Annotated in this window: 45 protein-coding genes and 4 pseudogenes (1 of these 49 running past the window's edge); 20 read left to right on the forward strand and 29 right to left on the reverse strand. The window is 40.8% G+C overall.

What is annotated here, in order from left to right:
* Positions 1-202 (reverse strand): annotated as a pseudogene (locus tag IQ274_RS36365) (hypothetical protein); the annotation flags it as partial.
* Positions 203-392: 190 nt separating this feature from the next.
* Here IQ274_RS36365 and IQ274_RS08375 point away from each other — a divergent pair.
* From IQ274_RS08375 to IQ274_RS36370, 3 genes are read left to right on the forward strand one after another with little or no spacing between them, the layout of a single operon-like run.
* Positions 393-2438, forward strand: coding sequence for a tetratricopeptide repeat protein (locus tag IQ274_RS08375; RefSeq protein ID WP_228058101.1), 2046 nt, complete (start codon positions 393-395; stop codon positions 2436-2438).
* Positions 2439-2492: 54 nt separating this feature from the next.
* Positions 2493-3218, forward strand: coding sequence for a hypothetical protein (locus tag IQ274_RS08380; RefSeq protein WP_194141971.1), 726 nt, complete (start codon positions 2493-2495; stop codon positions 3216-3218).
* Positions 3219-3221: 3 nt separating this feature from the next.
* Entirely contained in the window at positions 3222-4463 is a 1242-nt protein-coding gene (locus IQ274_RS36370; RefSeq protein ID WP_228058102.1) for a hypothetical protein, read from the forward strand.
* A 60-nt stretch (positions 4464-4523) separates the two neighbouring features.
* Here the strand turns inward: IQ274_RS36370 and IQ274_RS08390 are convergent, their stop codons facing one another.
* A complete protein-coding gene (locus IQ274_RS08390) occupies positions 4524-6653 on the reverse strand; it encodes an ATP-binding protein (RefSeq protein ID WP_194141972.1) in 2130 nt (709 codons plus the stop codon).
* 295 nt (positions 6654-6948) lie between these two features.
* Between IQ274_RS08390 and IQ274_RS08395 the strand changes: the two genes are divergently transcribed.
* The 3 genes from IQ274_RS08395 (at position 6949) to IQ274_RS08405 (ending at position 9535) form a co-directional block, all read left to right on the forward strand.
* The gene (locus IQ274_RS08395) at positions 6949-7692 is read left to right on the forward strand and encodes a RibD family protein (protein WP_163937568.1); all 744 of its coding nucleotides are present in this window, start codon (positions 6949-6951) and stop codon (positions 7690-7692) included.
* A 187-nt stretch (positions 7693-7879) separates the two neighbouring features.
* Positions 7880-9061 (forward strand): GNAT family N-acetyltransferase, encoded by a 1182-nt coding sequence (locus tag IQ274_RS08400; protein WP_194141973.1) that lies wholly within the window; start codon positions 7880-7882, stop codon positions 9059-9061.
* Positions 9062-9151: 90 nt separating this feature from the next.
* On the forward strand, positions 9152-9535 hold the full coding sequence (locus tag IQ274_RS08405; protein WP_185585177.1) for a DUF4346 domain-containing protein: 384 nt from the start codon (positions 9152-9154) through the stop codon (positions 9533-9535).
* 67 nt (positions 9536-9602) lie between these two features.
* Here the strand turns inward: IQ274_RS08405 and psb32 are convergent, their stop codons facing one another.
* The gene (gene psb32, locus IQ274_RS08410; RefSeq protein ID WP_194141974.1) at positions 9603-10334 is read right to left on the reverse strand and encodes a photosystem II repair protein Psb32; all 732 of its coding nucleotides are present in this window, start codon (positions 10332-10334) and stop codon (positions 9603-9605) included.
* 380 nt (positions 10335-10714) lie between these two features.
* Here psb32 and surE point away from each other — a divergent pair, with 380 nt between their 5' ends.
* The gene (gene surE / locus IQ274_RS08415) at positions 10715-11395 is read left to right on the forward strand and encodes a 5'/3'-nucleotidase SurE (protein WP_163936742.1); all 681 of its coding nucleotides are present in this window, start codon (positions 10715-10717) and stop codon (positions 11393-11395) included.
* A gap of 160 nt (positions 11396-11555) precedes the next feature.
* Here surE and IQ274_RS08420 read toward each other — a convergent pair whose 3' ends face one another.
* Complete coding sequence (locus IQ274_RS08420; protein WP_194141975.1) at positions 11556-13007, reverse strand: MFS transporter; 1452 nt, start codon at positions 13005-13007, stop codon at positions 11556-11558.
* 99 nt (positions 13008-13106) lie between these two features.
* Between IQ274_RS08420 and IQ274_RS08425 the strand changes: the two genes are divergently transcribed.
* The 3 genes from IQ274_RS08425 (at position 13107) to IQ274_RS08435 (ending at position 14559) form a co-directional block, all read left to right on the forward strand.
* Entirely contained in the window at positions 13107-13622 is a 516-nt protein-coding gene (locus IQ274_RS08425; protein ID WP_194141976.1) for a phosphoribosyltransferase, read from the forward strand.
* Positions 13623-13934: 312 nt separating this feature from the next.
* Complete coding sequence (locus tag IQ274_RS08430; protein WP_228058103.1) at positions 13935-14249, forward strand: type II toxin-antitoxin system RelE/ParE family toxin; 315 nt, start codon at positions 13935-13937, stop codon at positions 14247-14249.
* A gap of 10 nt (positions 14250-14259) precedes the next feature.
* The gene (locus IQ274_RS08435; RefSeq protein WP_194141977.1) at positions 14260-14559 is read left to right on the forward strand and encodes a HigA family addiction module antitoxin; all 300 of its coding nucleotides are present in this window, start codon (positions 14260-14262) and stop codon (positions 14557-14559) included.
* 187 nt (positions 14560-14746) lie between these two features.
* Here the strand turns inward: IQ274_RS08435 and IQ274_RS08440 are convergent, their stop codons facing one another.
* The 3 genes from IQ274_RS08440 to IQ274_RS08450 form a co-directional block, all read right to left on the reverse strand.
* A complete protein-coding gene (locus IQ274_RS08440) occupies positions 14747-15598 on the reverse strand; it encodes an HNH endonuclease (RefSeq protein ID WP_194141978.1) in 852 nt (283 codons plus the stop codon).
* 282 nt (positions 15599-15880) lie between these two features.
* On the reverse strand, positions 15881-18049 hold the full coding sequence (gene topA / locus IQ274_RS08445) for a type I DNA topoisomerase (RefSeq protein ID WP_163936733.1): 2169 nt from the start codon (positions 18047-18049) through the stop codon (positions 15881-15883).
* Between the two features lie 197 nt (positions 18050-18246).
* Positions 18247-18417 carry a hypothetical protein gene (locus tag IQ274_RS08450; RefSeq protein WP_163936730.1) on the reverse strand — a complete coding sequence of 57 codons (171 nt, stop codon included), beginning with the start codon at positions 18415-18417 and terminating at the stop codon, positions 18247-18249.
* Positions 18418-19497: 1080 nt separating this feature from the next.
* Here IQ274_RS08450 and IQ274_RS37695 point away from each other — a divergent pair.
* Positions 19498-21642: pseudogene (locus IQ274_RS37695) on the forward strand (calcium-binding protein); the annotation flags it as partial.
* Between the two features lie 123 nt (positions 21643-21765).
* Here IQ274_RS37695 and IQ274_RS08460 read toward each other — a convergent pair.
* Complete coding sequence (locus tag IQ274_RS08460) at positions 21766-22788, reverse strand: tRNA-dihydrouridine synthase family protein (protein WP_163939240.1); 1023 nt, start codon at positions 22786-22788, stop codon at positions 21766-21768.
* Between the two features lie 514 nt (positions 22789-23302).
* On the reverse strand, positions 23303-23749 hold the full coding sequence (locus IQ274_RS08465) for a TOBE domain-containing protein (protein WP_163939242.1): 447 nt from the start codon (positions 23747-23749) through the stop codon (positions 23303-23305).
* 371 nt (positions 23750-24120) lie between these two features.
* Here IQ274_RS08465 and IQ274_RS08470 point away from each other — a divergent pair, with 371 nt between their 5' ends.
* A complete protein-coding gene (locus tag IQ274_RS08470; protein WP_163939244.1) occupies positions 24121-24918 on the forward strand; it encodes a hypothetical protein in 798 nt (265 codons plus the stop codon).
* Positions 24919-25137: 219 nt separating this feature from the next.
* Here IQ274_RS08470 and IQ274_RS08475 read toward each other — a convergent pair whose 3' ends face one another.
* The gene (locus IQ274_RS08475) at positions 25138-25692 is read right to left on the reverse strand and encodes a 1,2-dihydroxy-3-keto-5-methylthiopentene dioxygenase (RefSeq protein ID WP_194141980.1); all 555 of its coding nucleotides are present in this window, start codon (positions 25690-25692) and stop codon (positions 25138-25140) included.
* A 206-nt stretch (positions 25693-25898) separates the two neighbouring features.
* Here IQ274_RS08475 and IQ274_RS08480 point away from each other — a divergent pair, with 206 nt between their 5' ends.
* The gene (locus tag IQ274_RS08480) at positions 25899-27344 is read left to right on the forward strand and encodes a deoxyribodipyrimidine photo-lyase, 8-HDF type (protein ID WP_194141981.1); all 1446 of its coding nucleotides are present in this window, start codon (positions 25899-25901) and stop codon (positions 27342-27344) included.
* 164 nt (positions 27345-27508) lie between these two features.
* Here IQ274_RS08480 and IQ274_RS08485 read toward each other — a convergent pair whose 3' ends face one another.
* From IQ274_RS08485 to IQ274_RS08525, 10 genes and pseudogenes are all read right to left on the reverse strand, one after another.
* Positions 27509-28486 (reverse strand): hypothetical protein, encoded by a 978-nt coding sequence (locus tag IQ274_RS08485; RefSeq protein ID WP_163937334.1) that lies wholly within the window; start codon positions 28484-28486, stop codon positions 27509-27511.
* 160 nt (positions 28487-28646) lie between these two features.
* A complete protein-coding gene (locus IQ274_RS08490; RefSeq protein WP_228058104.1) occupies positions 28647-29867 on the reverse strand; it encodes an MFS transporter in 1221 nt (406 codons plus the stop codon).
* Positions 29868-30740: 873 nt separating this feature from the next.
* On the reverse strand, positions 30741-31547 hold the full coding sequence (locus IQ274_RS08495) for a hypothetical protein (RefSeq protein ID WP_194141983.1): 807 nt from the start codon (positions 31545-31547) through the stop codon (positions 30741-30743).
* A gap of 672 nt (positions 31548-32219) precedes the next feature.
* Positions 32220-34892, reverse strand: coding sequence for a beta strand repeat-containing protein (locus tag IQ274_RS08500; RefSeq protein WP_194141984.1), 2673 nt, complete (start codon positions 34890-34892; stop codon positions 32220-32222).
* A 957-nt stretch (positions 34893-35849) separates the two neighbouring features.
* On the reverse strand, positions 35850-37613 hold the full coding sequence (locus IQ274_RS08505; protein WP_194141985.1) for a Rieske (2Fe-2S) protein: 1764 nt from the start codon (positions 37611-37613) through the stop codon (positions 35850-35852).
* Between the two features lie 157 nt (positions 37614-37770).
* Positions 37771-38151, reverse strand: a complete 381-nt coding sequence (locus IQ274_RS08510) for a hypothetical protein (RefSeq protein ID WP_194141986.1) — start codon at positions 38149-38151, stop codon at positions 37771-37773.
* Positions 38152-38201: 50 nt separating this feature from the next.
* Positions 38202-38600, reverse strand: a pseudogene (locus IQ274_RS08515) (transposase); the annotation flags it as partial.
* A 162-nt stretch (positions 38601-38762) separates the two neighbouring features.
* Positions 38763-38924 carry a hypothetical protein gene (locus tag IQ274_RS36385; RefSeq protein WP_228058105.1) on the reverse strand — a complete coding sequence of 54 codons (162 nt, stop codon included), beginning with the start codon at positions 38922-38924 and terminating at the stop codon, positions 38763-38765.
* Positions 38878-39031, reverse strand: a pseudogene (locus IQ274_RS37965) (alpha/beta fold hydrolase); the annotation flags it as partial. The pseudogene IQ274_RS37965 and the gene IQ274_RS36385, both read right to left, overlap by 47 nt.
* Before the next feature lie 48 nt (positions 39032-39079).
* Positions 39080-39886, reverse strand: a complete 807-nt coding sequence (locus tag IQ274_RS08525; protein WP_322745216.1) for a M48 family peptidase — start codon at positions 39884-39886, stop codon at positions 39080-39082.
* 795 nt (positions 39887-40681) lie between these two features.
* Here IQ274_RS08525 and IQ274_RS08530 point away from each other — a divergent pair.
* From IQ274_RS08530 to IQ274_RS08540, 3 genes are all read left to right on the forward strand, one after another.
* Positions 40682-41470, forward strand: coding sequence for a tryptophan-rich sensory protein (locus tag IQ274_RS08530; RefSeq protein WP_163932543.1), 789 nt, complete (start codon positions 40682-40684; stop codon positions 41468-41470).
* Positions 41471-41813: 343 nt separating this feature from the next.
* On the forward strand, positions 41814-42059 hold the full coding sequence (locus IQ274_RS08535; protein WP_012408119.1) for a hypothetical protein: 246 nt from the start codon (positions 41814-41816) through the stop codon (positions 42057-42059).
* Positions 42040-42330 (forward strand): hypothetical protein, encoded by a 291-nt coding sequence (locus tag IQ274_RS08540; protein WP_163932549.1) that lies wholly within the window; start codon positions 42040-42042, stop codon positions 42328-42330. Before IQ274_RS08535 ends, IQ274_RS08540 begins: the two co-directional genes overlap by 20 nt.
* A gap of 273 nt (positions 42331-42603) precedes the next feature.
* On the opposite strand, the gene IQ274_RS08545 is transcribed toward IQ274_RS08540, so the two are convergent.
* A complete protein-coding gene (locus IQ274_RS08545; RefSeq protein ID WP_194141989.1) occupies positions 42604-43815 on the reverse strand; it encodes a glycosyltransferase family 4 protein in 1212 nt (403 codons plus the stop codon).
* A gap of 753 nt (positions 43816-44568) precedes the next feature.
* Between IQ274_RS08545 and IQ274_RS08550 the strand changes: the two genes are divergently transcribed.
* Positions 44569-46239, forward strand: a complete 1671-nt coding sequence (locus IQ274_RS08550; protein ID WP_194141990.1) for an MBL fold metallo-hydrolase — start codon at positions 44569-44571, stop codon at positions 46237-46239.
* A gap of 170 nt (positions 46240-46409) precedes the next feature.
* Here the strand turns inward: IQ274_RS08550 and IQ274_RS08555 are convergent, their stop codons facing one another.
* The 8 genes from IQ274_RS08555 to IQ274_RS08590 form a co-directional block, all read right to left on the reverse strand.
* The gene (locus IQ274_RS08555) at positions 46410-46721 is read right to left on the reverse strand and encodes a DUF6679 family protein (protein WP_012408115.1); all 312 of its coding nucleotides are present in this window, start codon (positions 46719-46721) and stop codon (positions 46410-46412) included.
* A gap of 603 nt (positions 46722-47324) precedes the next feature.
* The gene (locus tag IQ274_RS08560) at positions 47325-47543 is read right to left on the reverse strand and encodes a hypothetical protein (protein WP_114084135.1); all 219 of its coding nucleotides are present in this window, start codon (positions 47541-47543) and stop codon (positions 47325-47327) included.
* A 251-nt stretch (positions 47544-47794) separates the two neighbouring features.
* Complete coding sequence (locus IQ274_RS08565; RefSeq protein ID WP_194141991.1) at positions 47795-48604, reverse strand: Nif3-like dinuclear metal center hexameric protein; 810 nt, start codon at positions 48602-48604, stop codon at positions 47795-47797.
* Between the two features lie 32 nt (positions 48605-48636).
* A complete protein-coding gene (locus IQ274_RS08570; protein ID WP_163932559.1) occupies positions 48637-49386 on the reverse strand; it encodes a hypothetical protein in 750 nt (249 codons plus the stop codon).
* A gap of 425 nt (positions 49387-49811) precedes the next feature.
* Positions 49812-50225, reverse strand: a complete 414-nt coding sequence (locus tag IQ274_RS08575) for a secondary thiamine-phosphate synthase enzyme YjbQ (protein ID WP_163932562.1) — start codon at positions 50223-50225, stop codon at positions 49812-49814.
* Positions 50226-50441: 216 nt separating this feature from the next.
* Positions 50442-51524 carry a glycosyl transferase gene (locus IQ274_RS08580; protein ID WP_163932565.1) on the reverse strand — a complete coding sequence of 361 codons (1083 nt, stop codon included), beginning with the start codon at positions 51522-51524 and terminating at the stop codon, positions 50442-50444.
* A 195-nt stretch (positions 51525-51719) separates the two neighbouring features.
* Positions 51720-52913, reverse strand: coding sequence for an aminotransferase class V-fold PLP-dependent enzyme (locus tag IQ274_RS08585; RefSeq protein WP_163932568.1), 1194 nt, complete (start codon positions 52911-52913; stop codon positions 51720-51722).
* 96 nt (positions 52914-53009) lie between these two features.
* Entirely contained in the window at positions 53010-53468 is a 459-nt protein-coding gene (locus IQ274_RS08590) for an HIT family protein (RefSeq protein WP_163932572.1), read from the reverse strand.
* Positions 53469-53743: 275 nt separating this feature from the next.
* Between IQ274_RS08590 and IQ274_RS08595 the strand changes: the two genes are divergently transcribed.
* The 3 genes from IQ274_RS08595 to IQ274_RS08605 all read left to right on the forward strand — a co-directional run.
* Positions 53744-55204: a TM0106 family RecB-like putative nuclease gene (locus IQ274_RS08595; protein ID WP_163932575.1), complete on the forward strand. Its 1461-nt coding sequence runs from the start codon at positions 53744-53746 to the stop codon at positions 55202-55204.
* Positions 55205-55336: 132 nt separating this feature from the next.
* The gene (locus IQ274_RS08600; RefSeq protein ID WP_194141992.1) at positions 55337-56521 is read left to right on the forward strand and encodes an esterase-like activity of phytase family protein; all 1185 of its coding nucleotides are present in this window, start codon (positions 55337-55339) and stop codon (positions 56519-56521) included.
* A 294-nt stretch (positions 56522-56815) separates the two neighbouring features.
* On the forward strand, positions 56816-57671 hold the 5' portion of the coding sequence (locus tag IQ274_RS08605) for a serine/threonine protein kinase (protein ID WP_228058106.1). It continues 767 nt past the right edge of the window; the window shows 856 of its 1623 coding nt (coding positions 1-856); the start codon lies at positions 56816-56818; its stop codon lies beyond the right edge, outside the window.

Here is a 57671-nt window from a genome sequence, read left to right on the forward strand (position 1 = left end):
AAGCTTTGACCCTGGCGACTGTTCGAGTTCTGTCAAAGAGATTTTTGTAGTGACCCATGCTACGAAGCGGTCTATGATGACCAAGGTTGGGACGGTCTACTACTATTTCTAAGATACAAGGTTGGGTTGAGGAACGAAACCCAACATTTGCGCGGCTTTGTTGGGTTGCGCTTTGCTTAACCCAACCTACAATTTTTCTCATTCACGAAACTCTGAATTTCATTAACGGAGTTCAAAGCCTCGTTCACGAGTATCAAAGACTCATTAATGGAGTTCAAAGACTCATTAATGGAGTTCAAAGCCTCGTTCACGAGTATTTATCAAAAATTCATCCGGTTTTTAGCGATTTTCGGGTAAGTCCTGATAAAATCAGCTAACGTATGAGCATGATTATGCACAACCGTATATTTACTACTTTATTTTTAACTCTATTTCTGGCTACCACACCCCAGTTTGTAGTAGCTCAAAACAATATTGAACAGCTATTTAAACAAGGCAACGCTGCCGAATCGGTGGGTAATAACTCCCAAGCAGAGACAATTTGGCGGAAAGTTTTACAAGTTGAACCCAATAATGGGAAAGCTTATAACAATTTGGGTAATGCTTTGCGGCGACAGGGGAAACTAGAGGAAGCGTTAGCGGCGCACCAGAAAGCGTTACAACTCAACCCTAATGATGCCGAAGCTTACGTTGGTATAGGCTATGTGCTAAATGCTCAAGGTAAACAAGAGGAGGCGATCGCATCTCACCAAAAAGCCTTGCAAATCAACCCTAACTCGGCTACTGCTTACATCAATCTCGGCAATGCCCTGAGTGACCAGAAGAAATTCGATGTAGCAATTGCCATTCTACTCAACCCCAACTATGCTGTTGCTTACATCAATCTCGGCAATGCCCTAAGAGAACAGAAATTAGATGCAGCAGTTGCCGCCTACCAAAAAGCAACTCAACTCAACCCTAACGATGCTGTTGCTTACAACAATCTCGGCATTGCCCTGAGTGAGCAGAAGAAATTAGATGCAGCAGTTGCCGCCTACCAAAAAGCAATTCAACTCAACCCCAAGGATGCTACTGCTTACTACAATCTTGGCAATGCCCTGAGACAGCAGAAGAAATTAGATGCAGCAGTTGCCGCCTACCAAAAAGCGATTCAACTCAACCCCAACAATGTTTATGTTTACATTAATCTTGGCAATGTGCTGAGTGAGCAGAAGAAATTAGATGCAGCAGTTGCCGCCTACCAAAAAGCAATTCAACTCAACCCCAAGGATGCTACTGCTTACAACAATCTCGGCAATGCTCTGAGAGAGCAGAAGAAATTAGATGCAGCAATTGCCGCCTACCAAAAAGCAATTCAACTCAACCCTAACGATGATACTGCTTACAACAATCTCGGCATTGCCCTGAGTGAGCAGAAGAAATTAGATGCAGCAGTTGCTGCCTACCAAAAAGCAATTCAAATTCAACTCAACCCAAACTTGGCTGGTGCTTACAACAATCTCGGCATTGTCCTGAGTGAGCAGAAGAAATTAGATGCAGCAGCTGCCGCCTACCAAAATGCCATAACATTAGCTATGACATTGCCAGAAGACAATTCTGTAACCTTAACCAGCGCTCATACTGCTGCTCTTAATGGCTTGGGTTTAGCATTCCAAGAGCAAGGGAAACTAAAAGAAGCCATTGAACAGTTTGACAAAGCAGAACAAATTGACCCAAATTTTGTCTATGCCAGTAACAATAATATCCAAGCAAGGCAGTTATGGAAAACGAAAGACGATACCCAAGCTAAGGAAATAGAAGACGATCGCCAATGGTTGCCTAAGAACGATCCAACTGTACCCATTAAGCGTTCTGTGGTACGCATCACTGCCGAGTTTTTTAACAGCGATCGCCAGGCAACAGAGATCGGCACTGGTGTAGTAATTAAACGAGAAGGCAACAGGACATTAATCCTCACTAATCGTCATGTCATTTTTGATGGCAATGAACAAGGTAAAAATATTCAAGTTGAATTTTTCAGTTCACCACCATCAAACCGAGTGCGAATGCGGCGAGATGCCAAGCTGCTCAAAATGACCTCTGAGGAACAACTCGATTTAGCTGTTTTGGAAGTTAGCGGCAAGCTGCCAGAAGATATCCAGCCTTTATCTATCTCTTCAAGTGAAATCAACCCGAAAATGCCCATTCGGATTATCGGTCATTCTGCCCACAGAGGTGAAGACAAATCCTGGTCTATGCAATCAGGGCAAATCAGCTATCAAAATCAGCGATTAGAAATATCTCAAGCTGCACTCAAACCCGGTTATTCTGGCAGTCCGGTAATTGATTCACAAAATCAACTTTTAGGTATCGTCTTTGCAAAAAAAGGCGAAGACCGAGATTTAGCTTATCCCATGTCTGAAATTCAGAAACAACTATCCACTTGGAACATTAAATAGCTTTTTGTACAGACGCGATTAATCGCGTCTCTGCTTCTTTACCTTAAACAAACTATGAATTATAAAATTATTCTTGCCAGCCTATTAATTCTCAGCATCAGCCATCTTCCTGCTGCTGCTTGCCCAGAAGGGAACCCCAAATCTACCGATTATATCCAACGCAAACCACCCAATCGCTGCGAAGGCATCAAAGAAGAACAATTAAGCGGCAATAGCTTGAACCTGATTTCCATTGCTACCCGAAACTTAACCGGTTTTGGCAAAACCCTCACAGTGCAAATTCCCCAAATAAGTGGCGGTAAAAATCCTCAAGTAATAGTGAAATCCTTGGGTGATAATTATCACTACCAAATGGATGACTTGTTATTGTCTAATAATGGTTCGCGTTTCAGCTTTAGCTGGGATACTTACGTTCTCAGGCAAGCAAAAATACCAGCTAATAGCCTTCGCGCTGTGGCATCCTATAACCTTGGTTCGCAGCCTGTTTATGTTCCAGTCATTGTGGGGCAAAGTTCGGGTAAGTATGAATTCGTGTTTTATTCTCAAAACCGAGTGAGATTTACTACCTTTGAAATCCTCTCTAAAGATCAATCAGCAATCTATAACACTTCTCGCCCTAACCCGAAAAAAGGTGAAAATATTTTTACCTGGGATGGACGCAATGCTTCAGCAGGGCGCTATGAACTGCACTATGTTGCTAATATTGACCGAAGAAATGAACCTAGCGATCGCATCGAAAGGCGAATTGTATTTGAACATAACCCAAATTGGTTGAAATAAATCATGGCATCTCGGCAAAAAGCCAAACAATTTCCCGACTTCATTAAGATTCGCCAATGGTTGAATTCTCTGAAAACACATCTAGTTGCGTGGTTTGGAGTCAGCATTTCAGCGCTGAAGCGCTTACTACGAACTATTTCAAATCATCAAAGTTTATTGTTGGCGCTGGTAGTACTTTTATTTTTGACTATCGGCACTATTGCTGCGATCGCACCTGGGACTCATACCTTTGAAGGTAATATCATTTCTCAAGAAATGAGCTTTGTCTATAATGGACAGCAACCCAAACGCTTTATTGAAAATATTCGTGGCATCAAAGAATTAGAAAGTGAAGGCATCCAAACCTTAACTTTCACGGGTAAGTTTCAAAGTGAATTACCTCAAGTTAATCAGTTAAAGTCGTTAACAATCCAACTTAAAGACCGCGAAAGTAAATGGATTATTGCTCCGGCTAATCTGGAAGGAACGAGCGAAATAGATTTGAATGAACTGCGGCTACAACCGAATACAAAAGTAACTGAGTTAAATTATGACTTTTATCGTAATCAGTTGGCTTTCTCCCTACAGCGAAACCCTAAACTAGACTTAAAAAACAACCCTAATATATTAAAACTCTATTTAGGTGAACCAATCAAAGTTATAGTAGAAGGCTATGAATTACCAGATTCTAATTTACAAGAGCAATTAGATAATCAAACACCTCTAGAATTTATTTTAAATCCAGATAATCAAGAATTTAACTTAGAATTTCCACAAAATACTAATATTTATATTACCTTAGCCAAACCTGCTAAATTTGAATCAGAGCAATGGTTTCGGGGCAAGATAGAAACCAAAAATGTTCAGTTTGTAGATGTAGATAGAAATGGCAGCGATCTCAGAGATGATTTAGATGTTTCTACTATTGTAGAAGGCAAAATTCGCATGGTAGGGCAGGAGCAGGAAATTAAAAAAAATCAATTTCTCATGGGAGAAAAACTTGATATTCCTTTAAATATTCAACTAATACGCCATCTACAAATTGTCCCTAAAAAGGGAATAGAAGCCCGCTTTTCTGGGAAAACTAAAAAGATTCAAATCGGTCTAGATCCAGATTTTCCAGTTTCTCAAATGCAGGGTAGCTGGTTAGATGGTGTTTTACCTCGTGATGCAATTATTGCGCTATTTTCTTTTGGGGCTGCTACAATTCCTAATCTTGTGTCTTGGTTATTTAGTAACACTTCTAAATCTGCGTCAAAACCATAGCCGTTAGGAGTGAGGGTTCCAATTTATTTTTTTGAATTTTGAATTAGAGTCTAGTAAAAATTACCTTTCAGAAGTCCCATTTGCATAAACTTCTGTTTTTGGAAGACTTACCAAGATAGTTTGCTGCGGCGAAAAGCTAATCTCGTAAGTCTCGTTCCCAAGTAACACCTGGAATTTCATCGACTTCTCTTTGTCTACAACTGCTTTTACAGATTTGTTGTTCCCCAAAGAGGGGCTTTCCCCAGACTGCTGTAGGCTAGAGTATTGGTTTGCTTTTGCCCCCTTTTTCCCAGAAGAAAATCCCAGATTCCCGACATTTTCTTCTTTGTTGTCAACGGGTAACAGCGAGATATCAATCAAGGGTAAGGTAATCTTTAGTGTCGTCCCTTGATGAAGTCCCGTACTCTCAAGAGTAATGCTGCCTCCCATAAGTTCGATTAAGTTTCGTGAAATTGCGAGTCCTAGTCCAGTCCCTTCAAACTGGCGTGCAGTTGTGCCATTCACCATCACAAAGGGACGAAATAGTTTATGTTGTTGATTAGGATCAATGCCAATACCTGTATCTTTAACTATTACCACTACCTGAGATTTACCATTACTAGATTGAATTTCTGTAGCAATGGTGATGCTTCCTGTGTCAGTGAACTTAGTAGCGTTGCCAATAACATTAATCAGCACTTGCTTCAGTTTTGCCGCGTCTGCCTTAATTGGTATCGGTTGAGGATCTAACTCGCATTTCAATTGCAAGCCCTTTTGTTGAACATTAACTGATTGTAAATTAATCACCTCTAGCAATATTTGTCGGAGATCGAGAGGTGTGATAACTACAGAAAGCTTACCCGCTTCGATTTTAGAAATGTCGAGTAAATCATTAATAATATTGAGCAAATGAATCGTTGTTTCATTGGCACGTTTGAGGAATTCCATTTCTTCTTCACGGCTATCACATAAACCATCTTCAACCACGCGAATGCAGTTAATAATAGTATGTAATGGGTTTCTCAACTCATGGGAAGTCGTAGCCAAAAACTGGCTTTTAATCTGGTTAGCGTTTTTTGCTTCTTTCCAAGCTATTTCTAGTTCTTCTGCCCCAGCTTTGAGCCGTTCTACCATTTGGTCTAATGCTTGGGCCAGTTGATTGAATTCCCGAATTTGGAAATTGTGCGGAACTGGTTGTGCGGCGTGGTGAGAGTGAATATTCAGAGCGTAGTCTCGCAATTCTTCTACAGGACGTGCCAAGTAAGGAGCTAAATATAGGGATGCTAACAAACTTGCACCAATCAAACCAACTGTCAAAACAATAAGAATTAGTTTAATTTCTTCTAAACCAAAAAGCGCATTATCGACACTAGTAACAGCTAAGACTATCCATTTTTGCTGCTGCTCTTGGGTGAGTGGATTTGCAATAGCCGTATAGCCAGCTACTAATTCGTTTCCCTCTTTAAAAGACAAATTTATCGAATCGTTTCGTCCTGCAAGGGCATTTTTAATTATGCTCTTGAGTTGGGAAGCATTTGGATGTTGATCAATGTTACTTCCCACCCAGTCTGGAAATGGATGTGCCAAAATTGTGCCATCTTCAGCAATAACTACCATCGCGCCTGTAAGCGATCCTGGTGGATTTCTGGTTTGTTGGTACAATGCAGATTGAATACTTAAGCTGTAAACTAAATTTTTTCGGCTATCGGAGACTGGTGCAGATAAAACTAATTGCAATTGATTTTGTGCGTTTCTTTTTCCAGTCATTCCTGCCTTTGGCGGGAAGATTGTTTTGACATCAATTCCATCACTAGGCAAAGGGTATGTCAACTCCCCAATAGCTTGATCCCCGCAGCTAGTGGCAATTATTTTCTGATTTAGGAGATCCGTTAATTGGATGCACTCAATATTGGCTGGAAGTTGTTGCTTTAGCTGTGTGATAATTTCTTGCTCTTGGATAGGTGAACCCGACGGAATCACCGTTGTTTTACTTACACTCAGCAAATTAGCTTTTAAGATTGCGATCGCATCGCCAATCCTCTCTCCTTTACTAATGGCGCTTTCTGTTAAATTTTGACGCGCAGTTCCCAATATGCTAGAACGTGCCTTATTCAAGGCTACAATCTCGCCTATAAGTAAAACTGGAACGAACAGCAGCAATATTCTCGTTACTAAAATTCGACGAAAGGAAGATTGGCGGGAATTAGTCATCGAGTGTCTCACTTTGCATCTGCAAACCACAACAGCAAAGATATGTAATTAGACTGGCTAGATGAGACATTTTATTAAATTATCAGAATTTTATTTTCAATGTTTAAAAATAACAAATTGCTATCTTTCAAAAAGAAACGTGGTATACCAAAACTCATATATGCTAGATGTAAAAGTGGTTTGTGTTGCATATAAATACAGTGGTAAAATTGTAAATAAATAACTTGCAGGCATGGATTTTTTTTGAGAATCTACATACAAACAAAGAAAATATTCCAACTATCAAATCAATTTAATGTTGCAACATCGTCCTCATACTACAGTTGTTTTAGCAATGAGTGCAGATGGCAAGATAGCAGATTTTAAGCGATCGCCTGCTCGGTTTGGCTCAAGGGTTGATAAAGCACATCTAGAAAAACAAATCGCTGCCTCTGATGCGGTTTTATTCGGTGCTGGTACTCTCCGGGCTTATGGAACGACACTTACTGTATCAGATCCAACTCTAGTGCGACTTCGGGCACAAGAAGGGAAGCCTCCGCAGCCAGTTCATATAGTGACTACACACTCTGGAAACCTCAATCCGGAAATTAACTTTTTTAAGCAACCAGTTAGACGCTGGCTACTCACGACAGCACTGGGAAAACTTTCATGGAAAGGACGTTGTTTACAGACGCTTCCTTCAACTCTGGGAACCGGAACACAAGAGTGTCCTCCAGAATTTGAGCAGATTCTGGTTTTTGAAACACCAACGCGAGAAATTGATATTCCCGCAGCTTTGAAGCATCTAGCCAATATAGATATAACACGGTTGGCGGTCTTGGGTGGAGGTGAATTAGTCGCTTCCCTGCTGGGCCTAGATTTAATTGATGAATTATGGCTAACTGTCTGTCCCCTGATTTTAGGTGGTAGTACTGCCCCCACACCTGTAGAAGGGAAAGGTTTTTTACCCGATTTAGCTCCCAAGTTGCAACTTTTAGAAGTTCATACTGTTGAGCAAGAAGTGTTTTTGCACTATCGCCTGCAACAACCAGCAGATTAGATTACGCTAAGTTAAGTTATTGGATATTGGGAATTGGGAATTGGGAATTGGGCATTGGGCAAAACAGTTCTGTTAGCGGATAGCTAAGGTTTAGCCCGTGAAGAGTTAGGAGTTACGAATTCTCCCCCTGCCTCCTTGCCCCCTGCTCCCTGCCCCCCTGCCTCTTACTCATCCCTACTCCCCTAAGATGGTAGAACAACTTAAGCCTCGCTATTCTGTCATTTGGACGAACAAAATCGCTGAAGTACCCCAAAATGCCTGGAATGCTTTAGCAATGCCACTCAAAACGCCATTTTTAGAATGGGAGTGGCTAAATAATCTCGAAACCTCCCAAAGTGCTACGGCTAAAACTGGTTGGTTGCCAAATCACTTAACATTGTGGCGAGATCGAACTCTGATTGCGGCTGCACCACTTTATCTCAAAGGACATAGTTCTGGTGAATTTGTATTCGATCACCAATGGGCAGAGTTAGCCGATCGCATCGGAGTTCAATATTACCCAAAATTGCTGGGTATGACACCATTTACCCCAGCTGAAGGTTATCGCTTTTTAATCGCCCCAGGAGAAGACGAAGACGAAATCACCGCGATGATGGTGCATGAAATTGACACTTTCTGCTCAAAAAATCGGATTTCTGGATGTCATTTTCTCTACGTTGATCCCCAATGGCGGCCGATGCTGGAACGGCATGGTTTTACAACTTGGCTGCACCACAGCTACGTCTGGGAAAATGCTGGCTTTAAAACTTTTGATGACTACTTGAAAGTGTTTAACGCCAATCAACGCCGCAATATCAAGCGGGAACGTAAGGCTGTAGAGAAAGCTGGTTTAAGATTGCAACCTCTGAGTGGTGATGAAATTCCCTACTCTTTATTTCCTTCGATGTACCAGTTTTATGCTGACACCTGTGATAAATTTGGTTGGTGGGGTAGCAAGTATCTCACACAGAGGTTTTTTGAGCAGCTACACAATGATTATCGCCATCGAGTCTTGTTTGTCGCCGCATATAGCGAAGAAGATAATTCTCATCCTTTAGGAATGTCTTTTTGTTTATTTAAAGATGACAAACTCTATGGACGCTATTGGGGGAGTTTTCAAGAAATAGATTGCTTACATTTTGATGCTTGCTATTATGCGCCTATTGAGTGGGCGATCGCTAACGGAATCCAAATTTTTGACCCTGGTGCGGGTGGTCGCCACAAAAAACGCCGTGGTTTCCCTGCTATGCCCAATCATAGTTTGCATCGCTTTTACAACAATCGTTTAGGACAAATTATCCGTCCCTATATTAAGGAAGTGAATCAACTCGAACAGCAGGAGATTGAGGCGATTAATGCAGAGTTGCCATTTAGTAACCGGGATTCTTAAAAGTTTGCCAAGGCAGAGGGTGAACGACGAATTACACTTAATATATAGTGTAAAAACCCTGAAAAAAGAAAATTTCTTTTGCTAGTGCTTATGGATTTAATACTTGAAGATTTAGCCGCAATTGATGATAAACTTTCCCAGCGTCATATCGATCTCGATCCGGGTGGATATTTTATTATTTACTTGGATCGAGACGCAGGGTTAATTTATGCCAAGCATTTCACAAACGTAATTGACGATCGCGGTTTAGCTGTCGATCCCGAAACGGGGAAGGTAATTCCGGCACGAGGAAAGGTAGAACGAACTTACACAACGGTTTTTAGTGCGAGAACGGCTAAAGAACTTTGCGTGAAGATTTTTGAAGAAACTCAGCCCCCGCCTGTAACTCAATTAAATCATGCGGCTTATTTAGGTCGAGAATTTGTTCGGGCTGAGGTGGCTTTAGTAAAAGGGCAAGAGTATGTTCAGGATTAAGCCAATTTTAGATTTTTAATTTAAGGAAAAATCTAAAATCTAAAATTGAATGACCCTGATTATCCGATTACCCATCAGATGACGGCTGATTTATCTGATAAATGTAGTAAGTCGCCATTGGGATGACGGTGGCGGCAATTAACAACCCTACTACCCAAGCAGTAGCGTTACCTTGGTTAGTTTCTTCTGCTTTCTTGTAGGTGCCTTCTACTTGTACATTGTCAGCAATTTGGGGTGGACCTGGATCGGGTTTACCGGAGAGGACGGCAACCAGGCGATCGCTAGCATCTAGAAATGCCTGATTGTATTTGTTACCATTGCGTAACGGCACACTTACTGTTTCAGTAGCGACACTCTCGGCAATAGCGTCAGTGAGTAAAGGTTTGACTTCATCCCCAGTAATAATGGAAGTACCATTGGTAACTGTGTCAATAACCAATAAAGTTTGATTTGCTTGGGCTTCTTTTGTCGGAAACCATTTTTCAAACAACTCTTTGGTAAAGCTTTCTGGTGTTTCACCGTAGTCAAGGCGGCGAACAGTCACAATTCTGACTTCCTTATTTGTTTGTTTTGCCAAATCCTCGAAAGCACTGCTAATCTTACCTTCATTCAGACGGCTGATAACCTCACCTTGATCCAAAACCCAGGTGTCTGCTGTGAGGCTGGATAATTGATACACACCTGTGGCTAAAGCAGGTGTGGCAAACAGCGAGGCTGTTAAAGTAACCGTCACCAATGTTAAAACCAGCCGGATGAGGTGTTTTTGACTACTAAATATTTGTTTGAGGAGCTGTTTCATCGTGTGATCCCTAAGACAGACTTGCACCAAAAATACTACAGAACTAGTGCAAAAATCACCTCGTTCGCGGTTTTCTCCGGGATCAAGTTTTTGCTACTACCAGCAGATATATATTTTACGGGATTTTTTGATTGCACAAACTTCTGATGATCGCGGTTGCAAGCATAAAATTGACAAGAAATACCGCCCATTTTGAGAATTAACCCAAATGCTTAGGGCGGAATTTGCAAACCATCTAGAAATGATATCGTATAATGAGTATTTTTGGCAGAAAGAAGTATAACTTTTCATATATGCAAGTTGCTTGTCCTGCTATACCCTTTTATGGGTTATCTCTGCAACTTCTCTGATATTTTGGCTAAATCTAGAATAATATATACATGACTATAATTTTAACTAACGACGATGGCATTGATGCCCCCGGTATAAAAGCTCTAATTAAAGCTGTAAATGGCAAAAATGTTATTATCGCGGCTCCTGCCGATCATCAGTCTGGGTGTGGACATCAAGTTACTACCACTCGTGCCATCAACCTCCAGCGACGTTCTGAGACTGAATATGCGATCGCAGGCACTCCCGCCGATTGTGTGAGAATTGCCATAACACAAATTAACGCAGATGTCAAATTTGTGCTTTCAGGTATCAACGCTGGGGGCAACTTGGGAGTCGATGTCTACATTTCTGGCACAGTGGCTGCTGTGCGGGAAGCCGCAATGCACGGTATTCCCGGAATTGCTATTTCCCACTATCGCAAAGCCAAGCAGAATTTTGATTGGGATCTGGCTGCCAAATTGACATCTGAAGTTTTAGCGGACTTACTCAAGCGTCCCCTAGAACCGGGAAGCTTTTGGAATGTGAACTTGCCGAATCTGCTACCAGGAGAACCACATCCTGAGATAGTGTTTTGCCAAGCCTGTAGCAGACCTTTGCCTGTCAACTATCGAATTGAAGGCGATGATTTTTATTATGTAGGAGAATATGGCAAACGCGATCGCACCCCTGGTAGTGATGTGGATGTATGTTTTTCCGGCAATATTGCGGTAACTCAGTTAAGGGTTTGAAACTTTGACACTCTCAGGTTTAAAGATGCTAAGATTCTTGGTTTTTCCAAACAACATTAGCCAAGTTTGGAGGTTTAATTCCCCTACTTTTACAGACAATACATTTTGATGCCTAATTAAAATCTCCCTTACAAAACGTAATTACGAATTACGAATTATTTTAACTTCCCCTCTTCTCTTGCCGTTCTTTGAGTTTTAGCATAATTTCTGCGTGCATCTCGCGGGTAATTGGGTAAAAATACGTTAAAACTAAGCCACAAAGCAAACAAACGGTAGGTATTGGCCCAACAGCAATACGAATAGCAAACAGTGCCGATTCTGGTTGGATAGGTAGTGGACTTCCGGCTACGGATTCTTTGAAACCCGATACTTGCAAAGCATTTCCTACCAAAAACAGTCCAAAAGCTAAACCAAATTTTTGTAGCAAAACCATGAAGCCATAAAAAATACCTTCTCTGCGCTGTCCCGTTTGCAGTTCATCTAATTCAATCACATCTGGAATCATCGACCAGGGAATTAGATAAGCTGTGGATACACCAATCCCTGCCATAACAGCCATCACATACATCAAAACTATTTGACCAGGCTGTAAGAAAAATAGTCCGGCCGCTGCTATAATCCACAAACTCATTCCGAGAAAATAAACAACTTTTTTGCCGATTTTTTTACTCAACGCTCCCCAAACAAATAGCATCAATAGAGCAGTTCCTTGCACTGCAATCATGACTGTGGGCACATCTGATTCTTTGAGTCCCATACAATTGACTACAAAATAGGGAATAATGCTGGCTGTTACCTGCACACCTAGCCAAGAACAAAGATATATACCAATAACAAATAAAAAAGGTCGGTTACTAAAGACAATTTTTAGCTGTTCAAAGAAAGGGAGAGATTCAGGTTCCTCGGTTTGGATGCGTTTGGCCTCAAAAGCCAAGATGCGATCGCGGACTCCAAAAACGCACCAATATAATCCTAAAATCGAAATTACAGTAGAAACTGCTGCTAAAACGATATATTGTTGTTGGCGATCGCTAATTTGAGAAAAAATAATTTGCGTTAAAATCAACGACAGAATGCTGCCACCAATAGAAAATGTAAAGCGATAGCTGTTAAGGCTGGTGCGTTCGTCGTAATCTTGAGTTAGTTCTGGAGTCATTGCCGTATAAGGCAAATTTACAACCGTGTAAAACGCTTGAGATATCACCCCAATCGCTACGTAATACCAGAACAGCGGCCAAATATTCTCACTCTGATTTGCACTAAATCGCGGTACAATCCACTGCAAGAAGAAGAAAATCCCAAAGGGAATAGCCCCATAAAACATCCAAGGAAGACGACGACCCCAACGACGAGATTTCGTTTTATCAGTCAGAAACCCGACAACCGGATCATTTATCCCATCCCAGATTTTGCCAATCATCAAAATACTGCCAGCTAAACCCGCAGGGATACCAGCGACATTCGTGAAGAAAACCAGCAGAAAAAAGACGGATATATTTGCAGTGATTGCCGGGCCTAAATCTCCTGCACCGTAAGCCAGTTTTGTTTTGAAGTCGAGTTTTTCACTAAGAATATCTCGTTGGGCATCGCCATCAGCAGCATAATCTTTCATAATAACTTGCGCTCATACTAAAATAAAAAGTTTGCAGTTTGCGTAGCCCGTCGTAGACATCGCCTTCAATACTAGCCATCTACCACTCCCGTTAGACTTATGCCAGACCTTTATGTTTCTTGGTCAGATTATCACCAAAAAATTGAACAACTGGCTATCCAGATTTATCAATCCAGTTGGGAATTTAACCAGATTATCTGTCTTGCCAGAGGAGGATTAAGAGTTGGAGATATTCTCTCCCGGATATATCAGCAACCTCTGGCAATCTTAGCAACCTCATCTTACAGTGGCGCTGGTAAGCAAGAAAGAAGTAATTTAATTTTCTCCCGCCACTTGACAATGACTGCCGAAAAGTTAGGTTCGCGCATTCTCTTAGTAGATGACTTAGTAGACTCTGGCATCACACTCCAACAGACTATACCTTGGCTCAAGCACAATACTGATTCCCCAATTGAGGAAATTCGCACCGCCGTTCTTTGGTATAAAGCCTGTTCAGTTATAGCACCCGATTATTATGTCGATTACTTGGCTGACAACCCCTGGATTCATCAACCCTTTGAACACTACGAGCAGATGAATATCGCAGAACTTGGGGCTAAAGTCAGTTCGTGTTGATAATTAAGAATTCAAAAAGGTTATGAAGTGAGCTTTTTTGCCTCACCAGATTTTTTACTATATTTTGCCAATTTTGGTATATTTACCTACATCTCTGACTGCGTTAGAACTTTGGCGCGTCTGTGCCGATTTATTTTCATTGTTAGAGTGTAGACCCTGCGATCCAAAGCCTACAAAAATTTGACTCCGAAGGTGTTTGAAGGCATTCGTGATGGGTAATTTTTTTCGGATATAAGCTGCCAATTGAGGCAACGCGAGATGCGATCTTGTTTTTGATCAGAAATTACAACTAACCGAGTAATATATGTAGAGTTGACAAATGTAACCCTTGGGGTTACGATTCAGACAGTGATTAAAACCTTCAAGCATAAAGGACTGGAAAAACTTTTTGAACTTGATGATAGAAGCGGTATTCAGCCTAAACACGCAGAAAAATTACTAGATATTCTTGATAGACTTCATGCATCTTCTCAAGTTGAGGACATGAGATACCCAGGTTCTAGGCTTCACCAGTTAAAAGGCGATCGAAAAAATGAATGGTCAGTAAAAGTATCTGGAAATTGGCGTGTAACCTTTCAATTTGAAGATGGTAATGCTTACGTTGTTGATTACGAAGATTATCACTAGGAATTTGATTATGATAACTAAAAGAAAGCCGAGACATCCTGGTGCTTTGATTAAGCGTCAATATTTAGAACCTTTAAAGATGACCAATACTCAGCTAGCTGAGATTTTAGATGTCTCGCGTAAAACAGTTTCAGAAATTGTAAATGAGCAAGCTGGTGTTTCTCCCACTATGGCGCTTCGTTTAGCAATAGCTTTTCAAACGACTCCAGAACTTTGGTTAAATCTTCAGCAAAACTACGATCTTTGGATTGCTGCACAAGAATCTGAAAGTTTGAAAAAAATATCTCCTATCAATTTACAGCCTTCTTAATTAGCAGTCTAATAGAATGTGTAAAGCTCAGAGACATAGCTCTGGGCTTCTAATTATACAGATTTTAAATAAATTACTAGACTAACTTAACAGACTAGTGAAATTGAGATTCAGAAAGATGCAATTAACCAAAACCCCTATTAAGAATAAAAACAATTAATACGGATGCAAACGACCGCCTCTTTCGCTAGATTTGTTCAGATGTAGTAATCTCAATATTGTGAGCATTACGATCAAGCTTATCTTGAAAAAACTTGAGAAGTTCCGCTTTATGTTGAAGCAACCATTCAGAATTGTTATTAGGGTACAAATATATGTTGTAAGTGTAAGCGTTTTCATCCCAAGTAATTTTGTGAACTGCTTTGCAATGGTAAAAGAAATTAACTATTCTTGTTAGAGTGCTTATAGGCTTTTGTCCTTCAGATGTACATGATAAATCAAGATTTTTGTAAATACTCAATTTTGTTGTGTTGCACCGAAAATCAATTTCATTCTTGCCTTTACATTTATTACATATATGACACAGAACTTGTGAGTTTTTTATAGATATTTCTCCCCCCAGAGAAAGCGGTTTAATGTGATTGATTTGTAAATTACTCTCGGTATTGACTCCACAACATAGGCAAGCATTCCCGTCTCTTTCTTCTACTTCTTGGGTTAGCTCTCTATAATCTTCCTTCTTTTTAATTTCTGCTTCTACAATACATTTTTCTAGTTGTTTGGTGAAAAGCTCTGTCTCCCATTTTATTTTCTTCATTGCTGTGAGTATCAGTTCCTTTACATTCTTTTCTGTTGTTGTGTAAAGAATGTCTACTATTAACTTTTGAAGAATTCCCGACGTATCTGCAAGAAGAGGTCGTTCAAGTAAAGCTTTTTTAATCCCGTGGTCTTGAGGTTTGATATTGTCGTAAACCAGATCGCCATCTTCTTGTAAGTGTATCTTTCTCTTATTCTTGAGAACTGACATCAATTTTCTTGTCTCAGACTTAGACCATGTTGCGCGGCTATCCCTTGGCTCTTCTGGACTGGATTCCATCATCTGCTGCACCCCTTTCTTTTTCTGTCGGTACGTGATGGTTCTATAATTCCCAAAAATGCGATCGCATTTTCACCCCCGAATACCCCCCCGTTTTTAGATTTCAACCTGGGGAAGGGGAAAGAAAAAACCTTTAACCTTTTTCCTAAGCCAAATTCCTAGCCTAAAATGTTTAACCGAGCAGTATTGGGAGAGGGGTGTCTTTTGTCATTGGTCATTATTAAGGGCTTTCAGCCTGTTTGCGTTTGGTAACATACTTAGGTTATTTCGCGTCAATTTACTTAGTTAAGTTTTTGATATCTCCCCAAACTTAGGACTCCACCACCCTTTTGGCGTACTGAAATAAGCTACATCTTTATGTTTCGTATCTTTACGGGATTGTGCGTTAGAACATCGCAACATTGTCTTACTCTGCCCCTCTTTGATGTAACTGTACTCCTCTAGAGGTTTTTTACATACCGGGCAGGGATATGCCGTCATCTTGACGGGAGGCTTTTGTTGATTTTCAGCTTGGACTGTTTTAGCTTGTGGTGGCTGCCAAGTTTTGTTAAAGTCGCTCCAAAATAGCACGACATTTTCACAGCCTTTTGTGCATTTGAGGAAATATTTCTTTTTAACTTTAGTACTCGGAATTTTGGCGAGAAAATTTTTGCACTCAGGGCATCGCGTTTTAGAAGTTTCATATTTGCGATCGCTTATCACATTAGCTTTACCTGTTGGGGAACTCGCAACTACAGTTTTAGCTTTGGAAAGCGCTGGTACAAAATAATTCTGGTTCCAACTAGTTAAATAATGCTGCCAAGAATTTTTTCCTTCGGAAATTGCATCAAGGGCATCTTCCATTTTCGCTGTGAATTCCGCCTCTAGTAAATCTGGTAGTGCTTTGAGCAAAAACGCATCAACTTCTAACCCTAAAGCTGTTGGTTGCAGATGGTCTTTTTTCAACTCGACATAATTTCGTTTTTTTAAGGTAGCAACAGTAGGAGCATAAGTACTTGGGCGACCAATTCCTTTACGTTCCATCAGTTGTACTAATTTTGGTTCACTATAACGCGGTGGTGGCTGCGTCTGCTTCTGCTCATGTCCAGCATTCTCCAGTTTCAATGCTTGTCCCTGTTGTAATGAAGGTAAAATACTATCCTTGCTGAGATTGTTCCAGTACCGGGCATAACCATAAAATTCAATTACTTGCCCTCTAGCTGACCACAGTAGAGAACCAGACTGAGTAATCACCAAAGTTTTACGCAATTGTGCAGCACGACACTGAGAAGCAATTGACCGTTTCCAGATCATTACATACAGATTAAACTCATCATCAGGAAGTTCTAAACGCAATTGAGCTGAGGGACGAAATACATCTGTTGGACGAATCGCCTCATGTGCTTCTTGAGCTGATTTGCTACTACGATGCTTGGCGACTTGCTGCGGTACATTCTGCGGATCATTTTGCTCTAACCATTTACGAGCGCTGGCACAAAATTCTGGACTCAGCATTACTGAGTCTGTTCGCATATATGTAATCAGCCCTGCCTCATAGAGCTTTTGAGCAACAATCATGGTTTTGTCAGGAGCAAACCTCAGCTTTGAACCGGCTGCTTGCTGAAGGCTGGAAGTTGTAAATGGTGGCGGTGGCTGACGGTTAACGATTTTTCCTTCAAAATGAATCACCTGATGAGGATGTCGCTGTGCTTCTTCAACTAAACGTGTTGCCTCTGCTTCGGAAAGAACACGTTTAGATTCCGGTGTTTCTGGACTATTACCAACCTTCGCGTCATCGTGAGTTTCAGTTTCTTGGTCTGCTGTATCTTTTGCAGAATCCACTGTCCCTTTGTAAAAAGCCCGAAATCCTTCAGCATAATCTACCCAAACACTCCAGTAATCTTGGGGGACAAAAGCCAGAATTTCGTTTTCTCGCTGACAAATTAGGTGCAACGTCGCGCTTTGGACTCTGCCAACACTTTTAGCACCGTTATTCAATGCCCAAACTAAAGGGCTACCCTTATAACCCACCAACTTATCTAGACAATCTCGGCACAATCCAGCACCAATCAAATTTTGGTCTAGCTTTCTGGGATTAGCGATCGCACTCTGTACCGCCGATGCTGTAATCTCAGTATAAATTACTCGTTTCGGTTCCTTTAAACCCAGCGTTTCTTTGAGATGCCAAGCAATTGTCTCGCCTTCCCGGTCTGGGTCAGTTGCTAAGACAACTTCATCAACCTGCTTCACCGCAGACTTGAGCTTCTGGATTGTTTCTTTTGCTCGTTGGTCACGCGGAACGTAATTGCACCTTACATTACTGCCGTCCATGACGAAGCCCAAGGAATCGTCCCCTTCATTGCTGAGTTCTCGGATATGGCCACAACTGGCTAAAACTTTCCAATCCGAACCCAGAATTTGACTGAGTTTTTTGACTTTTCCGGGAGACTCTACCACAAGCAGGCGTTTGATCATAGCAACTGCATTCTAGATTTTGAGCAATAAACTGGCAATTTAAATTAGCGTTCGCCTATCTTCGTCATCTGGATTTTCTAGAATACTGTACCAAAAAGCTTTGGAAATTGCTCAACTCAGTTTAGAGGTAAATCATCTCAACACTATCCATTTATACCTTTGTATAACTGTTGCTTCTGTCACCTGACGATAATGAACTAATGTGAATTGCGATCGCAATTCGTTTGAGCATCTCTGCGTCTGTAATTTTGGTAAGCGATCGCGATTATTGCACAGATATAATCTATTACCAGGCGTAGGCTAGCAAGAACCGCAGGCATCGCAGCGCTCAAAAATAAAAAGATGTATTTTATCAATACTTCAAGCATCTTGAGGTTTCCTGCTTTGAAAGCCTCGGCTCAAACTTCTTTGTGACTGCTGTCTGTAAATTTTGACTATAAACTCTGAAAATGTGAAGAACACACTAAGAGGATTTTTTAGCACATAAGTAGGTCGGCAGAAAAATTTACAAGTATGTAACAACAAATTAATCATGTTTCAGGCATTCTTCCAAAAAAACTATGTCTGACTCCTTGCACTTTGCTTTTCATCCTCGAAGAAAGTTTATACCAAAGTCTTTGTAGACCAAGCTTTTCCCGTTTATCAAAACAGAATTTAGGAGTCAGGATTCATCCTGAATCTGTATGATTGGCGGATAGCGCAGCGTCTCGTAGAGAGCATCTTGATTACGACCGGAGTAACGGAAACGTCTTTGTTAGCGTAGCGGGGCGTAGCCCATTCTGATTCCTTCTTCAAACCGATTGCGATTTATTTATCTTTACATAGTTTACTTTTTTCACGACTATTTACTTACATATTTCCCCTACAATGTAAAGAGTATGCAAAGATACTTTTTGAAGTATAGACATACAAGTAAATTTCAGTATTTAGTTAGTATCAGGTTATTTAAATGTTCTCTCTTTTTAAGCTAGACACCCACAGGCAATAGCCCACAACGAGGGGATGAAAATAACCTTCTGTATCAAGAGTTAACTGTTCCCTATTTTCAAGACACTAGGATTTACGCATTGACAAAAAAATTAAAGTATGAAGTGTGATTTTCAGGCATTTAAGCTTGATTTCGTGATGTTTTTGCAAGAATGCCTAAGTTGGGGCTGCGCCTACGGTATTTAATCAAGGATGCTTGTAAAAACCCTGAAATGAACTATTTGAGTTCATGCACAAAGTCATTAATTTGTACAGTGCATGAGATTTTGATATGCAGATAGGTGCTAGTTGCAATCTGCTCAACAGTGTGGATTTTCAATAAAAATTACTGTCCCTCCAGAGGGAAATCAAAATATGTCGAAAGTGTCAACTATCGGCGGGTTTTTGTGTTCTAAAACAGTACTAAATCAGGGCTGAGAAATTTAAATTTACGGGAATATCGATTAAGGAAGGTAAAAGTTATGACAAATATCATTGGAACTAACAGTAATGATATTCTACTGGGCAGTAATGACGCTGACATAATTAACAGTAAAGTAGGCAACGATACCATTACAGCTCAACAGGGCGATGACACTCTGACTGGTGGTGGCGGCAAGGATAAATTTATTTACAACTTGGGTGATGGGACTGATACTATCACTGATTTTGGTGGCATAGGTAAAGGAACAAACCCGACAGCAGCAGTTATTGGCGAAGTAGATACGATCAAATTCCAGGGTGCTGATTTGACTGCCCAAAATCTGTTGCTTACCCAGAATGGTAATAATCTGGAAATCACCTTTGATGGGGTTGCTAATACCAAAACGATTCTAAAAAACTTCAAACTAGAAAACCTCGATAACCTGAAAGCTTCTGGAAACAGACCAGCTATTGGTAATATCCTGTTTGATGGGCAAACTAGCATCACCGATAGTTTTGATGTCTTTGATGCCAACTCCACTGCAACTAGCGTGTTCAACAAGAACACGGTGACTTTCCTCAATGACCTCGACAACAACGTTACAGGTTTAGATAACTCAAATGATGTCATCAATGGTCAGGGTGGGAATGACCGCATCGACGGCAAGAGTGGCAACGACTTGCTGCGGGGTGGTACGGGAAATGATACTCTCATTGGTGGTACGGGGAACGACACCCTTATTGGTGATGCTGGTAATGATTCCCTCGACGGTGGTGCTGGTAATGACTTGCTACGGGGTGGTGCTGGGAACAATATCCTCAACGGTGGTGCTGGTGACGATAACTTGAATGTTGACTCTTCAGCAGGCAATAATCTCTTGTCTGGTGGCGATGGCAATGATAGTCTCTCGGCATTAGGGGACTACGAAGGTAATGTGGTGTCTGGTAATAATACTCTCAAGGGTGGCGCTGGTAACGATACCTTGATTGCTGACGGTTCCGCAGGCGATAACTTACTGGATGGTTCCAATGGCAATGATTATCTCTCTGCCTCTAGTGGCTACTACGACCCTAAAGTGTCTGGCAATAACACCCTCAAGGGTGGCGTTGGTAACGATACCTTGAGTGCCTTACTTTCAACAGGTAAGAACTTCCTGGATGGTGGTGATCATAACGATTATCTCTCTGTCAATCTTTCCTCTGGTAATAACACCCTCAACGGTGGTGCTGGTGACGATTACTTGAGTGCTAATATTTCAACAGGCAATAATCTGCTGTCTGGTGGCGATGGCAATGACTCTCTCTTTGCCTCAGAATTTGAGGGCTATAGGTTTGATAACACTTCGGGGAATAACACCCTTAACGGTGGCGCTGGTAGCGATTACTTAAATGTTAACTATTCACGAGGCAATAATCTGCTTTCTGGTGGAGATGGCAATGATTCTCTCTCCGGTTCTAGCTACGGCCGCGGCTTCGGAGGAGCTTTTTATAACACTACTGGAAATAACACCCTCAACGGTGGTGCTGGTGACGATAATTTGAATGTTGATTATTCAACGGGCAATAATCTACTCAATGGAGATAATGGCAATGATTATCTCTCAGCTTCTGGCTACGAATACGACAATTCTGGCGACGAAAAAGGAGTTTATCGCAGGACATCAGGCAATAACACCCTCAACGGTGGCACGGGTGCTGATAAATTGATTGTTGATTATTCAACAGGCAATAACCTACTCTTGGGAGGTGATGATAATGATTACATCTCTGCATTTGGCGCATTAGGGAATAATACCCTTAGCGGTGGTAATGGAAATGACACCCTCAAAGGTGGCAATGGAAATGATATCCTGACAGGTGGTTTTGGTAATGATAGCCTCTATGGAAATGATGGTAATGATACCTTTGTTTTCAATGGCTTTAATCAAGGTGTTGATCATCTTTATGACTTCAACGTAACTAATGACCGGATTCAGGTATCGGCTGCTGATTTTGGTGGCGGGTTATCAATAGGTTCACTTCAACAAAGTCAGTTTATTGTCGGAACATCTGCAACGACAAGCAATCAACGATTTATCTATGATTTTTCTACAGGTGGACTGTTCTTTGACCAAGATGGCAGTGCATCTGCCTTTAATCAGGTAAAATTTGCCCAATTATCTGCTGGATTGTCACTAACCAACGACAAAATTGTTGTTGCTTAATGGTGATTAACACTCTTCCATAAATAAACAGCACAGATAGATTGCGAGGTACTATTTTCAGCACCTCGCATTCGTATTCATAAAGCGTCAAAAATGCCTATTTCAAATAGTTGCCATAGTTACTTAAACGCTCAAGGAGGGTGCTAGGGCTAAAGTTTTCGTCAGATCGGCAAGGAGAACGCGATCGCAGAGGTTAAACAATTCTATCTCGGTCTGCGTCTGTCGCATTAGCCGTAGGAAATGACCTTCAGCGTCAACACTCAGGGCAATGTAGTTGAGGAACATTTTCAGATAGCCTACACGCGATCGCTCTGGCATAGTTGCTGCTGTGGGGGTCTGCCATAAACGATCGATATAGTTGCGTACTTCTACTAAAGGAACGGGTGCGATCGGCTCGAAGCGCAAAGCTTGCCGAATTTGATTAAAAATCCAAGGATTGCCAATCGCCCAGCGCCCTACCATCACACCAGCCGCGCCCGTTTGAGAAAGCACTTCAATAGCAGTTTTTGCAGAGTTGATATTGCCATTTGCAAGCACTGGACAATCAACTCGTCTAACCGCTTCAGCAATTAAATCATATCTCACTGCCCCGTGGTACATATCTTTCACTGTGCGACCATGCAAACTCAATAAATCAATGTTGTGGCGATTGATTATATCTAGAATTTTGTAAAAGTTATCTGTATTTTCAAAACCTACGCGCATCTTGACAGTCAAAGGGCGATCGTTCACTGCCTGCCGCAATTCTGCTAAAATCCGATCTATTTTTTCTGGTGAGAGCAACAACCCACCCCCAACATTTTTGCGATAGATTCTAGGTGCCGGGCAGCCCATGTTCAAATCAACTCCAGCGATATTATAGCGGCAGAGATCAATTGCTGTTCTTACTAAGTCTGGAATGCTTTCGCCAATCATTTGAGCAAAAACGGGGCGACCCGTGTCGTTTTCGGTGATTGCTGCCAGAATGTTACGATTGAGCCGTGAGGTATCATTGACGCGGAAATACTCGGTGAAGAAGTAGTCAGGGCTGCCATAGTGGGCAATTACCTTCATAAACCAGAGGTTTGTCACATCCTGCATAGGCGCAAGAGCGGTGAGGGGTAGGTATGGATGGAGTGATTGGGGGAGCGATACCTGGGACGACATGAATATGAGAGCGTTTGACAAAGCATCACTCTATCAAAAAATCCTTACTAAAAGTTGTAACCTTCGTCAGTTTTGCTGTAGGTGTAGATGCGATATCTACGATGATTACTGAGCTTCTTGTACTGAGCGCAGTCGTAAAGCCTGCGGCATAGCTACGCTTAGGGCGCAGCCTCTCGTAGAGAAGTGCGGGCTACGCCTATGCTAGATAAAACTTGTAAGAGTTACACATCTGTTATCTATGTCAAATTAAGGTTAAAACCAGTAGGGACGCATAGATATACGTCTCTACAGCCAATTAATATCAAGTCCAGTCAATCACTTATGATTACCGCATCTGTGCAAAAATCGGAAAAGCTTCTTTCCCCCTGCCACCTGCGGTCTAAATGATAAGTCTTTAGCCGGACACGATATAATTGTTGATCAAGATTTTTTAAAAGCGAGTATAAAATCTTGTATAGCAGCAAGCAAAACAAGAATCATACCAATTAATCCCTCCGCCTAAAATCACATATTGTTATTCTCTAGCAATGACAATATCGTTCGACTTAATGACTGCATAAGCTTCTTTTCCCTCAGATAGTTCTAACTCTTCTGCCGAAGCTCTGGTGATAATTGAGGTTAATTCTACTTTATGAATAATTTCCAGAGTTACCTCACTATTAACTGCTCCATAAACAACTCGTTTAACAACACCTTTAAGAATATTGCGAGAGCTAACTTTTAGTGATTTCTTAGGAATAGTACTTTCTATGCTAGGCTTCTGAGTATAGTAAATATCTTCCTGTTTTTCCTGCTGAGTTGGTGGTAATACTGTTCCTGACGAGTGCTGAGTGAGACTACGCACAAGTTCTCGCAAAATCTCAGTCTTGGTACGTTGAGACTGCTCGCAAAACTCCTCTAGAATCTTCCGCTCGTCCTCTGAGGTTTGAAATGTAACCCATCCTTGTTCTTTTCTTGGCATAATAATATTATTTATCAATTTTGGTTATCTTGGTAAGATTCTACCAACTATCAATTCGATATGTCGTTTTAGTAATAACATTTTTTTTGCGATAATTTTCGGCATTTTTTGCAAAATAAATCAACTAATCCGATCTAAATAACTACATAAATATTTATTTTTTTGTAGTTACAAAATATTTTGTTCCTTGAAAATGTCTAAGCATCACTATCTTTATAGTAACTAGGATAGTATGATGTTAGCCTATGGTATTTGTCGAGATAGCGATTGCAGGGGTAATCTGGCAGAAAATTCCACTGGCGTAGGCGTAGCCCGTCGCAGACATCGCGTGAGTGCCCTAGGATTATCTAACGTGAGTTCACAGCCGGGGGATGAAACACCTAAAATCGCGTTCTCAAGACCTGCGGAGTTTATTTGAGAACAATATCACCATTGAATACGTCGCAGAACCCCTTAAAGCTATGCCAGCTAATGCGGAGGTGACAGAAGTGCTGCATTGGATGCAGGCACAAAATTTTGATGTTATCGGCGTTGAGACAGGAGATATTATCAGCGGTTATGTAGAACGCTCCAGTTTGATTCAAGGTAAAGAAGGCAAGTGTGGCGACTATCAACGGGTGTTTCATCCCAAAGAACTAATAGCCATTTCCACCCCACTGATAAAGTTGCTACCCATCCTGCAACAAACTCCACGATTGTTTGTCTTGGACTGCAATCAGGTAAGTGGTATTATTACATGTGGCGATTTGCAGAAAGCACCCGCACGAATGCTGCTGTTTGGCTTGGTAACGCTCCTAGAAATGAATTTGCTGCGGCTGGTGCGGATTTACTATCCTCAAGATTCTTGGCAAGAAGTCCTCAAACCTGAGCGCTTAGAAGTTGCTCAACGGCTATGGCGAGAGAGTCAGGAAAGAAACGAAGCTACGGATTTGTTAGATTATCTGCAATTTTGTGATAAGCGAGAGTTGATTTTAAATCAGCCAGAACTTCTCCAGCAACTGGGATTAAAATCCAAACGGTTTGGGGAACGCTTCCTAAAGTCTGCGGAACAGTTGCGAAACCGATTAGCTCACGCTCAAAATCTAGTTAGTGGCTCCTCTTGGACAGAGTTAATTTCTCTAGCAGAGGCGATGGAAACGCTGTTAATTCTCTGTGAGGAAGTTGAGTGAATCTTTCAGTTTTTCACTACATTATTTAACCATTTTGTCAAGTCACTCAACACAGTTTTGAGGTCTTTAACGTCTGCTGGGGTTCTGCCTAACAACCAGGTGGCAAAGCTTTCGGGATACTGTTCTGAAAGATAGCGGCAAACGTTATCGATGGAAACTGAGTTTAGAGTTAAAGCATTAAGTAAGAAATATCACAGTTTGCAATAATGTAACTGAGCTTTAACCTTGCTTGTTGAGTGAATCACTAACTTGAGTACCTGTATAATTGGGAACCCAACCTTCGGCGATCGCAAAATAGCGTACTGCTTTGAAATTCAACGATGCAGTTGGACTGCACCAATGCTCAACGTCAGCGGGGATGTAAAGATAGTCTTGTGCCTGAACTAAAAGCTGTACCTGACTGCCATCAGGCCGCACGAAGCCATAGATCATTTCTCCTGCCAACACGTAGAGGGGTTCAGGCGCAGGATGAGTATGGTAACGGCCGTAGGTTGCTATTAGATGGTGAAGATTAAAGGAACCTGGATGCACATTTAGCAAGTCACACCAGATAGCACCATTTTCTTGCTGAAGAAATTCAAAAACGCTGTTATGGAGTTCTACGCAATAACGTTTCTCCGACTCAGTTAAAACGTCTTGGCTTAACAGATTGGGGAAGAGTAGCGATGTTCCTGGATCGTAGTGTCTGAGTTGAATGCCAAAAGGCGCAAGTTCACGAGCTATTTCGCCCAAATCGCTCTCAATTGTACCGTCGTCAAGTAGTAGGTTAGCCATGACAAAAAGACTAATTAACTGTTAAGAAAAGTATACTCTATCTTTGAGCTAAAAAACCACTATTCCCGACTGACAAACCGGGGAATGGGGAATGGGGAATAAATTCTTCCCAATGCCCATTTACAGAATATAATTTATCGCCAGAATGATGTTCATTGGTACCACTAGCATCTAAGCTAGTACGGGTGAACTATATACAGCATAGAATGTCTGACTTAATTCTGTTTTGGCATCGGCGCGATTTACGCATTTCTGACAACACGGGGCTGGCTGCGGCAAAACGGCGGAGTCCGAAGGTGGTGGGCGTGTTTTGCCTCGATCCACATATTCTAGAACGGGATGATGTTGCTCCTGTGAGAGTAACTTATATGATTGGCTGTTTGCAGAAACTCCAAGAGCGATATGCTCAAGTTGGTAGCCAGTTGTTAATACTCCACGCCGATCCTGTACAAGCTATACCAGCTTTAGCAGAGGCAATAAATGCCAAAGCTGTTTTTTGGAATTGGGATGTAGAACCTTATTCACAAGAACGCGATCGCACCGTTATAAATGCTCTCAAAGAAAAAGGTATTGAGTTTCTTGATCAAAACTGGGATCAAATCCTCAATTCCCCAGATGAGATCCGCACCGGTGGTAACAGTCCTTACACAGTTTATACCCCCTTCTGGAAAAATTGGATTACCAAACCAAAAGCGAACCCAGTTGAAACACTACAAAATGTTGAGGGATTAACAGAAGCTGAACAAGAAATTGCAAAACTTGCGGGTTCTTTGACATTACCTTCAGCTAAAGATTTAGGGTTTATTTGGGATGAACAATTAATTATTTCACCAGGAGAGGCGGCGGCACAAGAACGATTAGAAGAATTTACTAATAAAGCTATTACTGAATACCAAGAACAGAGAAATTTCCCCGCAGTTGACGGAACATCACAACTAAGTGCAGCATTGAAATTTGGCGTAATTGGCATTCGCACCGTTTGGCAAGCCACCATCGAAGCACTAGAAAATAGTCGCAGTGAGGAAACAGCAGTTAATATTCGCACATGGCAACAGGAATTAGCCTGGCGGGAGTTTTATCAACATGCAATGTATAACTTCCCGGAATTAGCTGATGGTGCTTTCCGCGACACCTTTAAGAACTTTCCTTGGGAAACTAATGAAGAACATTTCCAAGCTTGGTGTGAAGGAAGAACTGGCTACCCTATTGTGGATGCAGCAATGCGCCAGATGAATGAAAGTGGCTGGATGCACAACCGTTGTCGAATGATTGTTGCGAGTTTCCTCACCAAAGACTTGCTAATTAATCCACAATTGGGAGAAAAATACTTTATGCAGAAGTTGATTGATGGAGATTTGTCTGCTAATAATGGCGGTTGGCAATGGAGTGCTTCTAGCGGTATGGACCCCAAACCTGTGCGAATTTTCAACCCAGCCAGTCAAACACAAAAATTTGATCCAGAAGGGGAATATATTCGGCAATGGGTATCAGAATTAAGGTCTGTAGATACAGAATATTTAGTTACTGGAAAAATTCCACCTTTAGAACGTCATGCTGTTGGCTATCCCGACCCAATTGTGGATCATAAAATACAACAAAACCAGTTTAAACTGCGTTATCAACAACAAAAAAGTATTAGTGGTGGTGAGTAAGATAGTTAGTTGTTAATATTTATTCATAACATCTCTGGCTAATCAACCTTACTTCAAAAACGTTTGTAGTCATGACTGAAGTCCTGATTTTGCTCGCGTAGCGTCTTGGAGAAAGGACTAAAGTCTTTACTACAAACATATCAAATATTTTAACGGGTATCATATTAAGTCTTGATAGGTACACGAGAAATTGTCCATAACACGATCAAAAAGATTAAGTAAATTGCGCCAACCAATCCAAACTCAATCAGAGGAATATAGGTTACTTCGTAAATTCTACCCAAGCCGCGTTCAGTAAGTCCATAAACGACCATTACACTGACTAAAAAAGCTGCGTAGATAGTACGTTTAGTCCAGATACCAACAGGTAGACCGTGGAGTTGGGTAAGTACTAAAATGCCAAAAAAACCAAAGAGAAATGTTGGCCACTTGCTTTGTCCTAGCATCAAAGATACAATTACACTATGTAAAACCACTGTAATTTCTAAAGTGAATGTCCACCAACGGTTGACATGGGCGCGGTTAAATATCAACGACGATTGGAGCAGAAGCAAGAACATATAGAGAAAACCGATTAAGTGCCCTACAGTTGCTTCCATTGGATGATACCAGAAGGTGTAGATAGCGGCAAAGGAGAAAAAGTAGCCGTGGTACAGCTTGATAATTTGCAAAAACTGTTGATGGAATGGAACAGAATTGCCAAAAAACAAACCGCGTCGAGGCGTTTCTAAAATCAGTACGAACACCAGTAACAGTACAACTGCACCTTGAGAAGCCCAAATTGAAGTATCTTGAGCGAGAGCATCATACCAAATGTAGGTCTGGAGGAAGTGTAAAGCGATAAATATACCATTAATGGCAAGCATGAGGTAATTTATCGGGTGCAGGGCTGATTTGTATTTCAACTGCGATCGCTGCGCCCACAATATACACGCCCAGATGCTAAACTGATGCCCAATGTACATACCCCAAGCTGTCGTTCGACTCCAAAAGGTTGGTTGGGGAAGCTTCCAGTAGTACCAGTTTAATCCTTGGTCAGGAAGTTTGATTATGCTTGCAGGAATGCTCCCACCGATCCAAATTGCGTAGGTTAGGAGGATGCTTACAAAGATGCCTAAAAATAATACTCGGCGACCTGTCATATTATTAATTCGTAATTCGTAGTTCGTAATTCGTAGTTCGTAATGTTTAATAACAAGGGGAGAATAACCCTCTCAAAGTCCTCCTTTTTAAGAAGGATTTAGGAGGATGTAGAGTTTTGGATACATCAGTAATAACTTTAGATCCTCTAAGATATAGATGTTAGGCTACACGTTCTTTGTTTGATTCAGATGCACTTTTAGTAACTCGTAAACTAAGAAGCAAAGCTACGATCATTACTAAAAATCCGCTCAAAAAAGGAGAATCACTCCCAAGTTTCATAAAACTAATCCCTGCCCAAATTGGCCCAACGATGCGTGCTAAGGCAGAACAAGAACTGGCAATTCCTAATATTTGTCCTTGCTCTTCTGGGGCAGTCATCTGGGAAATTAGGCTATTCAATATTGGTTGACTAACACTAATTCCCCATGCCACAAGTGTAGTAGCGACCAACAATAAACTTAAGCTTTGTGAGAATCCAATTAGCAGTAATCCTAAACCTAACCCTAATATCCCCAAGGTCAGTAATTTGATTTCACCAAAGTTTTTCTTGAGGAATCCGATTAGTCCTCCTTGAACGATTGTGCTAACAATCCCCATGAAAGCAAAAAGATAACTAGTTTGTTGAGGGCCCCAGTTTAATTGCTGCTTAGACCATAAAGCTAATGTAGAGTCCATAGCTGCAACTGCAAAGGTAACAAAAAAGTAGATACCTACAAGCACACAAAACTGTGGACGCTGTGACAGTTGTAATAAGTTCAGCCGTCGCCGGCGGTGGCGATTAGCTTGCATCTTGGCTTTAGTTTCAGAATTTAGAGATTCAGGAAGTAACATCAAAGCACAAAGCAATGCAAATAAAGATAATCCACCTGAGAACAACGACGGTAAATGAAAGTTAGCGTTGTCTGGATCTGACCCGATGAGAAGACCTCCAATAGCTGGGCCGAGAATGAAGCCAAGACCAAAAGCTGCTCCGATTATGCCCATACCACGGGCTCGATTAGCTGGCGTAGTAATATCTGCGATGTATGCCTGAGCAGTACTAATATTCCCTGCCATAATTCCCGCAAGACTACGAGCAAGAAACAACATCCATAATGAGTTAGCAAAGCCTAAGCCTGTGTATGCTATTACAGAACCGAATAAGGTCAGTAATAAAACCGGACGACGACCGTAGCGATCGCTAAATCTGCCCCATAGTGGTGCAAATAAGAACTGCATTAAAGAATAAATAGCCACAAGTAGAGTGGCTTCATTAGGTTTTGCGCCGAATTGTTCAGCATACAAAGGCAGTATCGGCAGAATAATTCCGAAGCCCAGCAGGTCTATAAATACAGTCAAAAATAAGACCAATATAGGCCTGCTATTATTTTTGCTCTCCATAGTGCAATTCCCTTTTTTAAAAAATATATGTAACTCGGATTGGTTTTATGCACAGCAGGGAATGCTCAATCGTAAAGACCCATTGAATGCAATCAGTAATCAGTTCAAGCAAAATGCGTGTATTTGAGCGTGGTTGAGCGAAATAGCGTGGAATAAACCCATTATGAAAATTAAGCCAGTAATACTACTAATAAAAGCAACTACGATTTCGTGCTTCCGTATAGCTTTTTGTATCTTAGCTTCTATGATGTGTTCGACTTCTTTGTATGACATTGACTTGAATTTGGCTAAAGATCAAAATGTTGCGGAACTTACGTCTGATAGAAGTTGGAGTATGTTTGGAACTTCAAACTTCTTCAATCACGAGCTATTTCGACGCTGTGTGAGCATCAAAATAAGTCGTATTGATCGTGACGTTAACGAGTATTGCTAACATCATTCGTAATTACAATCAGTGCTAGATGATTTCCGTAAAATAAATTACCCGATCGACCTATTGAGCAGGGTAAAGGCATCTAAAGTATAAGAATCCTTTAATAGCAAGGGTTTTGGCTTTTTTTGAGTTAGCCTATTTTTCATCAATATCCTTATACAGCATGAATTTCTGAAATCCCGTGCGATCGCCCTGATCTATTGAGTTAGTTGTGATTCCCTAATGGGAAAATGACTGTTTGATCTGGTAATTTCTTATTCAAAAATCTCCTTAGCTCTGGACTAATGACTGATAGCGACACGAGAAAGCGAGTCCACGTAAGCATTGCTACGGGGATCTTACTACTCAAAGTGCCTCGGAAAGAGTATGTTGGAGACCACCCAATCAGAGATTTTGGTGTGGGCTACTGTACCCTCTTCCAAATTACGAATTAGAATTAATTATTTGGCTAAGTTACGTTGGCGTAGCTTCAAAACAGCACCAGAAACACCAAAAGCTAATATTGCCAAGGTATAAGTCGATTCGGGAACTGCAAGAATACTTACTTGATTAATGGCCAAACCGAATTGGGGAGCAGAACTACTAAAAACTAGTCGTGAGATGTTTGGAGTGTCACTACGAACTCCCAAGAACACTGCCGAATTATCTAATGCTAAGGACGAAATATTTGGAACTGAGAAACTAGCCAACAGGTTATTGGTGCTATCAAAAGCGTTGAGAAAAGTTTCAATTTTCAATTTACTACTGTCTATAGCTATCTGAGCCCCAGCGCCGAAAACAGGCTGGGCAAAACTAATTGTTAAAGGTTCACCGTTACCCTTAGTACCAGGATCAGGAGTACCAGGAGGAAGAGGGATAAAACCTGTAGGATCTATACCTCCAAAGAGAATAAAATCACCTGAAGCGAAGTTACTCCGAATTCCAGGGGAAGGTAAAGTTTGAAAAACAAACGGTGGAGTAACCCGAGAATTATTAGTTGGAGCTATATTTATATCTAACCCTAAACCACCTTGGGATGTTGTTGAGAAAGAATTAGGTAAAAAAACAGAAAAGTCAGGAGCAGAGGGATTGAATACTTTACCCAAACTTCCCCAATTGACTTGATCGTTACCTTCTAAACCTGCACGTTCCGTTACTAAAAATGTAGCTGCATTAACTGGTAATGGGAGAATCGTGACTATACCTGTAATTACGGTTAAATATTTTACAGACAGCTTATTGAATAATTGATTGATTGTAAATTGCACCAAGCTCACTCCTTAATTTTGTAGAATAATATCATTAAAATAGGATAATTCAACACCAAAAATTAAACAGTATGTTTTTCATGGCAAACGCATCGAATTTATAAAACTCTTACTAAATAAGGCTTTTAGCTAGAAAATAGCCTAAACTATCAAACGCTAACCCCCTTGCTGTTAAAGGATTATTATACCTTAGATGCGTTTACCATAGTGTGTTGGGTCGAGAGATTTGAAGCAACTGCCATATTCAATGAATATGTTGCAAAAACTTTTGGTTTTCCAGTATTTTTCGCACCAAATTATTAGTTAAACATCAAAATTTGGCTTTAAAATCTAGCTTCGAATACCTAACTAATAGAAAAGCGTAAAATTTTAAAAGATAACGCCTGTTTTTGCCGTACAGCAATATTTTCAGGTTTCTAGCAGATTGATTTAGGATATAAAGTACTGAATAACCAAATTTTTTGAGGGCTAGCTGGTGAGAGTTGACACAATTCATACTTTTACCAGCCCAACCTCATTCTGTTTTTGCAACATAACTTTTATCCTGGGGTACAGAGACAATTACTCGTGTCTGTACTACTCTCAATTTGTTATGTGTAAACTAATAGTCAGTGCTTCCACAACAAAGGGCAAAAAGCTTTAACTTGTCATGGAGATATAACCCGTAGAACTTTACACTAATTGAATACTCACATTGGATGAGAGATTTTCAATGAAGGCGAATTGATTACCTAAGAAAGACAAGTTACCACTAGAGTTGTCATACGTAAAGTCTCCACTGTTAGTAGTACCAAACCCTGCTTTAGAAACTTGGATTACGTCACTCTGACCAAAGGTGTAATCTTTGATAATGTCAATAGCATCACTTAAGCTATTGAAGATAAACTTATCTGCACCAAAACCACCGGTGAGAATATCGTTACCTTGCTCACCGATGATGGTGTCATTACCGAAGCCACCGGAGATAGTGTCATTACCATCTCTACCTTCTAATCGGTTATTTTGGCTATCGCCAGTAATGCTGTCACTTGCATTTGTACCGATGAGATTATCAAAGTTGAGTACATTAAATGTTATTGTCCCCAGACTAGGAACGTTAAGGGCAGAGATAGTTTGCTCCTGTAAGTTAGCGATGACAGATACACCAGCAACAGATTGAGAGGAATCTATGGTGTTATTAGCAACGCTAGCATCAGCAATAACTGTTTCTACTTTAAAAACTGTGTCTGTTCCAAAGCCGCCAGCTTTGGTGATTTGTCCTACACCTGATAGGGTGATTGCTTTGCCTAGTTTGCTGTAGTCTGCTGTATCTAGACCATCTCCACCATTAATGCTGTCGTTACCCCGACTGCCCTTGAAAGTATCATCGCCTGCACCACCTATCAATGTGTCATTGCCATCTCCACCATCAATCAGGTCGTTGCCATCTCTACCATCAATTAGGTCATTCCCAGCAAGACCAGATAACTGGTTATTTTGGCCGTCGCCCTTAAGGGAGTCATTGTTAATTGTGCCAATGACATTGGCAAAGTTAACTACATTAAATGTTAATGTTCCCAAACCAGGAACATTAAGGGCAGAGATGGTTTGGGCTTCTAAGTCAGCAACAGCAGCGACCCCAGCCAAAGATTGAGATGCATCTATAGTGTTGTTGGCAACACTGGCATCAGCGATTACCCTATCTACTTTAAAGACTGTATCTTTTCCGAAACCGCCAGCTTTAGTAATTGTCCCTACACCTGAGAGGGTAATTTTCTTGCCTAAGCTGCTGTAATCTGCTGTATCAAAGCCATCACCACCATTAATGCTGTCGTCACCTTGACTGCCTCTAAATGTGTCATTGCCGCCATTGCCTGTTAATTTATTATTTTGGCGATCGCCAGCAATGAAGTCATCTCCATTTGTGCCGATTACATCGTCAAAGTTAACTACAGTAAATGGTAATGTCCCTAGACCAGGAACGTTATTAGCTGTCAATGTTTGGCTTTGTAGGTTAACTGTGATTGATACACCAGCTAAAGATGCGGAAGCATCTATAGTGTTATTGGCAACAGTAGAATCAGCAATAATCTTTTCTACATTCAATAGTTGGTCTTGTCCTAATCCACCAGCTTTAGTAACTGTCCCTACACCTGAGAGGGTAATAGTTTGACCTAGTTTGCTGTAGTCTGCGGTATCTGTACCGACTCCACCATCAATATTGTCATTGCCCTGACTACCCTTAAAGGTGTCATTACCATTACCACCAAACAACGTATCACTGCCTTCACCACCATCAATGATGTCATTGCCACCTTTACCATCAATCAGGTCATTACCAGCAAGACCAGATAACTGGTTATTTTGACCATCGCCCTTAAGGGTGTCATCGTTAATTGTGCCGATAACGTTGTCAAAGTTAACTACATTAAATGTTAATGTTCCTAAACCAGGAACGTTAAGAGCAGAGATGGTTTGGGCTTCTAAGTCGGCAACAGCAGCTACTCCAGACAAAGATTGAGAGGCATCTATAGTATTGTTGGCAACACTAGCATCAGCAATAACCTTATCTACTTTCAAGAGTTGGTCTTGGCCCAATCCACCAGCTTTGATAACTGTCCCTACACCTGAGAGGGTAATAGTTTTACCTAATTTGCTGTAGTCTGCTGTATCAAAGCCAGCCCCACCATCAATGTTGTCGTTACCCTGACCACCCTTAAAGGCGTCATCGCCATCTCCACCGAACAATGTATCATTGCCATCTCCACCATCAATCAGGTCATTGCCACCTCTACCATCAATCAGGTCGTTGCCAGCAAGACCAGTTAATTGGTTATTTTGGCTGTCGCCTTTAAGGGTGTCATCGTTATTTGTGCCGATAACGTTGTCAAAGTTGACTACATTAAATGTCAATGTTCCCAAACCAGGAACGTTAAGAGCAGAGATGGTTTGGGCTTCTAAGTCAGCAACAGCAGCTACCCCAGTCAAAGATTGAGAGGCATCTATAGTGTTGTTGGCAACAGTTGCATCTGCAATTACCCTATCTACTTTAAAGACTGTATCTGTTCCAAAACCCCCAGCTTTGGTAATTGTTCCTACACCTGAGAGGGTAATTTTTGTGCCTAAGTTGCTGTAGTCTGCGGTATCAAAGCCATCACCACCATCAATGCTGTCGTCACCTCGACTGCCCTTGAATGTATCATTGCCGCCATTACCAGCCAAAGTATCGTTGCCTTCTCCACCATCAATGATGTCATTTCCAAGGTCCCCGGAGATGTTGTCATTGCCTGCACGACCAGAAATCTGATCGTCACCACTAGTACCCACCAAAAAGTCATTGTTAGGAGTACCAACAATAATGGACATAATGTATAACCTTTATAGTTTTGCAGATCAAATTTATTTGATCGTTGTAATACTCGCATAATACAATGATCGCAATTATAAATTTCTGATGAAATAAGCCTAAATATAATTAATCCTGTTTTATATCTCTGGCGAAATAAAAATACTGCTCACTCTGAAATTATTATGACCTCTTTAAGGCTCTCAAAAATGCCTGCACAAAAGTGTCGCAATTTTTGAAAACCAACTATATACAAAACTTATTATCGGTACAACATGATCATGATATATGTAACAAAAATAGGCTGTTCCAGGATATCCTTATAAGAGCGAATAAGCCTTCTTTAGCGGCAAGCAATGCTGTGCCCCTATGAAAAATGTCGTCTTTCAAGTTCTCTATATTTGGTATATCTTGCCAATGAGTAATTCTTAAAATACGTTTTTTAATCAAGATATATTGCACATTGTGCTTAATCTATTTTTTAAAATTGATTTAGGATTGATATAGCTGTTAGTTATTATCAAAAAACTGTTGTAATAAATTTTCTAGATTTTAATAATAAGTGATTATTTGGACTTGATATTACCTCTTGTAATAGAAAGCAGAGTGGGGGAGATAAGGAGGATGAGGGAGATCAAGATAATAACTCCCAACTCCCTATTCTATTTTTCAATTACTAGTAGTTCGCCAAGTGAACTTGGCGGGGTAAAGGGTAAAGGGGAAGGTGGGGGCCCCACGAAGTGGGGATAAGGGGCAGGGGGAAAGGTTTCAAATCCCTTACCCCTTACCCCTTCCCCTTTCCCCAGCCATCACGCAGCATTTTTGGGTTGGCAGACTACTAGAATCATTGGATCTGTTATCATCAGTATTTTGTTTGATAATTACTGATGAATGTTGATGAGCGTTTGTCGTACCCCTACGGGGAAGCAAGCTACAAGTAGCGTCTCCGACTCAGAGCAAACGCATCTAATTTTCGGTCACGATTCCTCAAATAAGCGATCGCCCTGATGTAAACGTTCCGCAATTTGATAAGTTTGCCCTTGAGATCGCATTGTCGGAGAATGAGCGGCTAAATACCGAGATGCAGCCACTAGTATATGAATTCCAGCCGAAGTTTGACCGAGGAAAGAATACTGACGAAAAGCGGCTTCTATTTCTTGAATGACATGAAAATCACGGTTTTCTCGTAGCATCAATTTTCCCAGTCTTGCCATCAGTTTTTCAGCACTACCACCACTGTATAAATAGTTAGCAACTAATTGCCCTGTCTGGTTTACTTGCTGCTGACGGTTTAATAAATCTGGTAGCTGCTGGAGTAATTGTTCGGGATTTTCCACAGTGTCTTTAGGTTCTGGCAGGCGTGCTGGTGGGACATTCAAAAAACGATTTAAATACACACTCATCGCTGCATCAAACACACCTCTTAGCACTTCGACTGTTGGTACTCTTCGTAAAGTTTGATGTACGGCATTTACAAACGTAAATGGATGGTGGGCTGAATTCCAATCTCCAAAGTCATTATTGGTGTGGAAGCGAGCTACTCGTAATGCTGCTGCATAAGTAACTACACCAGCTAATTGTTCTTCAGTACAACCTGCTTCCAGTGCATTCAACAGCGAGTCTGCGATCGCTTGTGGGTCTTCACCTAATAAAATTGGTATTAGTTCATCTGGTTGTGACCAACTTCCTTGTCGAGATTTGCCCACACTTAATGCAGTCGGTAATTGCTCAAAAGCCGACTCTAACATTGCCACCAAATCTACAGGGTAGCGCCAAGAATTGGATTCTTCCATGCGGGAGGCATTGGCTAAACCCGAAACTAGGCTAGCTAGAATTGATTCTGCTGCTTGCCAAGCTATAGCATCAAGTGCTTCTAATGCTTTATTGATAAAATCAAGCGTATGCCCAACATCAAGATAGCGACGATCCGTAGCAGCACAGAACAGCATATCTGCTATTTGCTTTGAATTAGCTCCTGAACGAATAGCAGAGACTAAACATCTTTGTGCCGCTTCAGCATCCCGCACCTGAATAAATTGGCGAAACCAGTTTTTGAGAGTCGCAAAATCTACTTTAGAGTTGGGTAATGGGTGAACGACAAACTCTGGTGGCGCACCTGCACTATCATTTGCTACTGCTGACAGTCCGTGGAATAAAGCACGGGGTTTGTCTTCTACATCGAGATAAGGTAGTAGATTCATCATGCAGGTATGGATAGTCAAACCTGTACTCCAACCTGCTTTGTTATAACGAGTGCCAAATTCTAGCCCCATGAGAAATGGTTCTACCGGATTCACCCCTATATCTAACAGTGCAAGCGTTGATTTCGCAATCACTAAAGAAATATTCTGCTCTAAACCGTCTTGCAGGCGTTGGCGGTGGTGGCTATGAGGGTTAACTAGTGGCGCTAAATTTACCCAAACTTCACCATCACGGATTTCTACTGGGAAACAAGGAACATCATCTGCCCACGAGTCAAACGTTCCACCGCTAGCAAGATCAAAACGGGCGTAATGCCAAGGACAGGTAACAATACCATCTTTGCAAGTGCTTCCTTGTAAGGGAAAGCCCATGTGAGGACAACGGTTATCAATTGCATAAACTGTATTGTTTGAATAAAACAAAGCAATGGTATGCTTTTCCTTGTGGACTAATAAACTGCCTGCTGCCTGAACTTCTGCAAGTTGAGCAACACGGATATAATCGTCTGTTTTCGTTGCACCTTCAAATATTTGAGTCATTTAATTGCACATAGGTAAATGTCAAAACCCTTATTTCTACTCTGACAAAGTTTTTCAGGTTTGAGCATTTGTGCATTCTAATTTTTGTTAACTTTAGAATCACTAGTAAGTCCTACAGCAACCCTTTCGCTTAAGGCTGCTTTCTACTCTATTTCAGTTATGTATTTTTTGAAGTTGTTAATACAGTTTGCTTTTCCAGCAAAGTTTGTAAATCTACAATCAGATTCTCTCCATTTCGCCGCGCCTCCCATAAACCAGAGTAGCGAGAGCCAATGCTCCACTTTCCTTGCATATAATCTTCGTTTTCTGAGACTGTACCTGTGTATGTAACTGGTGAAGGCGAAGTTATTAAATAAAGCTTTGTAAAGTTGATATTACGTCCAATTACCTCACCGCTAACAGTCGCTTCTCCTAAATAGTTATCATCCAAAATAGAACCCTTGAGAACATTTCCACTTTGCACAAAAGTTGCTTCAAATCGACTTGGCATTTCATCTTGCCAATAAGTTCCTAACCAATTACCATTTATGTCCGCCATAGGAGTTTACAGTAATTTATGTTTTTTAATCTATACAGCACTTTCCTGAATCATGAAGTACAGTAGCAACAGTTAGCAAACCAATTTCGCAGATGCATAGGATTGATTATATTTAAAGCAACTGCAATCAATACATCCACCATTTGAGTAGTTTTTGGAGAAAATGTTTTGATAAAAGCTTTAAGCTGTGACCACCAATGTTCAATGGGATTAAAATCTGGTGAATAAGAAGATAGATTGATGACACTGGCACCAACAGATTCGATTATGGACGTAATTTCATCGATCTTATGGGCAAATAGGTTGTCCATCATGACAACTGCACCTATCCATAATTGAGGCACTAACAACTTTTCGATAAACACACGAAAAGCATTACTATCCATTGAACCATCTAGTGTCATCACAGCCAATACTTTATCCATACTGATTGCGCCGACGATAGTGACTTTTTTACCTCGATAAAACCAGCAATTACAAGAACAGGTTTATAAAGACTTATGTTAGTAGCTTTTGTAAGGTAATTTTTTCTAAGTTATCTTGACAAAAGGTAAATGATTTGAGTGCGGTACAATTTTAAACCTCGCTGTTCTGCTAAATATAGATACGCTTTAGTAAATGCGATCGCTACCTCGGAATTGTCGCCTATCTTTTGGCAGGAATAAGGGAATATCTGCTAGAAACACTATTTTTACGGCGTTTCTAGCGACAATGGCAATCGAGTTTACGACCAATATAACGGGTGACTTCACCGCCGCCCGTCGAATGACCAACTAGGACTACATCATTGAGATCCAGTGTCTCAATAAGCGTAGCGAGATCGTCCAGCTATCCATATCATTGCCGTTCCAAGGTTGGCTTGACCGCGCCCATGTCCACGCCCGCTAACAGTAATCATTACACACACTTTCATTACATCTAAATATATTTACAGTCTTGGGCTAGATGCCAACTTTTTCAGCCACACAGATGCTTCTTTGTACAACTTGAACCTGCTTTCATATACACGAAACTCTTTTGTGTGAACCATTCTTCTGCCCTGAACCCACTTTATGCCGTGGTACTTGTGCAGCAATTCGTGATATAAAACGAACTCAGCAACAAACTCTGGTATATTGGCATCGTCAAGAGTCAAACTTATGACCACACGATCTCTAGCTGTCTCATAATGTCCGAACTTACGGTAAGTGTTAATTTGGCTCCATGTAAGACGTGGTTTGACAAGATTTGCCGCAAAATATTCGTAGTTCAGTTTGTCAAATAAATGATGTAGGTTATAAAATTTACCTTGTGCATTCTCTGCAATTACTTCAGCAATTAAATCAAGTTCTAGTAGTACATCGCTGTATTCTGATGAACTGGCAAACGACCTAATGAGTCGTGTACTAGCTTGGCTATTGCCCAAAAGGGCAGATTTGACTACCGCCTGTAAAACCTCTTTTGACGCATTAATAAAACCTTCATTAATCACAATTTTAGCAACGTTACTAGACTTTTTACCCTTGTACAAGAGTGCAAGATTAGTGAATTCAATCATTACTTCAACTGACTCCTGATCCTGTTTACTGAGAATTTCTTTAGCGATTTGCCGCACATAATAAGTGCTTCTCAGATGAAGTTGCAGGTTGCATTCATCTGTCAGGAACTTCATCCAGGAGTATATTTGGCGGGATGAACTAGTCAGGTTGGCAGGTGTTACTTGCTGCTGGAAACATATTTTTTCAATTGCTGTCACTATTTTTACTAAAGTCTCGGTTATTTGTTGTATATGAGCAGCATTTGGGGTTGGAGCTGAAGATAAATCGAAAATGTTTTGTAAGATAATATTTTGTTTTATTTTGATGTTTTTTATGCTAATACTATCAATGTTCATCTTATTTGTATAAATCGAATTAGTTAGCAGTTTATCTAATTTAATACATTAAAAAATGAGCCTTCCAGATGGATTGAGTGTACCAGAATTTTGACTTTCCACGGGATGTAGGAAGTCAGATTGACTTGCTCGATATCTGACTTTTACCCTTAAGTCTTCAAAGGCTAGAAGACAATATTATGGCAACTGGTTGAGCAACTTTTGTAAACTATCTTGGCACCAAGTCAAAGCTATGGAGAGTATTGTGCCTATAATAAGTTATAGGTAATTCTAGCTACAAGTAAGTGCAGATCATAGCACTTCAAACGTGTGTATCGCTTTCTTTACTCATCAAAGGCGACACGAACAACAACTAAATTTTATCGGCAACGCAATAGTTTCTATTCTTATTGCTAATATGCTTAATCCTTGATCGCATATTGTTCAAATTATCACTGTAACCATCAGTCTGCCGCAGGACAAGCCCAAAGACTTGATTTAAAGTTCCGCGATCGCAGTTTTAGTATTTGGTTTTAAAATCATACAGTTGCCGAAAGTTCAGGGTTTATGTAACCTTAAAACCAAGAGATCATCCCTGAGTATAAATACTCGTCTTGGTCAACGAATCACAGAGCAAACTTATGGTTACAGTCACAAAAAGATAACAGTTAACATCCTATGCAGCAGTCCACAAGAGGCAATTACCGGGATTTTTGGCGACAACTTGTTACGTTGGCTGCTATCTTTGGTGCTTTCGTTATCAACGTAGTATCGAACGTTTTTCCGCTCAATGGACTCAGTATAGGGGAAATTTCCAATACTTTATTTAAAAATGTCCTGATTATCCCTGCCAATTACGCCTTTGCTATCTGGGGGCTGATTTACCTTGGGTTGTTTGCTTTTGGGATATACCAAGCTTTACCTAACCAACGAGATGAGCCTGATTTACGTAAGACAGGTTATCTGTTGGTGATTGCCTGTGTTGCTCAAAGTATCTGGGTATATCTGTTTTTGTCTCGGCTTTTTGCTCTTTCTGTAATTGCAATGCTTTTGATTCTGTTGCCCCTAATTGGTGTTTATGTACAGTTAGAAATTGGCAAATCGCGTGTACCTAGGCTGAAAAAATGGTGTCTTCACTTTCCGATCAGCATTTATCTAGGCTGGATTAGCGTGGCGACCATCGTCAATGTAGCGTGTGCCTTGTATTTTCACGGGTGGAACGGTTGGGGAATTTCTGCGATAACATGGACTCTCATCATGGCATTGATAGCAACAGCAGTTGCAGCAGTTATAGTTATCCAGCGTCGAGACATCGCTTATGCAGGAGTAATACTCTGGGCACTAGTAGCAATCGCACTCAAACACTCTGAGAACTCAATACTCAGAAATACCGTGTTTGCTTTGGCAATTGTCCTAGTTTTGACCGCTACAATTAAAAGCTTACGCCCCCAACAAGAAAATATTTAACTGCGATCGCCTACCTGCCCACCGTAGGCTCACGCCCCAGGCATATCTCACATTTCCTCGCTTGTTTTCTGGCAAGCGCTTTCGCCTTTAATAAGTATTTATACGTGTTAAGGCAAATATTGGCTTGTCTTTGACATTAAGTGAATGCCAATGTATTTTAGTGTAGCGATCGCACTTAGATCGGAATTGTTAAGCTTTCAGTCTTGTTTGGATAATTTTCGATACATTACCGCAAATGCGCTGATACTTTATTTTCCCCTCTTCATAAATTCCGCAAAAACACCGTTACGCTATTTGTACTTGTGATCAAAACTAAGAACATCCAGTTTATTAGGGCGTGTTTATGACCAACCCTGTAACGACGGTTATCCAAGTCAATCTGGAGATGGCTCTAGAGGTAGCTCAAGAATTGGAGCAAGCTCCATACACTCAACTCGGTGCTTATTGTTTAGAGATTTTACGGGAAATAGGATGTCCTGGTACCGAACTCCCAGTTAACTTACAAACTCGCGATCAGCAGTTAAACTTTATCACAGGCTTTGCATCTTATGCTTTTGGGGAGGTACAAAGTGTACAGAGCATTAATTGAAGACATTTTCTACGATCCAGAAGAGACAGAAGAGATAGAAGAGACTACTTTTCCCGCCACAGATAAAGATTTGTTGATTTTAACAGAAAGATTTTTAGCGTTTGAAATTCCTTCAAAGGTTTTCTTACAAGCTATAGCCATTGCTGATTATGACGGTGCTGCTGCTTTCCGCTACGTTGATAGTTATTTGAATACTCTCAAGAATAAGAATAAGCGCAAGCATAAAAAATTACTTGTTTTAGGTGCTTCTACTAGGTTTGATAATAATTGACGTGTTTCTTTACAAGCTAACTAACAACCAATACGATTTAGATCACATATTTTGCCCAACCGATGCAGAGACGTTGCATTGCAATGTCTCTGCATACATTTGTTACAGGCCGATAAGAAAAAACAATTAGAATTTATCTACTAAGCTGTTACGCATATAAGAAAGCACATCAACTGGTGAGGTTGTCCTTTGTCATTTGTGCTTTGTCTTTGGTAACACACAAATGACTAATGACGGTCTACACGGAAAATAGTGCAATATGTTGTAAGCGCGTTAGCTTAGACAAACTTGTTCATAGCTTTTACCTGCGATATCCCAAGTAAAATCTGTTTCTACCAGATGTCTACCGTTATGAGACAATTCTGCACGCAGATGTGGTTGATCGAAGAGTTGACTAATAGCGGTGATGTATTCCGTTGGTGAATTTGCTCGTAATGCCCGTAAAGGATGACTAACGCCATCTACAGCTAATCCTTCTAAGCCGCGATCGCTAGCTACTATAGGTACACCAGCTGCCATTGCTTCTAAAGTTTTATTTTTAATACCAAACCCAGTCCGCATGGGTACGACACAGATGGTACATTTATGCAAGTATTCTACCATTGAAGGTACACGCCCAATTACATTAATTCCTGGTTTTTGATCGAGTGCTAAAACTTCTGGCACTGGATGAGAACCGACAATATCGAAAATTGTATCAGGATAAAGTTTTTGGATTGCTGGCAAGACTTCGTTGCTGAAGAAGCAGACAGCATCAATGTTTGCCAAATTATCCATTGCGCCGATAAAAATTAAGCGATGTCCTCCTGGATCGGTGCTACGGTTGGGGAAAGAAACTAAATCTACGCCATTGGGAATAACTGTAATTTCACTATTGGGGTTAAATTCTTGTAGTTGAATTTTATCTTCTTCTGTTGTCGCTACAATTGCCGAAAACTTACCACAGTAGCTTTGCTCATAACGCCGTAGAAGCGGTAGATTAATTTTGTCTCTCAGGGAATTTTCTGAAATGCCTGTATTTAGTTGGTTTCGACAGGTAGCGTAAACAGAACTATGAACATTCACTATAGTTTTTAGCTGTTTCTGAAAATGCGATCGCACATAAATTTCATTGACGCTATGTTCGCAGGTAATTACATCACATTTCCCTGCTTCCACCCAGTTATCAACCCATGTTTGCATCTCAGCTGAGTAGCGGTTAAGTACGCTTGGTGGTGTCCCTTGTTGCAAAAATCGACCAAATCGCTGTATTTTCTTCAATATTCCTGTGGTTCCAGAATCTGAAGGGCGTTCAAAAATGGCTAGATGATCCACACAATTGCCTAATTCTGCTACTTCTGCGTCGGTAACATCGCCCTCGCGTTGAGTAGCGAGGGTAACATTATGGCGTTGACTCAGGTATTTAAGTAAATGAAATGTTCTGACTTGGGTTCCCCCGCGCGTTGGTGGGTAGGGAAAGGTAGAAGATAGCATTAAGATGTTCATATAAGTCATGAATCAAATGTGATATGTACACCATGACCTCATTAGAGGCTGTATGTCATCATTTGATTTACAGTAGCTTTCAAATCAATAGACAATGCGTAGACCTCTCTTTAAATCCAGTACTACGCCGAAAACAGTGAACATTTTAGTTTAAATCAGATGGATGGACAGGTGAACCAAAAAGTTCTACAATCTGACTGATTGTGGTAAACTTACCTATTGCCCAATCCACATAAGCATAGTAAAGATTTTCTAGCGATCCGGTTTGATTGCGGAAGCACTAAATTAATATAAGAAAGTCTTGAGTAAGGGGCAGCAAACGAATGGATGTAAAGCTGATTCTAGCTGGATTAACAGTTATCTTCACGCTTTCGTGCTTATTCTTTGGCACGAAAAACGGATTCTATGATTCAGATAACTATCACGGCAATGGTTCTGCACATTGAAATAAATCTGTAGAGGCTTGGGCGACTTTCCGTAGGGTGAGTTTGCTAACAGCTCTCAGAAGTTGCAAAGGTAAAACACACAAGAGGCAAACTCCTTTAGCTCCTAGTTTGATGGCTTTTTGTTAGCCCACCTTTCCGAACCAGTGCGGGTTCGGCTGAGGCGTCCTCCCCAATCAAAAATCTGTATTCTCAGGGTGTAGGGGCGCACGCGAAAACTTACCCCTAAGTCACAAAACCAAAACTTGTGTAACGTAACTTTTGGCTTTTGGGATATGTCCATGATGATGAGGTTGGAGGGGAGGACAGTATGAGGGATGATCTGTCGGCATCTTCTAGCGTAGATGCTGCGGAAGTGGGTACTGAATTAGAATGTTTGCCCTATAGTGTCCAGCATCACGATGAGGGCGTGTGTTTATTGGTAAAGATGGGGCCACACCGCATCCTGTTAGACTGTGGTATGGAAGATATTTCATCGCTGGCTAAGGGGCTTACTAAGTCGGAACGTGCATCTAGTTCGCCCCTACCAGCAGATTTAGTTTTGATTAGCCACGCCCATCCAGATCACTCCAGAGGCTTGCTGGCACTACATAAAGCTTTTCCTAAGTTACCTATCTATGGTAGCGAAGTAACCAGCAAGTTACTGCCACTGAATTGGCTAGACCAAGATGCTGAGGAAATTTCCAAATTTTGTCATGCTTTGCCGTTGCGATCGCCTGTGGAATTTCAAGATGGTTTAGTCGCAGAATTATTTCCCGCCGGGCATCTACCAGGGGCAGTGGCCATTCTCCTTACCTACACCACCAAGCAGCGTACTTACAAATTACTCTATACAGGGGATTTTTTCTTATCAAATTCCCGGCTGGTAGAAGGTTTGCGTTTAGAGGAACTGCGGGGCTTAGACTTGGATGTGCTGATCATTGAAGGCAGTTATGGCACATCCCGTCATCCTCACCGCCGCAACCAGGAAAATCAACTAGCAGAGCGAATTAATCGGGCGATCGCTGACCATTGTTCTGTAATCCTTCCCACTCCTGCTTTAGGATTGGGTCAAGAGATGTTAATGCTGTTACGCTCTCATCACCACTTCACCGGAAGAGATTTAGATATCTGGGTGGATGGTGCTGTCGCTACTGGCTGCGATGCTTACCTAGAACTTTTACCCCATCTCCCCCCATCTGTGCAAAACTTCGCCCGCCATCAACCCTTATTTTGGGATGAACGGGTACGTCCCCGCGTGCGTCGTTTACAAGCAGAACATCGTCCCACAGTGGGCAAGTCACCTTGTATCGTCCTCACCGACTCTACATCTGATTTAGGCAAACACTGCCAACTAGACACCGGCCCTTGGCTGATCCTTCTTCCAGAAAAAATTGATATAAAAGTTAATAAAGAATATTTAGCACCCACCACTGTTGAAAGCTATCTCTTGGCGCAACATAGTGATGGCCCTGGTACTACGCAGCTAATTCATAATTTGCGACCCCAGCACGTCATTTTTGTCCACGGTTCTCCTGCTTACTTAGCAGACCTGACTAGCTTGGAAGAGTTGCAAAACCGCTACCATATACATTCTCCGGCGGCTAACACCTTAGTAGAACTGCCTATTGGCGATACATTCTTGCAACCGGCAGCACCAGAGACTAACTACGAAGGCGAACTGACAGAGTTGGGAACAGTAATCACAATTACCCTACCCAATATGATTACTGCCGATCCGCGTTGGCGGCAATTTGCCGATACTGGTTTAATCGAAGCTCGTTGGCAAGGGGAAGAACTAGTCTTAAGGGGATTGTCTCAACGAGAACTTCTTAGCCAAAATAGCGATCGCTATACATGGACGGATGTTGACTGTTGTGGTACTTGCCGACATCAAAGGGGACAGAGGTGTTGGAACCCAGCTTCGCCGTTGTATAACTTTAAGGTAACTCTCGAAGGTTACTGTCCTGCTTTTGAAGGTTTATCTAGTGCTGAGTCCTGAGTTAGGATTTAGGACTTAGAACTCGGCACTAGGCAAAGCCAGTGGCTTTTCCCTTGACCCTAGGCTCTCCCTTTTGGGTAAGGGGAGAGCCTAGCGAATAAACTGGCAGAATCAGAAACCAGTTACCTCGAACGAGAAACCTGTTTTTAGTACTGGCTCCTCAACACTGATTATTCTGGATTCGAGTCAGTGTAACGGTTGTGGATGCGTTCGGCTTCGGGACAGTCTTCAGTCATCAGAGGTTCCACATTTCCGCGTGGCACTGAAGCCAGTTTTTGCGTTACAGCACCAATGCTCTCGAGGCGAACCATTTCTTCCCAAGAACAAACTTCGTCCTCTTCTTCTGTTTCATAGCGTAGGGTCACTAAATCTCCCTCTATGTCGATGATGCGGGCGCGTTCAATCCAGCGTTGCTGGTCCCGCAAGAAAACACATACCTCGCGCCCATCGCAACAGAGTTGATAAATCTTGCGGTGTAGCATGTACTGTTTCTGCCTTTTTAAACAACGTAGTTAAACCTGTCAAAATCTGGGTTCTACCCCATTACATTACACCTTTGGGAGGCTAATTTCACCGTTGAGAACAAGTACGCTTTATCACTCAATGCCAAAATTTGCCTGTAGTTGTCAAAATATTGGGAAATATTGGGTAATAAATCATGAGTTGCTCTGGCAATGAATTCAATCTCCTTTCAGCTTATTCTAAGGAACGTCTGCTTCATAGAAGTCAAACAATTCGGAATCTGTCCTAATCAGGTTCATATTTCTTGGTGAGTCATCCTTACCATTATGTAATAAATAATACTCCAAAACAATCGTTGATTGCGGTTGTTTAATCTGCCTACTTTTACTCATTGGCATTGCTGGGAAGTCCGGGGACTCGGCTTTACTTTTACCCACTTGTATCTGATCTTAACTCATTCTCTTGCTGACCTTGATGGTTTTCAGCAACAACACCCAAAGAGTTTTCAATTTTTAAGGTTTTTTGCCTGATGATGGGTAAGAAAAGGGCAAGAGAATGGAATATTGAGTGAGCATAAATACTTGCACCAAGCTTTTCCCGGTTCCTCTGGTTCTTTTGGAGGATCAGGAAGATTTATGTGGTAGGGGAAATTCTATAAGCAAGTTCGATGAGGATGCTTCTCGTTTAATTCTACCTGCACGAACTGCGTCATATAGGGCTGCAAGGTCTGGCAAATCCTCTGACTGATAGCATTTAGTAGCTAGCACTTGCTGGAGTAAACCCTCAGATTCAACACTAAGATATCCAGTTTGGAAAGCAGATTCAACGATTGTGCGAATCATCTTGGTTAGGACAGGGTAAACAATTTGTTACATCAAGTGTGGTACATTTTTTTTTGCAACTAGTTGATATGGAACATTAATATTATGTGATTATAGTTACACGTAAACAGTGATCCGTATCACAGAAATGGTATTAAACATAAGATTTAGATGGGACTAATCGGGGTATACGGTGAGATTTTAATACCAAGATATTTAGCATTAATCTTGGTAAGCTAAATAGTTTGACAATATTAAAGAAACATAAGCAATCAAGCAAAAAACTGGCGGAAATCTTCATCCTTTTGGCTTAATTGCACCCAGTCTAAGTTTAGGGACTGAAATTTTTGCACCAAGCGATCGCAAGCCGGACGTTCTGTAGCATAATGTCCCGCATCTATTAAAATAAGATTGCGTTGGTGCAGCCCGCCGTAGGCATCGCGGCTTTCTTGAAACTGATGAAACTTACAGTCAGAAGTCAGATAAGCCTGGGCACCAGTTTTGGCAACGGCTGAAATATAACCAGCCCCTGAACCACCCAAAACAGCAACTCGTGAAATTATTTGCTGTAAGTCAGTAGTTGGGGAAAAAATCAAATTAGGGGGAGCAAGTCGGGTTTGAATAGCTGTGAGTAATTCCTGTAATGTCAAAAATGGCTCTAGCAAACCAACACGACCATATCCTAATCCTGCTTGTGTTGGTACTATGGGAGTAACTTGCTTGAGTTCTAAAATTTGAGCTAATACATCAGCTGTACCATCCTGCACTTGGTCGAAATTGGTGTGAGCGCTGTAAATACCAATATTGTGGGTAAAAGCCAACCGTACCATTTCTGCGATCGCTTCACCAGTGCGTAAAGATTTGAGAGGATTAAAAATCAAGGGATGATGGGCGAATATCAGATTAGCATTTTCTGCGATCGCTTCTTGCATTACTGCCAAAGTCGGTGTCAAACAAACCAAAACCCGTACTTTTTCCTGCAACACTCCTGGTTCAATCTGCCAGCCGCAATTATCCCAGCTTTCACACCAAGCGGGATTTGCCCATGCTTCAAACCAAGTAATTAAATCAGCAATTTTCATAATTATTTTCTTCGGCAATTTTTAATTGCTAATCAGTGTTTCTGTGGTCGAATATTTAATTTTAATGCTAATTCCTGGCGCATTTCTTGGAAAGGTTTGTTCCATACTGGGCTAGCATTCCAGTTCCACACTGCTACTGGGATAAGTTGCTCCTCAGCTAGATAAGTGAGTAGACGATATTCGTCTTCTGGTTCACGAGAAAAAGTGAAGGGATTCCGGTAGCCTGTATCACATAGTTTATAAGATACGACTTGACCATGATTAATCCGTTGTACAAGTTCCTTACCTTTGGCGAGTAAATAATCCAAAAAAACCAGACTAAAAGGCTCTATGTAGGCGCGTTTTTGTGGCTCTTTTTGTACCCACCTCGCCCACTCAAACCCATACATAAAATCGTGAACATAACGAAAGCGAATTTCTGTTTTAGTTCCGAACATTTCTACCAGAGAAACCATCTTTTCACCAAAAATTTTGAGAAAAGGAATAGCGCCCTCATTTGCTACTAAAGCCTGCCTAAGCATACTACTAACTAGAAAATCAAAATCCCAAAATATATTTTCTGGGAAGTTTTGTAACTGGCTACAGACTATGATTTCGAGAGTTTTCTGAAGATTTGTAAGAAGTTCAATGTCAGTGTTTTGCTCAGTAATTAAATTTTCCAACTCCGCAAAGCTAGTAACTAATTTCTTTTGGGGATTAAGTGATAATAAATTAATAGACTGTTGGGCAAGGATTTCATCAATATATTGGAAAGTATGAGTTGGTGTCAGTTCTTGCTTCATAGTAATTGAAATCACCCAGACAGCTTACACTAACTATTAGTGTATATCGAAATAAGGAAATTATTAAATAAGGAAAAATAAACTTAACTTTTAAGTTTACAAATTGACACCAATTATTTAATATAATATGTCTGATTAATTCCGCATCAATAATTTTATAATGAAAATTCTAGGATGATTATTTGATTTCTGAAAAAATTAGGTATGTAGGGGGTGTCTTAGAACGGAGTTCCTAACCACCATTATCGAGAATTGGGTGCATTTCTACGTATCTTTTCAGAAATCAAACCGGATTCCTGTATCACGAAAAAATTTGTTTAATGTATATTCCCGCGAGTTTATGAAATTATATTCAAAGGGTAGGTATAATAACCAGAGTATTTAAACTCTACAAAACTTAAGCTGAAACCAAACTTGAAAATCAGCTATCCAGAAATGTGGATAACCAATTCTCTTAAATGACTGTGCTGACGATGTTCCCAAATATAAATTCCCTGCCAAGTTCCCAGTACTAGATGACCTCGATTAATGGGGATATTTTCAGAAGTGTGGGTGAGTGCAGTACGAATGTGTGCTGGCATATCATCGGGACCTTCTGCGTCGTGAATGTATTTGCCTGATTCTGGGACAAGTTTTGCCATAAAATTAGCTAAATCCAGAAGAACATCAGGATCGGCATTCTCTTGAATAACTAAACTAGCTGAAGTGTGGCGCAAAAATAAAGTACAAAGACCAGTTTCAATCCCCGATTCTGCAACTGCGGCTTCAATTTTAGCGGTGATGTTGTAAAAAGATTTGGCAGTAGTGGAAATTTTTAGTAACTTTTGGTAGTGAGTCATTTAAAACAGTAATGATTGATGACAATAACAGATAATTCGCAGTTCAATCTGCTTTATTTGGTTGTTGTTTTGCTGTTGGTTGATTGCTAGATTGAGTATGGTTATTATAAATCTTTCTGAAGACAGTTAACATCTGTAAATTGTATTCTTGAGACGTAGATTTATTTATCTATGGTTTGAGTTCGTATTATTACATTAATATTGTTTTCAATAACTTTATTTTATCTGTAAATAATTGAGAATAGCATGAGCGATCGCTTCATTACCATCTTTAGCAATTAGCTGGGATTGCTTTGGTAGTTGGGGTAACTGATGCAGAAAATCCCAAGTCCCTTGAAAAAACTCAGATGGGGTGATGATTTGATGCTGGTTATAATTTGTTATGCCTTCTAGTAGAAAAGCTGCTTCGGCAAAGTCCTCACGAGGGATAGTAACAATAGGTACTCCCAAGAGTGTAGCTTCAGCAAAAGTACTGTAGCCAGGTTTAGAAACGACTCGCCCACAAATAGGCATAAAATCTACTGGGCGGTATTTACGGTCATTAATTTTCACTAAATTAGGTAAATCAGGCGCAGATTTATCAAAGACGATAAATTGCCAATCTGGAAATCGCCGCAGGTTATCGTAGGGAATTTGCTGCAAACCCAAGCCGCCAAATGTCAATAAAATAGTTTTTTCGATAGGTGCAGTTATTCCCCAAAGAGAACGTAAATCATCAGCAGAGTAATGGGGGGAACCACCTGTTAGACCGACATCTGTGATATTGTTGAAAGCTTGCATCTGTTCGTGGAAAGGGAGACGGAATAGGCGATCGCACTTTGAGTACCAATCACTAATCCAATCTGCAACTGCTGTAAATTCCCCTCCCCAATCTCGGTAGATAAAGTCCCAGCCAAAGTTACTCATCATCCAGCAAGGGATATTTGCACCTTTGGCAAACCCAGGAGTCAGGAAGGGAATATCTGCCAAAATGAGATGAACGCGATTTTGGCGGATAAAATTAACTTCTGAGGCAATGAGCGAATTTTGATGCTTCTTAATATCTAGCAACTTTTCTAAAGTCGCTACTTTATCCATCGTCAAACTATCGGTTTGCACCACACCCAAATCAAATGCACGGGGACGATAGATGAAATCGCCTTCTATATAGCACTCTAGCAACCAGCGCGGGGCAGTGGTAACAAGAATTAGCAAAATTTCTGGACATAATTTTTGAATTGTCGCAGCGACGGAAGCCATACGGGTAGCATGACCAAAGCCGTGGTTAGTGATGGCTAAGTATAAGATTGGGCGTTCCATTTAAAAGGTAGGAGGTAGAAGTTAGAAGTTATACGAATTCTGTATGAAGCTGCGTCAAATTATATGAGCAACGAACCGCAAAGGACGCAAAGGACACAAAGAAAGAAAATTTGCTGTAGCCTCACAAAGAATTGGTATTAGGAGTTAAAAATTAAAATCATAATTACCAGACTGATAACTTATAACTCCTAATTTTTAACTAATTTTGCAAAAACTTTGAATGGCCTCAACTAATTGGTCGATTTCCGATTCTAAAGTCAGGTAATGGATGGTGGCACGTATACAGCTAGGATCGGCAATTGTCCTAGTTAATATGTTTTGTGAGTCTAGAAATTGTACTAACTTGAGATTTGCTTGGGGCTGATTATTTACAAGTTGGAACGAGACTATACCGCTTTCAGGTGGGGATGTTCGCAAACATTTAACATCGGGTAACGCTACTAAACGCCGCCAAAGGTACTCGCTGTTTTGGCAAATTTGCTCGTAACGTTCCTGTGAAGTTCCCCATTGCTGATGAATTGCGATCGCTTCCTTTAACCCAACATACAACGGATAAGCTAATGTAGACACTTCATACCGTCGCCCATCGGGAAGCCAGTCCACAGGCTGAGATTGACTATCTACAACAATGCCATTCAAGCCAATAAACGTAGGCTTCAGGCTTTCTCGTGCTTCTGGACGAACATACAAACCACCAGCACCCGCAGGGCCACATAACCATTTGTGACCAGTGAAAGCATAAAAATCTACACCCAATTCTGTTAAGTTTAAAGGCAATAAACCAACAGATTGGGCAGCATCTATCAACAAGAAAGAATGATTATTTCTGCATACTTCGGCAATTTTATCAAGGGGTAAAACTTGACCAGTATTCCAGAAAACATGACTTAATATTACAAGACGAGTATTAGGACGTAAGTGGTGGGCAATAACTTGTACAGGATCGCCCTCATTTAAAGTCGCTTTCAGAGGACAGGTGGTAACTTCTACCGCGAATCTCCGCGCGATTTCTTGTGTAGTGGCAATCACGCCTGGATGTTCGCAGTCTGAAAGCAGTATATGGTCGCCAGAATGCCAGTCAATGCCCCACATAGCTATATTACAGCCAACTGTGACATTCTGGGTAAGGGTAATTGCTTCACTTGGTGCATTTAACTCTGAAGCGATCGCAACTCTAGCGGCTTGAGTCTGCGGCGCTATCCAGCGATACGCCTCATTACCAAAGGGGCCTATTTGCTGAACATAAGCCTGAGTTTCGGTCATAGCATCCATTGCCCTTTGGGGCATTGGCCCTTGTCCCCCATAATTGAAATAAGTCTTATTGGCTAAAGCGGGAAATTGCTCTCGATGGCTTTGCAGCTTGGTTTGGGCGACAGAAAGACTAGTCATAATTTCTAAGGGATATCTTTTGTTTACAGGCTATTGATACTTAGTAGCAATGGTAAAAATAGGGATGAGATTAATTTAAGCGATCGCAGCCAAATCTTATCTTGTAATCAGTAACGATAAATGCTCTTTGACTTTTTTTCCTAAATTCTGCGCTGTTTGAGGCGTAATTAGATGGTGTTTGAATTCTGATGCATGAAGCCACGGGGTACTTTGGCGATCGGGATCAGACTCATAGCGTGGGAAGAGATGCCAATGAATATGTGGTTCACTATTGCCATAACAGGCATAATTCATTTTCCACGGACTAAAAGCATTAACGATCGCTTGTCCTGCCAGCATCACCTCTTGAAATAAGGCAGACTGGATAGGTGGAGCAAGTTCATGCAACTCTCTAATATGTTTTTTTAGAAGAATCAGGGAGTATCCGCCATGAAATTGATGATCGCCAATCACAAAGATTGAATGCTCAAATTCATGGATGAAGTAAGGATTTTTACCGCGTCTCCACAGTGTGACACGCTCACAGATGAGGCATGGCTCATGTTGTTCTGTCATATACCCTTGTAATGATGGATAAAACGTGATTTTGTTATTCTCCCTCATCTGTCACCCAAGAGAAACGCAAACACTTAGCTGTTGACTGTATAGAATAAACGGCAAATCAGGTGTAAAGGCGTTGGCGTAGCCCCACCGTAACCCATAGGGGAAGCAAGCTACGCGTAGCGTCTGTCTACGACACGCTGCGCGAACGCAGAGAATGTATCGCCACTTGCAAACTTTAGTTGTCTAAGTTGTTTCCACATAATACTAATTCTTGTTAACTTAAAAGAATGCTAATTAATGCTGAACTCCTACTGCAATACCAACGTTGTAAACGCCGAACTTTTCTAGATATCCACGGTGACAAAAGTCAGCGCGATGCACCCAATGAGTTGCTGCGGAAACTGCAACAGGACAAAATCGCTCATCAGCTAAGTGCTTTGGCACAGATGACTTACCACCAACCAGATTATTCTTATGGAAACTGGGAAATAGCAGAGCAGGCAACTTTAGAATTGATGGAGCGTGGCGTTGAGTACATTTATAAAGGAGTACTGCTAGCAAATTATTCTGACGAATATACCCTGCTGAGTCGCCCAAATTTACTTGTGAAACAGCCTGGACAGTCTCGTTTTGGAGATTGGATGTATGTCCCAGCTAGTATTGAATTGGGTAAGCGCCCTAAGCAAGAATATCAAGTTGTCGCTGCATTTCATACCCAAGTCTTGGCAACAGTACAGGGAGTTGTACCAGAAACAGCTTTGCTGATATTGCGAACCAAAAGCACCAACTATACGGTGGATTTGTTTAAATGGATGCCACGAATGCAGCAAATTCTGGAGGAGTTTATTGAAGTTGTAGAGTTACCGAATCCGCCAGAGGTGTTTATTTCTCGGCAAAAGTGCAATTTTTGCCATTGGTATAGTCAATGTTATGCGATCGCTCAATCTGAAAAACATCTCTCACTATTACCAGGTGTAACACCTCTTCGCTACACTCAACTCCAAGACGTAGCCATCACCACACTAGAATCTCTTGCTAATACCAGTCCCAACACCTTAGAAAATCTAGTTGGTTTTGATCCGAAAGTAGCACCCAAGCTAGTAGTGCAAGCTCAATCTGCATTGGAAAAACGACCTCTAGTTTTACCCTATCCGCTACCAATAGAAAATATTACATTCACAGCACCCATAGAACTTTACTTTGATATTGAGGCACAGCCAGACTTAGATTTAAATTATCTTTTGGGGGTTTTGGTCGTTGATAGACTTGCCAATACAGAACAGTTTTATTCGTTTTTAGCAGATAAACCAGAAGACGAAGAGTTAGTTTGGCAGCAATTTTTGGATTTAGTTTGGCAATATCCCGAAGCGCCAATTTATCATTTTTGTGTCTACGAGTTTGATACAGTCAAACGCCTAGCAAAGCTTTACAACACTCCCTATGCCTCAGTGCGTCCTGTACTGAACCGATTTGTGGATGTGTATGAACAATTAACCCAAAGTGTAGCATTACCTGTAGAAAGTTATGCCCTCAAAGCGATCGCACGTTGGTTAGGATTTGAGTGGCGGGAAAAAGAAGCTAGTGGTGCCAAATGTATTTACTGGTACGATCAGTGGCTAGAAACTGGCGATCGCACCTTACTAGAAATTATCCAAAGCTACAACGAAGATGACTGCCGCGCTACCCACAGAGTAAAAGACTGGCTTGTAAACTTTTTTCAGGAAGAATATGGTTTGCGACTAGCTTAAGTAATTTCGTATTTTATAAAGGTTTTCAATTTCTTAGAATACAGATTATTTTTAGCAGCACACAGATGTGTAGCGCTATATTCTTCAGCGTGATATCTTATTTGTTAATTTTACACTCTAACAAAAAACTCTATGCAGCTAATTAAGAAAACCTTCGCAATTCCACGAATTATTTACTTATTTATCCCGATTCTAATTATCAGTTTTTTATTAACAAAATTACCATTAAGTGCTGTTGAAGTTAGTAGCATAGAGTTTATCGGTGAAGCTACTTTACCGAAAGGCTTAATCCTTAAGAAAACTGAGGTTGGAGGTTTATCTGGAATTACTTATGATGCAAAAAACAATTTTTATTATGCTATTTCTGATGACCGTGGACAAAAAGCTGCTGCCCGCTTCTACACCCTAAAAATAGATTTAAGCAAGGGTTCTCTAAAAAAAAGCGGAGTTATTCCTATAGATGTTACCACATTATTAAATGAAAACGATCAAACATTTCGCCCTAGTGAAACTGATACAGAAGGTATTACATTAACTAATAAATCAACTATATTTATTTCTTCTGAAGGCGACGCGGCAAAACTAATTAATCCTTTTATTAAAGAATTCTCACTATCTTCTGATAAAGAAATTACAACACTTCCCATCCCAAACAAATTTTTGCCAGATAAAGCTGGTAAACAAGGTATCCGCAACAATTTGGCTTTTGAAAGCCTCACCATCACACCTGATAAAAAGAATCTATTTACAGCCAGCGAAAATGCTCTGATTCAAGATGGTGTTGCCGCTAAACCTAACATCGGTAGTCCTTGCCGGATTTTGCAATACAACTTACTCAACAGCCAGCCAGAAAAGGAGTTTCTTTACCAGACAGAACCAGTTTCACCCTTTTTGAATCTGACTGGCAAATTTGCTAGTGGACTACCTGATTTACTTGCTCTCGATAATCAAGGGCACTTCCTAAGTTTAGAAAGGTCTTTTACTGGTTTAGGATTTGCTATTTCCCTATTTCAGGTTTCTTTAGAACAAGCCGATGATATTCATCACATAGATAGTCTTTTAGCAATTGACTTCAAAAATATTAAACCAGTTCAGAAAAAACTACTGTTAGATTTGAGAACCCTAGATGTACTGCTAGACAACATCGAAGGTTTAACTCTTGGCCCTAAACTACCCGATGGTCAACAATCATTAATTCTTGTAAGTGATAACAATTTTAACTCACTACAACGTACCCAGATACTAGCCTTTAAAATGAAAATTGAAACACCACTGACCAGATTATTACGCCGTTTACTGCCGAATCTCAATCGTTAGCTGGACACAACCATCCCCCGTTTACTGCTATTTAGTTATTTCTGCTTATTCCTGTGTATTCACGGAATCTACTAGGTAACTTTATCTAGCCTATTCGTAGTTTACGTGTAATTTCTCAACCGTATTCCTTAATAAATATGTTACATAATGTTTAAGAAATTTTGCAGGCAGATTAACCGTAATGGCAGTATATTATTAATTTCCGACAAATTCTGATATTTTTAGATTTAAATTTAGTACTTAACTAGACTGATTAAACTAATTTGCCAAAAGTATTTTTCATAAATGATTTTTATGCCACAAAAAAAAATTGAGAATATGGTAGGGCAAAAAGCAGAATTAGACAATTATATCGGACAATTTTTAAATAATCGCTATTTAATCAGAGATTTGATCGGCAAAGGGGGGATGGGGAGAGTTTATTTAGCAGAAGATACTGCTAAAGGTGGTATGCCAATCGCAATCAAAATCTTATCATTTAGTTTGGCGAACCAGCACATGTCCCAACGCTTTGCCAGAGAGATTTTTATTGGGGCTCAATTGGGCCGCAAAAGTAAACATATTGTTCGTATTTTAAATTATGGGTTTACTGAGGATAAAACTCCATTTTATGTAATGGAATACCTCCAAGGAAAAAATCTCAAACAAATTCTCAAAATTCAGCCCTTAACAATATCAAAATTTTTGGAGATTTGTAATCAAATTTGTTTAGGCTTACAATGTGCCCATCAAGGTATTAGCCTCAAAGGAGAGATTTACCCCATTGTTCATAGAGATATAAAACCCGAAAATATATTCCTTAGTGAAGATAGTAAAGAACGAGAAGTTGTTAAAATACTCGATTTTGGCATCGCCAAATTTTTAACAGAACGAAGTGGGATGACCCTGACAGATTCTTTTATTGGCAGTTTACCTTACTGTTCTCCAGAACACATGGAAGGGCGCAAATTGCTAGATGTGCGCTCTGATATTTACAGTTTGGGAGTATTAATGTTTGAGATGCTAACAGGAAAACATCCATTTCAGACAAAAAGTAACTCCTTTGGTACTTGGTATCAAGCGCATCGCTTTCAAATGCCACCTACAGTTGAAGAAGTCAACCCACAAGTCAAAGTACCGCAGATATTAGAAAAACTGTTGATGAGTTGTT

The organism is Nostoc sp. LEGE 12447 (assembly GCF_015206985.1).
In the GTDB taxonomy this organism is placed as follows: domain Bacteria; phylum Cyanobacteriota; class Cyanobacteriia; order Cyanobacteriales; family Nostocaceae; genus Nostoc.

What these genes read in the sequence shown, in the direction of transcription:
- IQ274_RS08435 (WP_194141977.1), top strand. Translation starts at nt 14,260, where the DNA reads ATGATAACTAAAAGAAAGCCGAGACATCCTGGTGCTTTGATTAAGCGT.
- IQ274_RS08570 (WP_163932559.1), bottom strand. Translation starts at nt 49,386, where the DNA reads ATGAAGCAAGAACTGACACCAACTCATACTTTCCAATATATTGATGAA.
- IQ274_RS08600 (WP_194141992.1), top strand. Translation starts at nt 55,337, where the DNA reads ATGCAGCTAATTAAGAAAACCTTCGCAATTCCACGAATTATTTACTTA.
- psb32 (WP_194141974.1), bottom strand. Translation starts at nt 10,334, where the DNA reads ATGAAACAGCTCCTCAAACAAATATTTAGTAGTCAAAAACACCTCATC.
- IQ274_RS08530 (WP_163932543.1), top strand. Translation starts at nt 40,682, where the DNA reads ATGCAGCAGTCCACAAGAGGCAATTACCGGGATTTTTGGCGACAACTT.
- IQ274_RS08490 (WP_228058104.1), bottom strand. Translation starts at nt 29,867, where the DNA reads ATGGAGAGCAAAAATAATAGCAGGCCTATATTGGTCTTATTTTTGACT.
- IQ274_RS08550 (WP_194141990.1), top strand. Translation starts at nt 44,569, where the DNA reads ATGAGGGATGATCTGTCGGCATCTTCTAGCGTAGATGCTGCGGAAGTG.
- IQ274_RS08555 (WP_012408115.1), bottom strand. Translation starts at nt 46,721, where the DNA reads ATGCTACACCGCAAGATTTATCAACTCTGTTGCGATGGGCGCGAGGTA.
- topA (WP_163936733.1), bottom strand. Translation starts at nt 18,049, where the DNA reads ATGATCAAACGCCTGCTTGTGGTAGAGTCTCCCGGAAAAGTCAAAAAA.
- surE (WP_163936742.1), top strand. Translation starts at nt 10,715, where the DNA reads ATGACTATAATTTTAACTAACGACGATGGCATTGATGCCCCCGGTATA.
- IQ274_RS08395 (WP_163937568.1), top strand. Translation starts at nt 6,949, where the DNA reads ATGTTGCAACATCGTCCTCATACTACAGTTGTTTTAGCAATGAGTGCA.
- IQ274_RS08505 (WP_194141985.1), bottom strand. Translation starts at nt 37,613, where the DNA reads ATGACTCAAATATTTGAAGGTGCAACGAAAACAGACGATTATATCCGT.
- IQ274_RS08470 (WP_163939244.1), top strand. Translation starts at nt 24,121, where the DNA reads ATGAAACACCTAAAATCGCGTTCTCAAGACCTGCGGAGTTTATTTGAG.
- IQ274_RS08510 (WP_194141986.1), bottom strand. Translation starts at nt 38,151, where the DNA reads ATGGCGGACATAAATGGTAATTGGTTAGGAACTTATTGGCAAGATGAA.
- IQ274_RS08545 (WP_194141989.1), bottom strand. Translation starts at nt 43,815, where the DNA reads ATGAACATCTTAATGCTATCTTCTACCTTTCCCTACCCACCAACGCGC.
- IQ274_RS08465 (WP_163939242.1), bottom strand. Translation starts at nt 23,749, where the DNA reads ATGCCAAGAAAAGAACAAGGATGGGTTACATTTCAAACCTCAGAGGAC.
- IQ274_RS08590 (WP_163932572.1), bottom strand. Translation starts at nt 53,468, where the DNA reads ATGACAGAACAACATGAGCCATGCCTCATCTGTGAGCGTGTCACACTG.
- IQ274_RS08580 (WP_163932565.1), bottom strand. Translation starts at nt 51,524, where the DNA reads ATGGAACGCCCAATCTTATACTTAGCCATCACTAACCACGGCTTTGGT.
- IQ274_RS08460 (WP_163939240.1), bottom strand. Translation starts at nt 22,788, where the DNA reads ATGTCGTCCCAGGTATCGCTCCCCCAATCACTCCATCCATACCTACCC.
- IQ274_RS08485 (WP_163937334.1), bottom strand. Translation starts at nt 28,486, where the DNA reads ATGACAGGTCGCCGAGTATTATTTTTAGGCATCTTTGTAAGCATCCTC.
- IQ274_RS08390 (WP_194141972.1), bottom strand. Translation starts at nt 6,653, where the DNA reads ATGACTAATTCCCGCCAATCTTCCTTTCGTCGAATTTTAGTAACGAGA.
- IQ274_RS08400 (WP_194141973.1), top strand. Translation starts at nt 7,880, where the DNA reads ATGGTAGAACAACTTAAGCCTCGCTATTCTGTCATTTGGACGAACAAA.
- IQ274_RS08405 (WP_185585177.1), top strand. Translation starts at nt 9,152, where the DNA reads ATGGATTTAATACTTGAAGATTTAGCCGCAATTGATGATAAACTTTCC.
- IQ274_RS08450 (WP_163936730.1), bottom strand. Translation starts at nt 18,417, where the DNA reads ATGCTTGAAGTATTGATAAAATACATCTTTTTATTTTTGAGCGCTGCG.
- IQ274_RS08375 (WP_228058101.1), top strand. Translation starts at nt 393, where the DNA reads ATGCACAACCGTATATTTACTACTTTATTTTTAACTCTATTTCTGGCT.
- IQ274_RS08425 (WP_194141976.1), top strand. Translation starts at nt 13,107, where the DNA reads ATGCCAGACCTTTATGTTTCTTGGTCAGATTATCACCAAAAAATTGAA.
- IQ274_RS08565 (WP_194141991.1), bottom strand. Translation starts at nt 48,604, where the DNA reads ATGAAAATTGCTGATTTAATTACTTGGTTTGAAGCATGGGCAAATCCC.
- IQ274_RS08475 (WP_194141980.1), bottom strand. Translation starts at nt 25,692, where the DNA reads ATGGCTAACCTACTACTTGACGACGGTACAATTGAGAGCGATTTGGGC.
- IQ274_RS08575 (WP_163932562.1), bottom strand. Translation starts at nt 50,225, where the DNA reads ATGACTCACTACCAAAAGTTACTAAAAATTTCCACTACTGCCAAATCT.
- IQ274_RS08480 (WP_194141981.1), top strand. Translation starts at nt 25,899, where the DNA reads ATGTCTGACTTAATTCTGTTTTGGCATCGGCGCGATTTACGCATTTCT.
- IQ274_RS36370 (WP_228058102.1), top strand. Translation starts at nt 3,222, where the DNA reads ATGGCATCTCGGCAAAAAGCCAAACAATTTCCCGACTTCATTAAGATT.
- IQ274_RS08380 (WP_194141971.1), top strand. Translation starts at nt 2,493, where the DNA reads ATGAATTATAAAATTATTCTTGCCAGCCTATTAATTCTCAGCATCAGC.
- IQ274_RS08560 (WP_114084135.1), bottom strand. Translation starts at nt 47,543, where the DNA reads ATGATTCGCACAATCGTTGAATCTGCTTTCCAAACTGGATATCTTAGT.
- IQ274_RS08420 (WP_194141975.1), bottom strand. Translation starts at nt 13,007, where the DNA reads ATGAAAGATTATGCTGCTGATGGCGATGCCCAACGAGATATTCTTAGT.
- IQ274_RS08595 (WP_163932575.1), top strand. Translation starts at nt 53,744, where the DNA reads ATGCTAATTAATGCTGAACTCCTACTGCAATACCAACGTTGTAAACGC.
- IQ274_RS08535 (WP_012408119.1), top strand. Translation starts at nt 41,814, where the DNA reads ATGACCAACCCTGTAACGACGGTTATCCAAGTCAATCTGGAGATGGCT.
- IQ274_RS08440 (WP_194141978.1), bottom strand. Translation starts at nt 15,598, where the DNA reads ATGATGGAATCCAGTCCAGAAGAGCCAAGGGATAGCCGCGCAACATGG.
- IQ274_RS08585 (WP_163932568.1), bottom strand. Translation starts at nt 52,913, where the DNA reads ATGACTAGTCTTTCTGTCGCCCAAACCAAGCTGCAAAGCCATCGAGAG.
- IQ274_RS08500 (WP_194141984.1), bottom strand. Translation starts at nt 34,892, where the DNA reads ATGTCCATTATTGTTGGTACTCCTAACAATGACTTTTTGGTGGGTACT.